Origin of the sequence: Streptococcus bovimastitidis (genome assembly GCF_001885095.1) — a bacterium.
In the GTDB taxonomy this organism is placed as follows: Bacteria; Bacillota; Bacilli; order Lactobacillales; family Streptococcaceae; genus Streptococcus; species Streptococcus bovimastitidis.
This window is the reverse complement of record NZ_LZDD01000002.1, coordinates 346,030-403,700: the sequence shown is the minus strand read 5'-3', so window position 1 is coordinate 403,700 and position 57,671 is coordinate 346,030. Positions and strand designations below refer to the sequence as shown.

The 57,671-nt window shown below is 39.2% G+C and carries 52 protein-coding genes, 1 other RNA gene and 1 pseudogene (2 of these 54 only partly in view); 43 read left to right on the top strand and 11 right to left on the bottom strand.

Annotation, left to right across the window (positions count from 1 at the left end):
- On the top strand, positions 1–312 hold the 3' portion of the coding sequence (locus A9Q68_RS10955; RefSeq protein ID WP_240494214.1) for a hypothetical protein. Its footprint begins 93 nt before the window's first position; only the last 312 of its 405 coding nucleotides appear in the window; the start codon falls outside the window, past its left edge; its stop codon occupies positions 310–312.
- Between the two features lie 29 nt (positions 313–341).
- Here the strand turns inward: A9Q68_RS10955 and A9Q68_RS07725 are convergent, their stop codons facing one another.
- From A9Q68_RS07725 to A9Q68_RS07700, 6 genes are all read right to left on the bottom strand, one after another.
- Positions 342–953, bottom strand: coding sequence for an alpha/beta hydrolase (locus tag A9Q68_RS07725; protein WP_071794139.1), 612 nt, complete (start codon positions 951–953; stop codon positions 342–344).
- Positions 954–1,565, bottom strand: coding sequence for a flavin reductase family protein (locus A9Q68_RS07720; RefSeq protein ID WP_071794138.1), 612 nt, complete (start codon positions 1,563–1,565; stop codon positions 954–956).
- A gap of 3 nt (positions 1,566–1,568) precedes the next feature.
- Positions 1,569–2,471 (bottom strand): VOC family protein, encoded by a 903-nt coding sequence (locus A9Q68_RS07715; RefSeq protein WP_071794137.1) that lies wholly within the window; start codon positions 2,469–2,471, stop codon positions 1,569–1,571.
- Positions 2,472–2,480: 9 nt separating this feature from the next.
- Complete coding sequence (locus A9Q68_RS07710) at positions 2,481–3,443, bottom strand: VOC family protein (RefSeq protein ID WP_071794136.1); 963 nt, start codon at positions 3,441–3,443, stop codon at positions 2,481–2,483.
- Positions 3,444–3,582: 139 nt separating this feature from the next.
- The gene (locus tag A9Q68_RS07705; RefSeq protein WP_071794135.1) at positions 3,583–5,655 is read right to left on the bottom strand and encodes a cation:proton antiporter; all 2,073 of its coding nucleotides are present in this window, start codon (positions 5,653–5,655) and stop codon (positions 3,583–3,585) included.
- Between the two features lies 1 nt (position 5,656).
- The gene (locus A9Q68_RS07700) at positions 5,657–5,926 is read right to left on the bottom strand and encodes a hypothetical protein (RefSeq protein WP_071794132.1); all 270 of its coding nucleotides are present in this window, start codon (positions 5,924–5,926) and stop codon (positions 5,657–5,659) included.
- Positions 5,927–6,218: 292 nt separating this feature from the next.
- On the opposite strand from A9Q68_RS07700, the gene A9Q68_RS07695 reads away from it, so the two are divergent.
- The 6 genes from A9Q68_RS07695 to A9Q68_RS10585 all read left to right on the top strand — a co-directional run bounded on the left by A9Q68_RS07695 (position 6,219) and on the right by A9Q68_RS10585 (position 16,020).
- Entirely contained in the window at positions 6,219–6,422 is a 204-nt protein-coding gene (locus A9Q68_RS07695) for a cold-shock protein (protein ID WP_071794246.1), read from the top strand.
- A 167-nt stretch (positions 6,423–6,589) separates the two neighbouring features.
- Entirely contained in the window at positions 6,590–7,051 is a 462-nt protein-coding gene (locus A9Q68_RS07690) for a CtsR family transcriptional regulator (protein ID WP_071794130.1), read from the top strand.
- Positions 7,051–9,492, top strand: coding sequence for an ATP-dependent Clp protease ATP-binding subunit (locus A9Q68_RS07685; protein WP_071794128.1), 2,442 nt, complete (start codon positions 7,051–7,053; stop codon positions 9,490–9,492). The genes A9Q68_RS07690 and A9Q68_RS07685 overlap by 1 nt, the downstream gene beginning before the upstream one ends.
- Before the next feature lie 153 nt (positions 9,493–9,645).
- Positions 9,646–9,936 (top strand): co-chaperone GroES, encoded by a 291-nt coding sequence (gene groES / locus A9Q68_RS07680; protein ID WP_071794245.1) that lies wholly within the window; start codon positions 9,646–9,648, stop codon positions 9,934–9,936.
- 30 nt (positions 9,937–9,966) lie between these two features.
- Entirely contained in the window at positions 9,967–11,595 is a 1,629-nt protein-coding gene (groL, locus tag A9Q68_RS07675) for a chaperonin GroEL (protein ID WP_071794126.1), read from the top strand.
- A gap of 189 nt (positions 11,596–11,784) precedes the next feature.
- Positions 11,785–16,020 carry a G5 domain-containing protein gene (locus tag A9Q68_RS10585; RefSeq protein ID WP_083426044.1) on the top strand — a complete coding sequence of 1,412 codons (4,236 nt, stop codon included), beginning with the start codon at positions 11,785–11,787 and terminating at the stop codon, positions 16,018–16,020.
- A gap of 95 nt (positions 16,021–16,115) precedes the next feature.
- Here A9Q68_RS10585 and A9Q68_RS07650 read toward each other — a convergent pair whose 3' ends face one another.
- Complete coding sequence (locus tag A9Q68_RS07650) at positions 16,116–17,603, bottom strand: C69 family dipeptidase (protein WP_071794124.1); 1,488 nt, start codon at positions 17,601–17,603, stop codon at positions 16,116–16,118.
- A 214-nt stretch (positions 17,604–17,817) separates the two neighbouring features.
- Between A9Q68_RS07650 and A9Q68_RS07645 the strand changes: the two genes are divergently transcribed.
- Positions 17,818–19,452 carry a zinc ribbon domain-containing protein gene (locus tag A9Q68_RS07645; protein WP_071794122.1) on the top strand — a complete coding sequence of 545 codons (1,635 nt, stop codon included), beginning with the start codon at positions 17,818–17,820 and terminating at the stop codon, positions 19,450–19,452.
- A gap of 11 nt (positions 19,453–19,463) precedes the next feature.
- Here A9Q68_RS07645 and A9Q68_RS07640 read toward each other — a convergent pair whose 3' ends face one another.
- Positions 19,464–20,354 carry an RluA family pseudouridine synthase gene (locus A9Q68_RS07640; RefSeq protein ID WP_071794120.1) on the bottom strand — a complete coding sequence of 297 codons (891 nt, stop codon included), beginning with the start codon at positions 20,352–20,354 and terminating at the stop codon, positions 19,464–19,466.
- Complete coding sequence (locus A9Q68_RS07635) at positions 20,338–20,529, bottom strand: hypothetical protein (RefSeq protein WP_071794119.1); 192 nt, start codon at positions 20,527–20,529, stop codon at positions 20,338–20,340. Before A9Q68_RS07635 ends, A9Q68_RS07640 begins: the two co-directional genes overlap by 17 nt.
- A 216-nt stretch (positions 20,530–20,745) precedes the next feature.
- On the opposite strand from A9Q68_RS07635, the gene A9Q68_RS07630 reads away from it, so the two are divergent.
- From A9Q68_RS07630 to perR, 20 genes are all read left to right on the top strand, one after another.
- Positions 20,746–21,132 carry a RidA family protein gene (locus A9Q68_RS07630; protein ID WP_071794117.1) on the top strand — a complete coding sequence of 129 codons (387 nt, stop codon included), beginning with the start codon at positions 20,746–20,748 and terminating at the stop codon, positions 21,130–21,132.
- A 32-nt stretch (positions 21,133–21,164) separates the two neighbouring features.
- Positions 21,165–23,477, top strand: a complete 2,313-nt coding sequence (gene pbp2a / locus A9Q68_RS07625) for a penicillin-binding protein PBP2A (protein ID WP_071794115.1) — start codon at positions 21,165–21,167, stop codon at positions 23,475–23,477.
- Between the two features lie 48 nt (positions 23,478–23,525).
- Entirely contained in the window at positions 23,526–23,678 is a 153-nt protein-coding gene (gene rpmG, locus A9Q68_RS07620) for a 50S ribosomal protein L33 (protein WP_071794113.1), read from the top strand.
- Between the two features lie 9 nt (positions 23,679–23,687).
- Entirely contained in the window at positions 23,688–23,870 is a 183-nt protein-coding gene (gene secE, locus A9Q68_RS07615; protein ID WP_071794111.1) for a preprotein translocase subunit SecE, read from the top strand.
- 138 nt (positions 23,871–24,008) lie between these two features.
- Positions 24,009–24,548, top strand: a complete 540-nt coding sequence (nusG, locus tag A9Q68_RS07610) for a transcription termination/antitermination protein NusG (protein WP_071794109.1) — start codon at positions 24,009–24,011, stop codon at positions 24,546–24,548.
- Between the two features lie 244 nt (positions 24,549–24,792).
- Positions 24,793–27,294: a leucine--tRNA ligase gene (gene leuS, locus A9Q68_RS07605; protein ID WP_071794107.1), complete on the top strand. Its 2,502-nt coding sequence runs from the start codon at positions 24,793–24,795 to the stop codon at positions 27,292–27,294.
- A 205-nt stretch (positions 27,295–27,499) separates the two neighbouring features.
- Positions 27,500–28,939: a PTS sugar transporter subunit IIC gene (locus A9Q68_RS07600; RefSeq protein ID WP_071794105.1), complete on the top strand. Its 1,440-nt coding sequence runs from the start codon at positions 27,500–27,502 to the stop codon at positions 28,937–28,939.
- Positions 28,940–29,152: 213 nt separating this feature from the next.
- The gene (locus tag A9Q68_RS07595) at positions 29,153–29,431 is read left to right on the top strand and encodes a PTS sugar transporter subunit IIB (RefSeq protein ID WP_071794103.1); all 279 of its coding nucleotides are present in this window, start codon (positions 29,153–29,155) and stop codon (positions 29,429–29,431) included.
- A gap of 47 nt (positions 29,432–29,478) precedes the next feature.
- A complete protein-coding gene (locus A9Q68_RS07590; protein ID WP_071794101.1) occupies positions 29,479–29,964 on the top strand; it encodes a PTS sugar transporter subunit IIA in 486 nt (161 codons plus the stop codon).
- Between the two features lie 50 nt (positions 29,965–30,014).
- On the top strand, positions 30,015–30,680 hold the full coding sequence (locus A9Q68_RS07585) for a 3-keto-L-gulonate-6-phosphate decarboxylase UlaD (RefSeq protein ID WP_071794100.1): 666 nt from the start codon (positions 30,015–30,017) through the stop codon (positions 30,678–30,680).
- A gap of 3 nt (positions 30,681–30,683) precedes the next feature.
- Positions 30,684–31,547, top strand: coding sequence for an L-ribulose-5-phosphate 3-epimerase (locus A9Q68_RS07580; protein WP_071794098.1), 864 nt, complete (start codon positions 30,684–30,686; stop codon positions 31,545–31,547).
- Positions 31,547–32,263, top strand: a complete 717-nt coding sequence (locus A9Q68_RS07575) for an L-ribulose-5-phosphate 4-epimerase (protein WP_071794244.1) — start codon at positions 31,547–31,549, stop codon at positions 32,261–32,263. Before A9Q68_RS07580 ends, A9Q68_RS07575 begins: the two co-directional genes overlap by 1 nt.
- A 128-nt stretch (positions 32,264–32,391) precedes the next feature.
- Positions 32,392–34,053, top strand: a complete 1,662-nt coding sequence (locus A9Q68_RS07570) for a BglG family transcription antiterminator (protein WP_071794243.1) — start codon at positions 32,392–32,394, stop codon at positions 34,051–34,053.
- A gap of 174 nt (positions 34,054–34,227) precedes the next feature.
- Positions 34,228–35,319: an L-ascorbate 6-phosphate lactonase gene (ulaG, locus tag A9Q68_RS07565; RefSeq protein ID WP_071794096.1), complete on the top strand. Its 1,092-nt coding sequence runs from the start codon at positions 34,228–34,230 to the stop codon at positions 35,317–35,319.
- Positions 35,320–35,544: 225 nt separating this feature from the next.
- Positions 35,545–36,435 (top strand): diacylglycerol/lipid kinase family protein, encoded by an 891-nt coding sequence (locus A9Q68_RS07560; protein ID WP_071794094.1) that lies wholly within the window; start codon positions 35,545–35,547, stop codon positions 36,433–36,435.
- 294 nt (positions 36,436–36,729) lie between these two features.
- Positions 36,730–38,016 carry a quaternary amine ABC transporter ATP-binding protein gene (locus A9Q68_RS07555; RefSeq protein WP_071794092.1) on the top strand — a complete coding sequence of 429 codons (1,287 nt, stop codon included), beginning with the start codon at positions 36,730–36,732 and terminating at the stop codon, positions 38,014–38,016.
- A gap of 14 nt (positions 38,017–38,030) precedes the next feature.
- Positions 38,031–39,764: an ABC transporter permease/substrate binding protein gene (locus A9Q68_RS07550; RefSeq protein ID WP_071794090.1), complete on the top strand. Its 1,734-nt coding sequence runs from the start codon at positions 38,031–38,033 to the stop codon at positions 39,762–39,764.
- Positions 39,765–39,862: 98 nt separating this feature from the next.
- On the top strand, positions 39,863–42,508 hold the full coding sequence (polA, locus tag A9Q68_RS07545) for a DNA polymerase I (RefSeq protein WP_071794088.1): 2,646 nt from the start codon (positions 39,863–39,865) through the stop codon (positions 42,506–42,508).
- A 202-nt stretch (positions 42,509–42,710) separates the two neighbouring features.
- A complete protein-coding gene (locus A9Q68_RS07540; protein ID WP_071794086.1) occupies positions 42,711–43,142 on the top strand; it encodes a CoA-binding protein in 432 nt (143 codons plus the stop codon).
- 41 nt (positions 43,143–43,183) lie between these two features.
- Positions 43,184–43,654: a peroxide-responsive transcriptional repressor PerR gene (perR, locus tag A9Q68_RS07535; protein WP_071794084.1), complete on the top strand. Its 471-nt coding sequence runs from the start codon at positions 43,184–43,186 to the stop codon at positions 43,652–43,654.
- 56 nt (positions 43,655–43,710) lie between these two features.
- Here perR and A9Q68_RS07530 read toward each other — a convergent pair whose 3' ends face one another.
- Complete coding sequence (locus A9Q68_RS07530; RefSeq protein WP_071794082.1) at positions 43,711–44,484, bottom strand: DUF975 family protein; 774 nt, start codon at positions 44,482–44,484, stop codon at positions 43,711–43,713.
- Positions 44,485–44,669: 185 nt separating this feature from the next.
- Between A9Q68_RS07530 and tgt the strand changes: the two genes are divergently transcribed.
- From tgt to A9Q68_RS07455, 15 genes are all read left to right on the top strand, one after another.
- Positions 44,670–45,812 (top strand): tRNA guanosine(34) transglycosylase Tgt, encoded by a 1,143-nt coding sequence (gene tgt, locus A9Q68_RS07525; protein WP_071794081.1) that lies wholly within the window; start codon positions 44,670–44,672, stop codon positions 45,810–45,812.
- Positions 45,813–45,921: 109 nt separating this feature from the next.
- Positions 45,922–46,227, top strand: coding sequence for a CHY zinc finger protein (locus A9Q68_RS07520; protein ID WP_071794079.1), 306 nt, complete (start codon positions 45,922–45,924; stop codon positions 46,225–46,227).
- 2 nt (positions 46,228–46,229) lie between these two features.
- Complete coding sequence (locus tag A9Q68_RS07515) at positions 46,230–46,766, top strand: biotin transporter BioY (RefSeq protein WP_071794077.1); 537 nt, start codon at positions 46,230–46,232, stop codon at positions 46,764–46,766.
- Positions 46,767–46,891: 125 nt separating this feature from the next.
- Positions 46,892–47,671, top strand: coding sequence for an MBL fold metallo-hydrolase (locus A9Q68_RS07510; protein WP_071794074.1), 780 nt, complete (start codon positions 46,892–46,894; stop codon positions 47,669–47,671).
- On the top strand, positions 47,671–48,195 hold the full coding sequence (gene tadA / locus A9Q68_RS07505; RefSeq protein ID WP_071794072.1) for a tRNA adenosine(34) deaminase TadA: 525 nt from the start codon (positions 47,671–47,673) through the stop codon (positions 48,193–48,195). The genes A9Q68_RS07510 and tadA overlap by 1 nt, the downstream gene beginning before the upstream one ends.
- 11 nt (positions 48,196–48,206) lie before the next feature.
- Positions 48,207–48,303, top strand: an RNA gene (gene ffs, locus A9Q68_RS07500) — signal recognition particle sRNA small type.
- Positions 48,304–48,438: 135 nt separating this feature from the next.
- Positions 48,439–49,788, top strand: a complete 1,350-nt coding sequence (locus A9Q68_RS07495; protein ID WP_071794070.1) for a glucose-6-phosphate isomerase — start codon at positions 48,439–48,441, stop codon at positions 49,786–49,788.
- A gap of 139 nt (positions 49,789–49,927) precedes the next feature.
- On the top strand, positions 49,928–50,728 hold the full coding sequence (locus A9Q68_RS07490) for an SDR family oxidoreductase (protein WP_071794068.1): 801 nt from the start codon (positions 49,928–49,930) through the stop codon (positions 50,726–50,728).
- 21 nt (positions 50,729–50,749) lie between these two features.
- Positions 50,750–52,615, top strand: coding sequence for a BglG family transcription antiterminator (locus A9Q68_RS07485; RefSeq protein ID WP_071794066.1), 1,866 nt, complete (start codon positions 50,750–50,752; stop codon positions 52,613–52,615).
- Positions 52,615–53,094: a transcriptional regulator GutM gene (locus tag A9Q68_RS07480; RefSeq protein ID WP_071794064.1), complete on the top strand. Its 480-nt coding sequence runs from the start codon at positions 52,615–52,617 to the stop codon at positions 53,092–53,094. Before A9Q68_RS07485 ends, A9Q68_RS07480 begins: the two co-directional genes overlap by 1 nt.
- A gap of 14 nt (positions 53,095–53,108) precedes the next feature.
- Complete coding sequence (gene srlA / locus A9Q68_RS07475; protein WP_071794062.1) at positions 53,109–53,651, top strand: PTS glucitol/sorbitol transporter subunit IIC; 543 nt, start codon at positions 53,109–53,111, stop codon at positions 53,649–53,651.
- Positions 53,652–53,680: 29 nt separating this feature from the next.
- Positions 53,681–54,670 carry a PTS glucitol/sorbitol transporter subunit IIB gene (gene srlE, locus A9Q68_RS07470; RefSeq protein ID WP_071794060.1) on the top strand — a complete coding sequence of 330 codons (990 nt, stop codon included), beginning with the start codon at positions 53,681–53,683 and terminating at the stop codon, positions 54,668–54,670.
- Positions 54,671–54,700: 30 nt separating this feature from the next.
- Positions 54,701–55,066 (top strand): PTS glucitol/sorbitol transporter subunit IIA, encoded by a 366-nt coding sequence (locus A9Q68_RS07465; protein WP_071794058.1) that lies wholly within the window; start codon positions 54,701–54,703, stop codon positions 55,064–55,066.
- 145 nt (positions 55,067–55,211) lie between these two features.
- A complete protein-coding gene (gene dapD / locus A9Q68_RS07460; RefSeq protein WP_071794056.1) occupies positions 55,212–55,910 on the top strand; it encodes a 2,3,4,5-tetrahydropyridine-2,6-dicarboxylate N-acetyltransferase in 699 nt (232 codons plus the stop codon).
- Positions 55,911–55,969: 59 nt separating this feature from the next.
- Positions 55,970–57,097, top strand: coding sequence for an N-acetyldiaminopimelate deacetylase (locus A9Q68_RS07455; RefSeq protein WP_071794054.1), 1,128 nt, complete (start codon positions 55,970–55,972; stop codon positions 57,095–57,097).
- Between the two features lie 151 nt (positions 57,098–57,248).
- Here the strand turns inward: A9Q68_RS07455 and A9Q68_RS07450 are convergent.
- Positions 57,249–57,671 (bottom strand): annotated as a pseudogene (locus A9Q68_RS07450) (MATE family efflux transporter) (it continues 937 nt past the right edge of the window).

Sequence of the window (57,671 nt, the reverse complement as noted above, 5' to 3'; positions counted from 1 at the left end):
AATTACTTGGATGGAACAGCTAATGGCACAGTTTTAAGCGCTCAAGGTCAGTCGGTTCAAGCCTCTGCACAAGAATCTTATGGGGAAAGCAGTAGCAGTCAAGGCGTTTCACAGTTCGCAAGTCCTGATCAAAGCTCACCTCAACAAGCTGGTTCTGAAAATCGGATAGTCTTTGTAACGGGACACGGAAATTCAGAAGTTTATTGGTATAACAAAGCTAACATGCCATCCAACACAAAATTAGAAAATGTGGTTGAAATGACAGAGGCCGAAGCTCAATTTGCTGGAAAAAGGCACTCAATGACGGAATAAAAGAAGAATCAAAAAAACTAGTTGAATAACTAGTTTTTTTCAATGTTTAATAACCAATCATGTGCTGCTTGTAAACTCTCTAAGGTGACTTCGTGGCTTCTCACCCAGAAGGGCGTAACTTGAGCTTTTCGGGATTCAAATTCGTGAATGACCTTTTGGCTTTGAGAAAGTGGCACGATAGGGTCCTTTTCTCCCATGGAAATGAAGACTTTCGTTTCCCTTTTTTCTTCTTGTAAGCTACTAGTATCAATGGGATACATAGGTGCAAAGAGAATGGCTTGTTTAAAAGGACTCTCGTCTTGTAAGAGGAGATTGATAGCCATGTTAGAGCCATTTGAAAAACCGACCAAAATAACTTGTTCTGCTGGGAAGTCATAGTCTGTCATGAATTGGCTCAGCTCCCTACTTAATTGCTTCCCTCTCATCTCTAAATCAGCTTGGTCAAACTGACCTTCAGCAAGTCGTTTAAAAAAGCGTAATGCTCCATTTTCAGAATCTTCCCCGCGAAGGGCCAAAATATTTGCATCAGGATTGAGATAGGGAACTAATGGAAAAAGACTTTCCTCATCACCGCCCGTTCCATGGAGGAGAATCAATAACGGTTGCTTGTCTTTACCTTTGTAATAGGACCATTTTGTCATTTATTGCGGCCTTTCTAAACTGAAAACATCACCAATTTTGGCATAGTCGCTACCTGCCAGACGACTAATGGGCTCCAATGCTTGAGCAGAGATACAACCATCTTGGTAGACTTTTTTATCTATATGGAAATGGACGATCTGTAAAAGCAGTAAATCAGCTATGATTTGATTTTGCTCATCTAAGATTGGGACATGCTGGTAGAGCTTTGCTTCAAAACGGGTCAGTGCTTCCGCAACCCCAGGCGTTTTGATACTGCTAGAATCCACTAGGCTCATCCCTGTTAAAGCTAATTCGCTCTGACCGCGTCCCAAGGATTTAGCGGCCTGGTTCACAGCATCTAGGTTACTGCTTGTGACGCTGTGGATAACAGCTTCTTTTTGCTTGAGAATATTACTTGCTGTGTCTTTCATCTGTCCATTTTGCCTTTGGACGCTGATAGAAATGATAGCTGGCTTGTGCGAGACAATATTATAAAAGCTGAAAGGAGCAAGATTGATTTGTCCATTTTCAAATTGTGTGGTCAAAAAAGCAATGGGACGGGGAATAACACTACCAATCATCAGTTTGTACTGTGCTTTGGGGCTTAGGTCCTTACTATTAAATGAGATCATTGTTTACCTCTCTGGAATTCTTAAAGGGGTTAGACTTGTTTCAATCTGATGGCGTCTATTTTCGTATTTATCAGGTAATTGTAGTTTTTGTCCTAATTGGTCAAAAGGTTCATCAATGGTTATGCCAGGACCATCTGTCGCTAATTCAAAGATAACTTTGCCGGGTTCACGGAAATAAATTGACTTGAAGTATTTGCGATTGCGGATCACAGTAACATTTTGTCCGATACTAGCAAGATAGTCTCGGTTTTGTTTGAGTACTTCTTGATTTTCAACTGCCCAAGCAATGTGATGGACAGTCCCAATGCCCATTTGTCCTCGGTCGTAATTTACCTTAGGTAGGTAGATATGGTCTGCCTCCAAACGAGTTGTCTTGAGATGGTAGAAATCCTCGTTTTCTTCTATGGGAAGCAGGCCAAATTCATTAATAAGGAACTGGTAACTGGCCTGATAGTCGGCTGAGAGCATGTAAGTTCCATGAAATCCAGCGATTTCTGGGGTACTTGCTACATCTGGCCCTTCAACTAGGGCTAATTCTAACTGGTGTGGGTCTTCAAAAAAGAGGGCACTGGCTTCAAAGAGGCTTCTTTCTTGGTAAGGAATACCAAAGCTTTTTAAGCGATGGCTCCAAAAATCAAGGGAAGCTTTGGGGATTTGAAAGAGGATACGTCCTCCCTGACCACTGCCTTTTGTTCCAGCTTGGCCATTTTCCAAAGGAAAAAAGGTCATGAGACTGGGAGCTGAAAGGTTTTGGCTGGTAAAATAGAGATGGTAGCCACTGGGGTCATCGAAATTGACGGTTTGTTTAACCAGTCGGAGATTGAGGACTTGGCTGTAAAAATCCAGGTTTTCTTGGGCATTGCCAACGATGGCACTGATGTGGTGGATGCGATTGATATTTTCCATAATAACTCCTTAGTGTGGACGACTGGTATCAAAGGGGCGGACCATATTTTCAATGATGTGGCGTTTTGGTTCCAAGAATGGAGGTAGGGATAAGGCTTCGCCGAGGGTTTCATAAGGTTCGTCGGTAGCAAATCCTGGTCCATCGGTTGAAATTTCAATGAGAATGTGGCCAATGCGAGCATAGAGGGCTTGGAAATAGAAACGGTCAACCAGACCAGAGCTTAGAATACCAAGGCTTTCATATTTATCAGCCCACTCTTGGATGGCTTTGGAGTCTTTAACACGGAAGGAAACATGATGAACTTGGCCATAGCCTTGGATGGCTTGTCGGCTTTCTGTGTCTTGGCGAAGGATAACTTGGCCACCATGCCCTCCGAGTCCGACCTCCAAAATGCTATAATTGTCACTTGTTTCAAGGACATGCATGTCATAAATTTGCATCAGGTAATTTTTGAAATCCTCATAGTAACTGACAGTGATTTCTATTGGTCCCAAGCCATAAATAGCTTTGTCAGTTGGGACTGGTCCATTTTGCCATGGAATACCGGCTTCAACACCGTGATTGTGTTGGTCTGAGACTAATTGGTAGCGTTGACCGTCTTCTTCTTCAAATGGCAGAGCTTTGTGACCAAACAAGTCGATGATGCCATCATTTTTGACGCCATATTGGTCAAAGCGTTCTAAATAATAATCTAGAGCGGCATCATTTGGGACACGGAAGCCGATCCGGGTAATAGCGTTGGTGCCGCGAATCCCTTTTGGATTATCGGGGAAATCAAAGAAGCTCATGTCAGTGCCTGCATTCCCTCGATCATCGGCAAAAAAAGTATGGTAAGTGTGGATATCATCTTGGTTGACTGTTTTCTTTACTAGTCGCATGCCCAGTACTTCAGTGAAAAAACGGTAGTTACGCTCTGCGCTATTGGTCATGGCTGTAACGTGATGGATTCCTAATAATGCTGATTCTCTCATAATGAGACCTCTTTTCCTAGTAGTAAAGACTCCCTTTTCGGGGATAGATTTGGTAGTTTTGTTTAACTATTTGTAGTTTATAACTAATTAGTGATAAATAGCAACTGTTTTGTTTAGTCAAAAAAGAAGTGACCTTTGGTCACTTCTGGCGGGTGCGGTATTTAATGAAATCGTAGGCAAAATTCGGGGAGCTTTCACGGAGGGAAAAGCTCTCTAACTCATTGACTTGGTCACGTAAGACTTGAGTTTCACGTGAACTTAAGTCGCCCATTTGTTCAAATTCATGAATGGTTCGTCTTTCTAAATAATACCCTTTTAACTGTAAATCATTGGAATCTGGTAGGTAGTGCATTAAGACCCGTTCGACAAAGAGTCCGGAATTGATCAGTTCGGCATACTGGATGCGTTGGCTCTGCAAGAAGTTAACTAGAGAAGAGTTGTAGTAACCCTCTAGGTCTTCTAAAGCTTCTAGGACCAATTCGGTATTGTTCAAAAAGAGGTCGGTTAGACGTTCCCGGTTATTTGGACTAAGCTGAATTCTCGGTTTTTTAATTCGTTCAACGATGGAATGGAATCCTTGGAAGGAGCTGATTTCATGTAAGAGACCTCGGAAAACGCGCAAGAGTATAGTCAAAGCGTAGGTGAAGCTAGAGACAAAGCTACGATTGACATCCCGTTCCATAGATTTAATGTAGGATTGATAGATTCGGTATTCTAGGAGTGAAATTTCCTTTTTCTTAAAGGCAAACTCGAGACCGTTACTTTCAATGGATAGGATCATTAATTGAAGTTCAGCTAAATCAGCCATGACTTCATTAGATTCCTGTTCTAAGATGAGACTTTCAATCCGTTTATTATAGGTGTCAACCACGTGATAGATAGCGGCTTGATTGTTGTTTTGGTCATCACGACTTTCATCTTCTAACTCTTTAATAACAGTCGTTAGGATAGCAATTTTAGTCAGATTATCTTTAGGAGTGTCTGTGACCGGTGCTAACCGTGGTAAAACGACCAGCCCTGTTAAAAAACTTAAAAGGGTAACAGCTCCGACAATAAAAAGGATTAGACTATAATCTTGGGTTATTTCTCGTGGGAGTAGGAGAATTGTGGCAATAGAGACACTTCCTTTGACTCCTGAAAAAGTCAGCAAATTAATTTCTAGCCAATATTTTTTAAAGGATCGCTTGTTGTGGATATTTCGATAGAGGTAAAAAAGACTGATGAAGACGAAGCGGAGGAAGAATAGCAGAGCTGTTAAGGCGACTACTAGTAATAACAAGTAGAAGTTACTATAATCGGGACTGGTTAGGACGGGCCCGGTAAAATGAGCAGCTTCCATTCCGAAGACAATAAAGACAAAACCATTGAGCATGAAATTTATGGTTTCCCAGATAATTGAAGTCACGCGATCAACTTGAGCATCAAATAAGGTGACTTTTTTTAATCTGTTGGCCTGCATCACGCCGGCTATGACGACGGCAATAATAGCTGAAACATCCAAGAGGCTAGCCACGAAATAAGATACGATGGGCAGGGTTAATTCTAGTAGCAAAGCTCCAGTGACATCTGCGGCGTCAAATTTTTCTAGGACGGATAAAAATATGCGGTTGAGTAAGGCGAAGACCAAGCCTACGGCTATTCCCCCGAAAATAGCAATGGTTAAATGAAGTCCAGCACTAGATAGGGAAAAGGCTCCTGTCATGATAGCTGTCAGGGCGAACTGGAAAGTAACAAGGGCACTGGCGTCATTGAGGAGTCCTTCTGAAGTCAAGATGTTTCTAACCCGGTTGGTAAATTTAAATCGTTTCGCTAAAGATAAGAAAGCAACGGCATCAGTCGGTGCTAGGGCAGCTCCCATGGCGAAACAAATGGCGAAGGGCATTTGTATAGGTAGAATTTCACTGATACCTAGTCCCATAATCAGGGTTGTAAAGAGAACGGTGGGAAGGATTAGATAAAGAATAAAGGCCCGAAAACGCAAAAAGCTTTTGACGTCACTCTCTTGTCCTTCACGGAAATTCAAGGGTGCGATGACAAAGGCTAGAAAGAGTTCAGGATTGATGACCAGTTGATTGCCCTTCGAAAAGACACCAAAAAGAAGCCCCAATACCAGTTGGATAGCTGGTAGTGGTATCTGAGGAAAAATGCGGTTAATAACATTAGACAAGATTAGGGCCACGAGGAAGCCGAAAACGAGTAAGGAAATTGGCATTCTAGTGCTCTCCTTTTAGGGGCTTATCTCCTTCGTCAATGGTATATACTCCTTTTAATTGAGCAATTTTTTGATTGATTGAAGTGAGGTCCTTATTTTCTAACATGTATTGGCAGCGTTCTTTTTCAAGAGCTAATAATTTCTTTTTAATTTTTTTGGCTTTTTTAAGATTTGAGCAGGTTAAATCACCTTGGCATGTTTGATCCTCATGTGCCTCGATGTATTTCCCTTTCATTTCTTGGATACGACTCGTTATGGAATTGACAGACATCTCATGTCCTTTCGAAAAATAAAAATTAATGTTCTGGATAGACTTGTTTCATGTCATTTTAACTCAGTTTGCATTTTAACTCAAGAAAAAGCGTTAGGCATTTTAAAAAGCGCTATCTATTTTAACCTTTTTTAAAATTTTTAAAGCGCTTTTAATGTTTTTTCTTGACATTGAAATTGGCCTTTGATAGACTTGAGATGTAATTAGCTAATGAGTAAATATTTGTGTTTTATCATCTTCATTTCTCTCTAGTTTTACACAATAGCATTAATTAGAAAGGACGTGGATGTATATGGCACAAGGTACAGTTAAATGGTTTAACGCTGAAAAAGGTTTCGGTTTTATCTCAACTGAAGAAGGTCAAGATGTCTTCGCACATTTTTCAGCAATCCAATCTGATGGTTTCAAAACTTTAGATGAAGGACAAAAAGTGGAATTTGATGTTGAAGATGGTCAACGTGGCCCTCAAGCAGTGAATATCACTAAATTATCTTAGTCAGCAACGAAGACAGATGAAAGTCTGCCTTTTTTTTTGCGTTCTTTTTGCGTTCTTAAAGAGGCGATGAGAAATAAAGATAAAGATTTGCTTTTAGCTACGGCAATTTGATATAATAAAAGTCAGTTTTAGTCAAAATGTTGCAAATAAAAAGAAGGAGAGACTTGATGCCGAGTAAAAACACATCTGATAGCATTGAAGAATATATTAAAGAGTTATTAGCTCAATCAGGAATTGCTGAAATTAAGCGTTCGCTTCTAGCAGACTCCTTCCAAGTTGTACCCAGTCAGATTAATTATGTTATTAAAACACGCTTTACTGAAAGCCGTGGTTATGAAGTAGAAAGTAAACGTGGTGGCGGTGGCTACATTCGGATTGCCAAAGTCCATTTTTCTGATAAACACCATTTAATAGGTAATCTAGCCGCCAATATCGGTCAAGAGGTTAGTGAAATTGTCTTTACCGACTCCATTCAGCTCTTGTTTGATGAACATCTGATTACTGAACGTGAGGGTAATTTTATCTTAGCCATGGCCTCAGATGAGGTTTTAGGATCAGATGCAGCTAGGATTCGTGCGCGTATGCTTTATCGCTTATTACAGCGTATTGACAGGAAGGGAAACAATTAATGATTGAATATTCACCCAAAATGCAGGAAATTTTCAAACAGGCACAATATCAGGCGGCCCGTTTCGAGAGTCAATTCTTAGAGACTTGGCACCTGCTTTTAGCAATGGTAGTGGTTGAAAGTTCGCTGGCGGGACTTGTTTTCAATGAATTTGATGGCAAGATAGCTGTCGAAGAGTATGAAGCCGCTGCTATTTTAGCCATAGGAAAAGCACCTCAAGACGACATTAAAGAATTAGCTTTTAAAGGCCAATCAAGAACCTTAACACAGATTCTTCACTTTGCTAACGCGATTCGTCAGGTTACTGGAGCTGATGAAGTGGGTTCGGAACATGTGCTTTTTGCTATTTTATTGAATCCAGATATTATGGCGACTCGTTTGCTTGAGATGGCTGGCTTTAAAATGCGTGATGATGGACAAGGTGATTTGAAACTGTCAGATTTGCGCAAAGCTATTGAGCGCCAAGCTGCTTATAGTAAAGAAACCATTAAGGCTATTTACGAGTTACGCAAACCTAAAAAAGCCAAAAGTGCAGGTTCTTTCTCAGAAATGATGAAGCCAAGCAGTACGGTTGGAGAATTGTCAGATTTCACCCGTGATTTAACGCAAATGGCTAGTCAAGGACTTTTAGAACCTGTTATTGGTCGTGAAAAAGAAGTTACCCGCATGATCCAGGTTCTTAGTCGTAAAACTAAGAATAATCCTGTCTTGGTCGGTGATGCTGGGGTTGGGAAGACAGCCCTAGCTTATGGCTTAGCGCAACGAATTGTCAATGGTTCGATTCCTTATGAATTGCAAGATATGCGCGTGCTTGAATTAGATATGATGAGCGTCGTTGCCGGAACGCGTTTTCGTGGTGATTTTGAAGAACGGATGAACCAAATCATTGATGATATTGAAGCTGATGGGCATATTATTCTTTTTGTGGATGAACTGCATACCATCATGGGGTCAGGCAGTGGGATTGACAGTACTTTAGATGCTGCTAATATCTTGAAGCCAGCCTTATCTCGTGGTACCCTCCATATGGTTGGGGCAACAACCCAAGAAGAATATCAAAAACATATTGAAAAAGATGCAGCCTTATCCCGTCGTTTTGCTAAAGTTTTGATTGAAGAACCAAATCTTGAAGATGCTTATCAGATTTTGCTGGGCTTGAAGTCTTCCTATGAAGTTTATCATAATGTTAGCATTTCGGATCAGGCTGTTCACACAGCTGTTAAAGTTGCTCATCGTTACTTAACCAGTAAGAACTTACCAGATTCTGCCATTGACTTACTAGATGAGGCCAGTGCAACGGTACAAGGTTTGGTTAAGAAAGAAGCACCTTCATTCTTAACACCAATTGACCAGGCGATTTTAGATGGTGATTTCAAAGCGGTAAGCAAGCTACTTAAGAAGGCCCAAGCTGCCAAACCAGAACCAACGCCGGTAACTGAAGATGACATCATGGCAACCTTAAGTAAATTGTCAGGCATCCCTGTAGAGAAAATTAGTCAAGCAGATAGTCAGAAATACCTTAAATTAGAAGAAGAATTACACAAACGGGTTATTGGTCAAGAAGAGGCTGTTTCAGCCATTTCTCGTGCCATCCGTCGTAATCAGTCAGGGATTCGAACAGGTAAAAGACCAATTGGTTCCTTTATGTTCCTAGGGCCAACTGGTGTCGGTAAAACAGAGCTGGCTAAAGCTTTAGCGGAAGTTCTTTTTGATGATGAATCTGCCCTAATCCGATTTGATATGTCCGAATATATGGAAAAATTCGCAGCAAGTCGTCTCAACGGTGCCCCTCCAGGATATGTCGGTTATGATGAAGGTGGCGAACTGACAGAAAAAGTTCGGAACAAACCTTATTCAGTCCTGCTCTTTGATGAGGTTGAAAAAGCTCATCCGGATATCTTCAATGTCTTGCTACAAGTTCTTGATGATGGCATGTTAACCGATTCCCGTGGTCGAAAGGTTGATTTCACCAATACCATTATAATCATGACAAGTAATTTGGGAGCAACAGCCATTCGCGATGACAAAACCGTTGGTTTTGGGGCGCGTGATATTAATCAAGACCATGAAGCTATGGAAAAACGGATTCTAGAGGAGCTTAAAAAAGCTTACCGTCCTGAATTCATCAACCGTATTGATGAAAAAGTTGTCTTCCACAGTCTGACACAAGAAGACATGCGTCAAGTGGTTATGATTATGGTGAAACCATTGATTGCAACATTGCAGGAAAAAGGCATTACCTTAAAATTCCAGCCATCTGCACTTAAACACCTTTCAGTGAAAGGATATGATGTGGAAATGGGAGCTCGTCCGTTACGCAGAACTATTCAAACAGAGATTGAAGATAAGCTGTCAGAAATGATTCTGTCTGGCCAGCTAGAGTCTGGTAAGACCTTGAAAATCGGAATGTCACAAGGCAAATTAAAATTCGAATTAAACTAAAAACGAATACCTTATTTTTTAAAAATAAGGTATTTTTTTCTTGACTAATTTTGACCAAGTGATAGAATAGTAATTGAAATTAGCACTCTTCATAAACGAGTGCTAATATTAACTTGATTATTCTATTATGATGATACAAAGGAGGAAATAATGATGTTAAAACCATTAGGTGACCGTGTTGTCGTTAAATTTGAAGAAGAAAAAGAACAAACTGTTGGTGGGTTTGTTCTTGCGGGTACTCATAAGGAGTCAACTCGAAAAGCTAAAGTTATTGCTGTTAGTGAAACAGGTATGCGTACCATTACTGGTGAAGTTGTTCCCCCTTCTGTTCAAGTTGGACAAGAAGTTTTGGTTGAAAACGGACATGATTTAGAAGTGACACAAAATGATGAAAAAGTGTCAATTATTCGTGAATCTGATATTATCGCAATTATCTCTGAATAAGACATCTGGATATAGAAAGAAGGTATTAAAATGGCAAAAGATATTAAGTTTTCGGCAGATGCGCGTGCAGCAATGGTACGTGGAGTTGATATTTTAGCGGATACCGTTAAAGTAACCTTAGGTCCTAAAGGTCGTAATGTGGTCCTTGAGAAAGCCTTTGGTTCACCATTGATCACTAATGATGGTGTGACAATTGCTAAAGAAATTGAACTAGAAGACCATTTTGAAAATATGGGAGCTAAACTAGTTTCTGAAGTAGCTTCTAAAACCAACGATATTGCGGGTGATGGGACAACAACAGCTACAGTATTAACCCAAGCTATCGTTCGTGAAGGATTAAAAAATGTAACAGCTGGTGCCAATCCAATTGGCATTCGTCGTGGGATTGAAAAAGCTACTGCAGCAGCGGTAGAAGAATTAAAAGTTATTGCACAACCTGTGTCAGGTAAAGAAGCCATTGCTCAAGTAGCTGCTGTTTCATCACGTTCTGAAAAAGTTGGGGAGTATATTTCTGAAGCAATGGAACGTGTTGGTAACGATGGTGTTATTACTATCGAAGAATCACGTGGTATGGAAACAGAATTAGAAGTTGTTGAGGGAATGCAATTTGATCGTGGTTACCTATCACAATATATGGTTACCGACAGTGAAAAAATGGTTGCTGATTTAGAAAACCCATTTATCTTAATCACTGACAAAAAAATTTCTAACATCCAAGAGATTCTTCCATTATTAGAGGAAGTCCTTAAAACAAATCGTCCACTCTTAATCATTGCAGATGATGTTGACGGCGAAGCCCTTCCAACGCTTGTTTTAAATAAAATCCGTGGCACTTTCAATGTCGTGGCTGTTAAAGCGCCAGGATTCGGCGACCGCCGTAAAGCAATGCTAGAAGATATTGCAATTCTTACTGGTGGAACAGTGATTACTGAAGATTTAGGCCTCGAGCTTAAAGACGCAACAATCGCTGCGCTTGGACAGGCAGCTAAAGTTTCTGTAGACAAAGATTCAACAGTTATTGTTGAGGGATCTGGCTCTGCTGAAGCCATTGCTAATCGTGTAGGATTGATTAAATCTCAGTTAGAAACAACCACTTCAGAATTCGACCGTGAAAAATTACAAGAACGCTTAGCGAAACTAGCAGGTGGCGTCGCAGTCATCAAAGTAGGTGCCGCAACAGAAACTGAATTAAAAGAAATGAAACTACGGATAGAGGATGCCCTCAACGCAACCCGTGCAGCTGTAGAAGAAGGAATTGTTACAGGTGGTGGTACTGCCTTAGTGACTGTTATTGAAAAAGTTGCTGCACTTGAGTTAGCAGGCGATGAGGCAACAGGGCGTAACATTGTCTTGCGTGCCCTTGAAGAACCAGTTCGTCAAATTGCTTATAACGCAGGTTTTGAAGGTTCAGTCGTAATTGATAAGCTTAAAAATAGTCCTGTTGGAACAGGGTTCAACGCCGCAACTGGTGAATGGGTAGACATGATTGAAACTGGTATCATTGACCCAGTTAAAGTGACTCGTTCTGCTCTTCAAAACGCAGCATCCGTCGCAAGTTTAATCTTAACAACCGAAGCAGTTGTAGCTAACAAACCAGAGCCAGCAACACCAGCAATGCCAGGAGGAATGGATCCTAGCATGATGGGCGGAATGATGTAAAATTTCAAAAAACAAGTGCAAAAAAGTGTAAATGATAGCATTCATTTACACTTTTTAATTTGTTAAAAAATTTCATCAAAAGCTTTTGTAAAAGCAGGGCTAGTATGCTACAATCAGATTGTAGAGCGATTAACATTTGGTTACATTGTCAAACGTATGACTTTAGGCTACAAGGAGAAAAGAGAAATAATGTTTTCAAACAAAAAAGAGATTTTTAGTATCCGTAAAACGGTACTAGGAGTTGGTAGTGTCTTATTAGGAGTGATGTTGACAACTCAGGTGGCAAGCGCTGAAGAAACAAGCGCTGTGACTCCGCAGGCGACAAGTTCAACAGTAGTGACAGCAACTTCGCCAACAACTGGGACGGTAAAGGGCCTAGCAGCTGTAACGGCACCAGAAGTAACAACAACTTCAAGTACCCTTTCACCGGCTATTAGTTTAGCAGTATCAACAACTCCTTCTGTAACTGAAACAGTTATTAAAAGCCCAATCCGTTATGTCGCTGATGCTACTCAAGCAGTTGGTTATCGTCAAGTACAAACACAAGGTATTGATGGAAAATTAATTACGACCAATACAGGAACATTGGATGCTAATGGCAATCCAGTCATCACTGTTCAACGGATTGAACCAACTGAAACAGTCATTGTGCTTGGAACTAAACCAACAACAACTGTAACAAATGTTATTCCTGCAACGACAGAATATAGCATTGATGTGACAAAGCCGGTTGGTACGGATGTGATTATCCCAGCAGTTGACGGTCAAACAACGACTACGACAACTAACAAAATTCAAACTGAAACGACAGCTCCGGTAAGTCCAGCTGTTAATTCAGAAGGCTACAAGTGGATTGATACATCTTTTTATCATATTGATACAACGCAAGTATTACCGAGTGATCGGATTGCTATCGATAAGCTTTTTGTTCCAGTGCCAAAATTGACATCAGATTTCAACACGACTGAATCAACTGTTCGTGAGTATGCTCAATATGCAGAAAACTACATGTATGATTATATTACTGTGACTAACCCTGATGGAACAACTACACAAAAACAAGTCATTCGTCCGGTTACGAGTGAGATGTTAGATCCAAATAATGCCCAATTAAGAACAGTGACAGGTTTAACAGATAATAATGTCTTTTACTCACGTTTATTAGATGCTAGTAAGGAAGATATATGGAATACATCTGCTCAAGATTATGGCATGGAAATGGTTCCAGAAGATTTAACCACTTCAGCTGATGATTTCTTAAGGTATAATAGTAGCAATATTATCAATGATGCCTTTTATGCCGACATTAAAGCAGATTATTTAAGAGCCCAATTAGCATATAATCAGTTAGTTGCAATGGGTACTTTGACAAGTGCACAACAAGCAGATTATGATTTGATGACTCGTCAATTTGATTCCTTAACCCGTCGTTATAATAGCTATCGCGACAGTATTAAGATTGACATTGATTATAGTCATACAACTATGCCTGATGCCCAGAAAGCAGATTTTGAATCTCGCTTACAAGTTCTACCATCTGAAGTTCAACGGATTATTGCCAGTCTTGTTATTTATGATGGTGAAATTCCTGGAATGGGAACTGGTACACTTGGACTGTCAAACTCTGCAGATCAATCAATTGCTTTAAAATACGAAGCAAGCAACACGGATTTAATTGCTACTGTTTTACATGAAATGACTCATATTATTGATTTCAAGAGTGGTTTATATACTGAAAAAACAGACCGAAATACAGATAATACTCTTGATACAGTAATGGCGTTTTCCGATACAGCAGAGTTCTTAGATGTGTATCATACTTACTTTGACCGTACAGATGTTTGGTCATATTATCGTGACAACAGTGAAGAAGCTTTTGCTGAAGGGTTAAGCGAATACATGATGCACAAACTTTTCGGTACACCATATGCAACATATCTGACTAATCCTTACTCAAGTCCAATTGATGCTTACGACCCAGGGAATGGTACAGGCTACAGTCCTTTCGCGGCGGCCGAATATTACTTTGCTGATCTTTACAATAAACTCTTTGGTTATCCAAGAACGGCAACTGTCGTTGCCTACCAAACAACAACGACAACAACAGCGCCTGTTAATGGTAAAGTGATTTATGGCGCATTGCCTACTGAAACAACAACGACAACGACTTATAAGACAGTCTATGTTGGTGATACTAATATGGCTTATGATCCAACAGGTCAAACAAATGTTGTTAAACCTGGTGTTGAAGGCACTCAAACGGTTCGTACTACCTATGCCCTTGATACCAATAATCAATTGGTTGGAACAGACACGATTATTTCTTCTAGCCCTGCTCAAGACCAAGTCATTACTAAGGGAATTCAACCAACTGTTGTTGATAAGCAAGTTGCTATGACTGTTATTTACCAAGAAGTTAAAGATGGTTCTCTAGGCGATTGGCAAATTAAAGTTCTTGATGTTGGACAAGATGGTCTGGTAAGAACAACAACTACCTACACAATTGATGCAACAACTGGTGTGATTACACCGTCAACGACAGAGACAACTGTAACAGCAATGCGTCCAATGATAGTTCAATATCAAGCTGGAACAGCACAGGTTACACCTGTTGCTTATCAAAAACGCTATGTTCTGGATCCTAATTTACCAAGTGGTAGCCAAGTAGTGGTAACACCTGGTCAAGATGGGACTTCAACTGTAACGGTTCACTCTTACGATTTTGTTCAAGATGGTGCCAATAGTCGTTTTGCAAACATTGTTTATAGTAGTCCTGTTGTCGTTGCGGCTCAAGATCGTGTCATTGCTGTTGGAGCGGGTACCCAAGTTCAAGATAAACAAGTTGCTAAAACAGTTATTTATCAAGAAGTCACAGATAACTCATTAGCTGATTGGCAAGTAGAAATTGCTGATGCTGGACAAGATGGTTTAAACCGTACAACTACAACTTTTACTGTTGATCCAGTGACTGGCGCTGTAACGCCTTCGATTGTGGAAACTACAGTAACAGCAATGCGTCCGATGATTGTTCGCTATAAAGTTGGTAGTACACAAACAACGACCGTGCCATTCGCAACTGAATATGTTGCAGATAATTCGATTCCTTTTGGTACTGAAAAAGTTGTTACTGAAGGTCAAAATGGTCTAATCACGAAATCTGTAGCTGCATATAACTTTGTTCAAGATGGCGCAAACAGTCGTTTTGAAAATATTCAATATAATGAAGTGACAAATCCACAAGTTATTAATAAAGTTATTTCTAAAGGAACACAAACAGTTGTCAGTGATCAAGCTCAAACGAAGACAGTTGTTTATCAAGAAGTTACAGATAATTCACTAGCTGAATGGGAAGTTAAGGTTGTCAGTCAAGGTCAAGATGGTTTGACTAGAACCACAACTACCTATACTGTTAACCCAGTGACTGGGGAAGTGACACCTTCTGTAGCTGAAACAGTTGTAACTGCAATGACTCCAATGGTTGTTCAGTATCGCATGGGCTCAGATAAAGTAACTAACATTGCTTATAAGACTCGCTATGTTGCAGATACTAGCTTAGCTAGAGGACAACAACAGGTAACCAGTCCAGGTCAGAATGGTACCTCAACTATTTCAGTGCAATCCTTTGACTTTATCCAAGATGGCGCTAATAGCCGCTTTGAGAACATTGTCTACGCTAGTCCAGTTGTAGCTGCTGCACAGGATCAAGTGATTGCAGTTGGTGCACAAAGTGATATTAGTGACTCTGTTGAAGCTAAGACTATTGTTTATAAAGAAATTATGGATAATTCATTAGCTGATTGGGAAGTTAAAGTACTGGATGCTGGACAAGATGGTATTGTTAGAACAACTACAAGTTATACTATTGATCCAGTAGCAGGTGCTTTATCAAGCACAACAAGTGAAACAACTCTCTCTAAAGTTCGCCCAATGCTTGTTGGTTATAAGGTTGGTGCTTCTAAGACAGGTGAACTTGCCTTTAACACACAATATGTTGAAGATTCAACATTAGCTGAAGGGCAAGAAAAAGTTCTTGTATCTGGAAGTCTCGGAACTACTTTGGCGACAGTTAAATCATTTAACTTTATTGAAGATGGTGCTAATAGCCGTTTTGAAAATATTGTTTACAATGATCCAACAATTGTTATCGCTGCTGTTGATCAGGTGATTGCGCGTGGAACAAAAGAAGTTCCAGTTGTTACTCTAGAACCAGAAGTAACTAGACCTGTAGAAGGGAAACCGGCTCCAACTGTTAAAGCTGTAGGGATTAAAGCTCCGGTTCAGACAAGTGCGAAAGTTGAAGCTGTTCAAGCTCCAAAAGAAAGCCTACCTACAACTGGTGATAACCAAAATCTACTCGTAACGCTTATGTCAAGTGCCTTAGTCATTGGCTTAGGTTTAGGACTTAAGAAAAAAGAAGAAAAATAATTAGTAAAACGCTCCTGATTTATTCAGGAGCGTTTTTGCTTTATAAAAAAGGTTTAAGAGATTTTTTCTTAAACCTTGCTTTTTATGGATTAGACTTAATTTTTATCTTTTTTTGGACTTTGTTTTTCCAATTTAGCTTCAATTTCTTTCAAGCGTTTGAAGGTTTTTTCAGCTCTGTCCATAGATGCTTTATCAGCTTTCTCTTGAGCAGCTTTTGGATCACTTGCCACTAACTCAGCAACTTCTTTGTTAGTTGTTTCTTGTTCAGTCATCCAAGTTTTTTCAAGACCTTTCACTTCATCAATCACTTTTGTGCCGAATTTTTTAGGATTTGCAGCAACCATATCGTTGATGTGTGAAACAGTCCAGTACCAAGAATCTTTGTTGTACTTAGTGCTGTCTTCTTGGTAGGCTTTGTAAGTTTGGCTAATATTTCCTAAGTATGGTAAGTAAGGTGCATTTCTTGGGCTACCAATAGATAACCACATAACACCGCCACCCATTTCAGCAGGAATATCATCTTTTAATTGGAAGACATGTGCTTCCATAACGTTTGGATTAGAGATTGGATAAGCATAACCTTTAACAGCATCTTTTGATTTAGGTTTACCCTTACCATCTAATTCCATTTGGTCTAATGGTTTTAATTCTAAACCTTCAAAACGGTTACGTTGCAATTTGATAGCATCCTCTAGAGAGAATTTTTTATCAGTGCTTTGCAATAATTCGTAGTTGTCGTCTTTATAGGTTACTTTTGAATCAGGATCTAAAGATTTAATACCAGAGTAGACGCGTGAACGGTTGGCATCAGCCATTTTTGGATTGTATGATTGAGCAATGTGGAATTGACCATCAACTTCCTTAAATGTGCCAGCATCTTTCGCTAATTTTTCGACACCGTCAGAAGCGATGGTGTTTTCTTTATCGTCGAAATTGACATGCCCTAAGTAGAAAGTATTAGGGAAAACAGCAAATTTATCGTCTGGGAATTTAATAGCGACATATTGGTGCCCTGACAGAATTTCCATGTACCAGATACCATCTTTGTCGGCAAGAGTTAAGATATTTCCTTCCGCAGAGCCTTTTTCTTTGACGATTTTAGCAATCAGTTCAATACCTTCTTTAGCGGTTTTAACACTTGGTAAAACAACTGAAGTGATAGAAGATTCTGCAAGACCATCTTCAACATATGGGTCTTTTTCTAAAATCTTATCATTGGCTGAAGCAGATACAGTTGCTGACATGGAAACCCCATGTTCGTTGATACCAGCTTCATCGTAAACACCATATTTAGGTGTTACATCAGGAACAGCAGTGTATTTGAAAGAGTGACTTGGTAATGGGTATTCAAAACCATTTGCTTGATCTTTCCATTTTTCACCAGCTTTGTTGTCTTTAGCAGGACGAACTAAGAAAGTCTTATTGTGGTTTGGTTCTAAGTCTTCTGTTCGACCAAATAGAGTCGATCCGTCGGTAGTCAGGTTTTTACCAATGATAAAACCTGTACATGCTTCCGCAGATGAGTAGCAAGCCAATGCTGTCATAACAGTCACTGTTGCTAGAGTAAATTTCTTCTTGTTCATAACTAACCTCCATAAAATGCAGGCGCTTCCACAATTATTATATGCTAGTCGCAAGAGAAATTCAATCATTTTTTAAAGTAATCTGAAAATGTAAATAATCTAAATTTTAAAAGAATTTTACAACTTTAATCATCTTCTTTTTTTATCTCAGACCAAGTCAAGTAATGAGAAATTTGGTATAATGAAGAACAAGTTATAGAGAAAGGGTAAGTTTATGAAGAACTTTTTCAAAAAAAGGTGGGTCAAAGTATCGCTAACCATTTTTGCTCTCTTAATCCTTAGTATTCTAGCTTTAGGTGGCTTTTATTATTCCAAAACTAGTGTCATTGATCGCTATGTTAAAGCTAGAAGTCAAAAATCAGGACCAGTATTTGAAAATATTAAAGAATACTTGGTTTGGTCAGACACAAAAGAAACTATCACCAATGATGAGGCAACTTTTGCTGAATTTTCACGTTTAGATAAGTCACAAGTAAAGGAAGTCAAAGAAGCGCTTAAATCTGCAGACCAATCAGATGACCAATATCTAGTATCGACAGGCCGTCATTTTGGTATTTTTCCTGACTATCATGTTGCCATGAGACCCATGTCTTTAACCATTAAGACTAATTTGAAAGACGAGGATATTCTCCTTAATCAAAAATTTGTGACAAGATCAGATTCGGATAAGTTCTCAACAGAATTGAAACGCTTGCCAATCGCTGATTATAAAGCAAGTATCAATGGGAAATACAAAGGGAGAGATGTTGAAATCAGTAAGTCTTATGATGGTAAAAATAAAGTCCTTGATTTATCCGTAACCTTTATGAATTTTACCGTTTCAAGTAATTTAACTGATGGTGAATTGTATTTCGATGACAGTCGTATTGGAAGCTTGAAAGAGGGTACTTACAAGGTTGAAGACTACCCAGTAACTCATGCTGCGCAAGCCTATGTTAAAAAGAACTTCCCAGATGGTGACATCTCTTCGAAAAAAGTGGCTCTAGACCAAATCCAAGATGGTTCGGATGTGAAGCTAGATGTGGATAATTTACTTTCTGCTGAAAAAGCAGGTCAATATCTCTTATCGGCCTTTGATCAATTGATGATTTACACAAGTAACCGTCAGGATTCTGCTAGCATAAACGATGTTTTTGAAAATGGGGCTAATAATGCTTTTTATAAAGGCTTGAAAGAAAGTGTTAAAGCCAAGTTGGAGACAGATAGTCGAAAGGCCTCCAGTTTTGCTATTCCAAATGTTGTCCTCAATAATTTGACCCAAGTTGGTAAAGAATCCTATTTGATCGATTTTTCGGCAACTTATGACTACGGCTATGACAAATCCACAGATCCAGCTAAGAGCTCTTCTGGCCATATTACTCAAGATATTAATGGTAAAATGACCTTGAAGAAATCGGGTGATAAGTACATTGTCAGTGAAGCGGGTGTTAAGAATATAACGGTTGTCAATGAGAAAAATGAAGTTAAAGCGCCATCTCTACTTCCAGAAGGATTAGTTGGTACCTGGTCAGGAACAAAAGATGATATCACTTATACCTTGACCTTTGCTGAAGATGGTACAGTGACTCGCAAGAAAGATTACAAGGATCCTAAGAAAAAGGATGAAATGACGACAGCTAAAATTAGCAAGTCTGAAGAAAAATCTGAGGGTGACTATCGCCTAAACTTCTCATCTGGAAATGGTGAGATTATGGTTATAGGTGGCGGTATTGGTGGTATGAATATTAAATATGATTATGGTGTTCGGGTAGAGGGGAATAGCATTACCCCAATTATCTGGCAAACAGGAAGTAATCAAGAATTTGATTATAGCAAACCATTACCAGGATTAACATTAAAAAGAGAATAAAAAGAGGACTCCTAAGGGAGTCCTTTTTCAAATGATTTAGATTTTGCATTGAGACTAATGTCCTCTAAGGTTAAAGGGTGTCTAAAATAGAGACGATGGGCGTGAAGCATGAGACGCTCACCCTGACTGCCTTCGTTATACAAAGGATCGCCAACAATCGGGTGTCCTAGATGGCTTAAATGAACCCGAATCTGATGGGTTCGTCCTGTTTTTAGGCGACAATTAACCAGACTTTCTCCACTGTCAAATGTTTTAAGTACTTTGAACCGAGTGACTGCTCTTTGACCTTTTTTAAAATCGACGATGCGTTTCCTTCGGTCGTGGCGGTGGCGACCAATAGGGAGGTTTATGACTTGGTCCTTGTTTGTCATCGTCCCATTAGCGAAAGCCCAGTAGTCTCTGCCAATCAAACGGTTTTCAAGTAGCCGGTTCATAATGGGAAGAATAAAAGGATTCTTGGCAAAGATTATGGCTCCGCTTGTTTCCATATCTAAACGATGAATGACATGGCAGGTTTGACCGACATAGGCAGAAACATGGTTGAGTAAGGCTAATTCATTTGGTTCATTACCATGAGTTTTCATACCTTCGGCTTTATTCACAACGATTAGATGATCATCTTGATATAGGCAGTCGACTAGAGTGGCATCGCCGAAAGGAATAGCCTTACTAGGATAATCTTCTTGATCAAAAGTTAGGCTAATGAGATTACCTTTTTCGACCGAGGACTGCCAGTTAATAAGTTGATGATTTATTTGAAGGTGTTTTTTGGTGCGCAAAAAATGCCTTATTTTTCGTGGAATTAAGAGTTTTTCTTCCAGGAGTTCCTTGACGGTTACTTGGGAAAAGGGACTCTCAAAAGTTACTGTAAAACTGCCATTGCTATTATTTTGGATTTTCATTGAGCCAGTCGTGGTATTTTTCAAGTAGATTTACTGCCATTTGTGTAGCAAGAGCAGCCGAGAAAGCCTCTGTTCCTTCCAATTCCTCGTTAGCAACTTCTAATTTTGTTTCATCATAGATGGCTTTTAAACTTTCAGATGACAATGTTTCTTTAAAGGCATCAAATCTATTCATATGCTTTACCCATTCTTTCTATTGAAATTTTCTATAGACTCATTATATCATTTTTGCAGACGATTTTGACCTCTAGCTTTTACACTTTTTAAGGTTTAGTAATAAGTTTAATCGTTTTTTAAGATAAAAGTTACCGTTTTAACTATTTTTAATATTCGATTCCGCTAGAAATTGATATAATATGGTGAAATCATTTTTATTATAAAAGGGAAAAATATGAAAAGTATTAGACGTTATGATGTCAACGAGGAAAGCGCCCATACCGGTTTAGTTGAAGCGGGAGATTACTATTTTCTCAATTATTGCACAGGTAATATTGGTCACCCCATAGAAGAACAAATTAACGGAGCATTCGATGAAATGGAACGTCGTTTAGGTTTGGTTGGACTTACCTTAGAAGCTGTCGTTAAGATGGATTGTCTTTTCCGCGATGTTTGGAATGTTCCGGTTATGGAGAAAGTGGTCAAAGAACGCTTCAAGGGTAAATACCCAGCGCGAAAATCAATCCAGACAGAATTCGCTCACTATGGAGGACCAGAAGGATTGCTTTTCCAAGTTGACGGGATTGCTTACTCGAAACCTATCCAAACTACTTCAAACTAGAAGTTGACTTCTCATAGTGGTATAATAACTCTATGACATTTTTAGAATTACTTGAAAAGAAGTTTTTCCCTGGTAAGTATGAGGAAAAACAGAAACAAAAAGAATTGGATAAGGATCAAGAAGAGGCGGATAGTGCGGCTAACTTAGAAGAAGGTTTAAGCCCATCTGAACAATCACATAGCTCAGCTTATCAACGTCGTCATGGTGTCGATGATACCAGTAAACCAGTGCCTAATTGGAAGCGGAAATTGGAAGCAATTTTGCCTTCACCGCAACATCCTATTAGGCGTTTTTGGCGTCGTTATCATATTGGTAAGATTCTTTTGATTGTTATTGGGACTTTTGTTTTACTAACAGGTTCTTACCTCTTCTATTTGTCCAAAACCGCTAAGGTTTCCGATTTACAAAATGCCTTAAAAGCGACAACTATCATTTATGATAATAAAGCTGAATATGCGGGAAGTCTTTCTGGACAAAAGGGGACCTATGTTGAGCTAGATGCTATCTCAGATAACTTAGAAAATGCTGTTATTGCAACAGAGGATAGAACTTTTTATGAAAATAAAGGGATTAATTTTAATCGCTTCCTTTTAGCTGTTGTTACAGCGGGGCATTTTGGGGGTGGCTCGACCATTACCCAACAGTTAGCTAAAAACGCTTATTTATCACAAGATCAAACCATTAAGCGGAAAGCGCGTGAATTTTTCCTTGCTTTGGAGCTAACCAAAAAATATAGCAAAAAAGAAATTTTGGCGATGTACCTCAATAATTCTTACTTTGGGAATGGGGTTTGGGGCGTTGAAGATGCCAGTCAAAAGTACTTCGGGACAAGCGCAGCTAATTTAACGCTTGATGAGGCGGCGACATTAGCAGGTATGCTTAAAGGACCAGAAATTTATAACCCTATCTATTCAGTTAAAAATGCCACCAATCGTCGTAATACAGTCTTGTATGCCATGGTTGATGCGGGGAAAATTTCCCAAAAAGAAGCAGATCAAGCAAAATCCATTGGGATTGGGAACCGTCTTGCTGATACCTATGTGGGCAAATCAGATGACTACAAGTATCCCTCTTACTTTGATGCAGTGATCGACGAGGCCATCACGACTTATGGTATTTCGGAAAAAGATTTGGTCAATAACGGTTATAAAATTTATACGGAGTTAGATCAAAACTATCAAACGGGTATGCAGACGACTTTCAACACGGCTAGTCTTTTTCCAGTGTCAGATTATGATGGTACCAGCGCTCAAGGTGCTAGTGTAGCTTTGGATCCTAAAACAGGTGGTGTCCGTGGCCTGGTTGGTCGGGTTAATGCTGATGGTAAACAAGAATTCCGGAGTTTTAACTATGCCACACAAGCTAAACGAAGTCCTGCTTCCTCCATTAAGCCATTGATTGTCTACACTCCAGCTGTTGCTACCGGTTGGTCAATTGATAAAAAATTGCCCAATACCATGCGTGATTTTGGTGGTTATAAACCTCATAACTATGGCAATTACGAGTCTGAAGCTGTGCCGATGTACCAGGCTCTAGCTAATTCCTACAATATTCCAGCTGTTGCTACCGTAAAAGAATTGGGAATTGACAAGGCTGTGGCCTATGGTAACAAATTTGGTTTAGACATGGATTCCTCAAATAAAGAATTAGGAATCGCACTCGGCGGTAGTGTGACGACCAATCCTTTGGAAATGGCTCAAGCCTATTCTGCTTTTGCTAACAAAGGTATTATGCATACGGCTCATTTCATTACCAAGATTGAATCAGCCAGTGGTAAAGTCCTTAAGGTACATTCTGATCAGTCTAAGCGCGTGATTAGTCAGACAGTTGCTGATAAGATGACTAGCATGATGCTAGGTACCTTTTCAAATGGTTCGGCAGTTAACGCCAATGTTTACGGTTATACTTTAGCTGGTAAGACAGGCACAACCGAAACGGATTTCAACCCAGATTTATCTGGAGATCAATGGGTTATTGGCTACACACCAGATGTTGTTATTAGTCAATGGATTGGTTTCAATAAAACAGATGAAAATCATTACTTGAATGACTCAAGTGCGGGGACAGCGTCAACCATTTTCAGTACGCAAGCATCGTATATTCTTCCTTATACAAAGGGTAGTCAATTTAAAGTCGATAATGCCTATGCAGCTAATGGGATTTCTGCAGTTTACGGTGTGAATGAAAGTAATTCGGAAGTAGCTCAAAATTCACAAGATATTATAGATGGGCTTAAGAAATCAGCAGAAGAAGCTTCCAAGTCAATCTCTGATGCAGTTAATAATTATGGCCTTAAAGAGAAGGCAAAAAGCCTATGGGATGGGATTGTTGACTATATTCAATAGCTTGCGCATTTAGCTATTTCGTGTTAGAATATCTCTACGGAGGGCGTTATGGCACAGAAAAAAGCAAGCCTAGCCTGTGTCGATTGTGGAAGCCGCAACTACTCTATTGGAGTTAGTAGCACGCCTAAACCGACACGACTAGAAGTTAATAAATTTTGTAAGCATTGTAAAAAATATACTTTACACAAAGAAACACGTTAGGAGAGTCTGATGGGATTTATCAGTGGTATTTTTAGATTACTAAAAGATACAACTTGGCCAAATCGAAAACAACGTTGGAAAGATTTTATCGCAGTACTTGAATACACTGCATTTTTCACTATCATCATTTTCATTTTTGACCAATTATTATCAAAAGGTGTTTTAAACATCATCAATTATTTCAATAATTAAAAGAAAGGCTGGAGAAACTCCGGCCTTTTGGCGTCAACTAATCAAATCATTGACAGGACTGGTGACTTGGACTATAATGAGAGTAACGAAATCATTCCAAAAGCCGCCTAAGGCTTTTTTCTGATGAAAGGAAAATATATGTTAGATTCATTCGATAAAGGTTGGTTTGTTCTTCAAACCTATTCTGGTTATGAAAACAAAGTCAAAGAAAATCTATTGCAACGTGCTCAAACATACAATATGTTAGATAACATTTTACGCGTTGAAATCCCAACCCAAACCGTAAACGTTGAGAAAAACGGTCAAACAAAAGAGATTGAAGAAAATCGCTTCCCGGGTTATGTCCTAGTAGAAATGGTAATGACTGATGAAGCCTGGTTTGTTGTCCGTAATACGCCAAACGTAACTGGTTTCGTTGGATCTCACGGAAACCGTTCAAAACCAACCCCATTACTTGAAGAGGAAATTCGTGCAATCCTTCTTTCAATGGGTCAAACTATTGATGTCTTTGACACAAATATCAAAGAAGGTGATGTTGTCCAAATTATCGATGGTGCCTTTATGGGACAAGAAGGCCGTGTTGTAGAAATTGAAAACAACAAGGTTAAATTGATGTTGAATATGTTTGGTTCAGAGACTATTGCGGAAGTTGAACTTTTCCAAATTGCTGAACTTTAGTATTTATAAGGAATAATTAATTGTTTCCTCTAGCTATAAGTGGGCTTAAATTCAATTATGAGAGAATAGGTGTTATTTTTGGCTGAGTTCTTTGTAATAAAGGACTTAGCTTTTTTGTTTGCATCCAAAATATGATTAATCATAATTAGTCAAACAGATTGAAATCACTATTTTGACCATTTATTAACCACTTAATTCGTGCTATAATAGAAAGAACTAGACTTTTTGACATGGGAGATTCCATATGACTTTTTATAATCACAAAGAAATAGAGCCCAAATGGCAAGCCTACTGGGCTAAAAACCATACTTTCAAAACAGGTATGGACACATCAAAACCTAAATTTTATGCTTTAGATATGTTTCCATATCCTTCAGGAGCTGGTCTCCACGTTGGTCACCCAGAAGGTTATACAGCAACTGATATCTTGAGCCGTTTCAAACGTTCTCAAGGCTACAATGTCCTTCATCCAATGGGTTGGGATGCCTTTGGGTTACCAGCTGAACAATATGCTATGGATACTGGTAATGACCCAGCTGAATTTACAGCTGAAAACATTGCCAACTTCAAGCGTCAGATTAATGCACTTGGTTTTTCTTATGACTGGGATCGTGAAGTGAACACGACTGATCCAAACTATTACAAGTGGACACAATGGATTTTCACAAAACTCTATGAAAAAGGCTTGGCTTATGAAGCTGAAGTTCCTGTCAACTGGGTTGAAGAACTTGGAACAGCCATTGCCAATGAAGAAGTTTTACCTGATGGCACTTCTGAACGTGGCGGCTATCCAGTTGTCCGTAAACCAATGCGTCAATGGATGCTTAAAATCACAGCCTATGCTGAACGCCTTCTTGAAGACCTTGAAGAAGTGGATTGGCCTGAGTCCATCAAGGACATGCAAAGAAACTGGATCGGCAAATCAGTCGGTGCTAACGTGACATTTACGGTTAAAGATTCAGAGGAAAATTTTACTGTCTTTACTACTCGTCCTGATACCTTGTTTGGGGCTACTTATGCCGTCTTGGCACCAGAGCATGCGCTTGTTGATGCCATCACTTCAGCTCAACAAGCTGAAGCCGTGGCAGAATACAAACGTCAAGCAAGTCTGAAATCAGATTTAGCCCGTACCGATTTGGCTAAAGAAAAAACAGGTGTTTGGACTGGTAGTTACGCCATTAACCCTGTCAACGGACGAGAAATGCCAATTTGGATTGCTGACTACGTGCTTGCTAGCTATGGTACGGGTGCTATCATGGCTGTACCAGCCCATGATGAACGTGACTGGGAATTTGCGAAGCAATTCAATCTAGATATCATTCCTGTTCTAGAAGGCGGCAATGTCCAAGAAGCAGCTTATACTGAAGATGGTTTGCACATGAATTCTGATTTCCTAAACGGACTTAATAAGGAAGAAGCTATTGCCAAAATGGTTGCTTGGTTGGAAGAAAATCAAGTGGGTAATGAAAAAGTCACTTACCGCCTCCGCGACTGGCTCTTCTCACGTCAACGTTATTGGGGTGAACCAATTCCAATTATTCATTGGGAAGACGGTACCTCAACGGCTGTGCCAGAAGATCAGCTGCCATTAATTCTTCCTGTAACTAAAGATATTCGACCTTCAGGGACTGGTGAGTCGCCTTTGGCTAATCTTACTGATTGGTTAGAAGTGACGCGCGAGGACGGCGTTAAAGGTCGTCGCGAGACCAATACCATGCCACAATGGGCTGGTTCTAGCTGGTACTATTTACGCTACATCGACCCTAAAAACGACCAAGCTTTGGCAGATCCAGAATTGTTGAAACAATGGTTGCCGGTTGATATTTACGTGGGTGGTGCGGAACACGCTGTACTTCATTTACTTTATGCTCGTTTCTGGCATAAAGTGCTCTATGATTTGGGTGTTGTGCCAACTAAAGAGCCATTCCAAAAACTCTTTAACCAAGGAATGATTTTGGGAACTAGTTACCGTGATCACCGTGGTGCCCTTGTGGCGACCGATAAGGTTGAAAAACGTGATGGCTCATATTTCCATATGGAAACTGGCGAAGCATTAGAACAAGCTCCAGCTAAGATGTCTAAATCCCTAAAAAACGTTATCAATCCGGATGATGTGGTTGAGCAGTATGGTGCTGATACCCTTCGTGTTTACGAAATGTTCATGGGACCTTTGGATGCTTCCATCGCTTGGTCTGAAGAAGGCCTTGAAGGTAGCCGTAAGTTCCTAGACCGCGTTTACCGTCTCATTACCACTAAGGCTTTGGTGGCTGAGAATAGCGGAGCCTTGGACAAGGTTTACCACGAAACAGTTAAAGCTGTTACTGAACAAATTGAATCCATGAAATTCAATACAGCCATCGCTCAATTGATGATTTTCATTAATGCAGCCAATAAAGAGGAAAGTCTATTTGTTGACTATGCCAAAGGCTTTATCCAATTAATTGCTCCATTCGCACCACACTTAGGTGAAGAACTTTGGTCACAAGTAACAGGCAGTGAAGAATCACTAGCACATGTGGCATGGCCAGTTTGGGATGACAGTAAACTGGTTGAAAACGAAGTGGAAATTGTTGTCCAAATCAAAGGTAAAGTTAAAGCCAAACTCATGGTTGCGAAAGATCTACCAAAAGATCAGTTAGAAGCTGCAGCTCTAGCTAACGACAAAGTACAAGCTGAAATTGCTGGTAAAAAAGTGATTAAAGTGATTGCTGTTCCCAATAAATTAGTGAATATTGTTGTTAAATAAAAGATTTAGCTTTCATCTTTAACGAGATAAGTTAAAAATAGTAATGATGTAATGCACTCCTTTGGAGTGCATTTTTTTGCTCTCTCTTTTTTCTAGTCCATTTTTGAACACAAGTCTGTGTGATACTTGGTCTTTTTTAAAACGCTTTCAATTCCTATAATAGGGTTATAAAAATTCTTATTAATTTTGGAAAGAGGTAGTCGTCATGGAATTCTTCCTAGCTCCCCTAAACTGGTTCTCGCAAAATATCTTGCAAAATCCAGCTTTCTTCGTTGGTTTATTAGTACTGGTTGGGTATTTACTGCTCAATAAACCTTTTCATGAGGTTTTTGCCGGTTTTATTAAAGCCACTGTTGGTTATTTGATTTTAAACGTCGGTGCTGGTGGTTTGGTTAATACTTTCCGACCAATTCTGGTAGCCTTGGCTAAGAAGTTTGAATTAAAAGCGGCTGTTATTGACCCTTACTTTGGTCTTGCTGCTGCAAATGCAAAATTAGAAGGCATGGGCTTTATCTCAGTTGCTACTACAGCCTTGCTGATTGGTTTTGGGGTCAACATTCTTTTAGTTGCTCTTCGTAAAGTGACTAAGATTCGGACTCTGTTCATTACTGGACACATCATGGTTCAACAAGCAGCAACTATTTCAGTCTTTGTTCTGCTATTGATTCCTCAGTTCCAAAATGCCTTAGGTGCTTGGGCTGTAGGTATCATTTGTGGACTTTATTGGGCTGTTAGTTCAAACATGACGGTAGAAGCAACACAACGACTAACCGGCGGTGGTGGCTTCGCTATCGGACACCAACAACAATTTGCCATTTGGTTTGTGGACAAAGTTGCACCTTTCTTTGGTAAAAAAGAAGAAAATCTAGACAACTTAAAACTTCCAACTTTCTTAAGTATCTTCCATGATACAGTTGTAGCTTCAGCGACCTTAATGTTGGTCTTCTTTGGTGGTATCTTAGCTGTCCTTGGCCCAGAAATCATGTCTAATGTTGAATTGATTGGACCAGGAGCTTATGTTCCTGCTAAACAAGCTTTTTTCATGTATATTCTTCAAACATCCCTTACCTTCTCAGTTTATCTCTTCATCTTAATGCAAGGGGTTCGGATGTTCGTCTCTGAATTAACCAATGCCTTCCAAGGGATTTCAAACAAACTGTTACCAGGTTCATTCCCTGCGGTTGACGTTGCGGCATCCTATGGTTTTGGTTCTTCCAATGCTGTCCTTTCAGGATTTGCCTTTGGATTGATTGGTCAATTGTTGACTATTACATTATTAGTAATCTTTAAAAATCCAATTTTGATTATCACTGGTTTTGTTCCTGTCTTCTTCGATAATGCTGCTATCGCGGTCTTCGCTGATAAACGTGGTGGTTGGAAAGCAGCTGTAGCCCTTTCATTCATCTCAGGTGTTATTCAAGTCGCTCTAGGTGCCGTTGCGGTTGGTCTCCTTGACCTTGCTGGTGGTTACCATGGAAATATCGACTTTGAATTCCCATGGTTAGCCTTTGGCTACATCTTCAAGTATCTTGGTGTAATTGGTTACGCTGCCGTATGTCTCTTCTTCCTAGCTATTCCACAATTGCAATTTGCCAAAGCTAAGGATAAAGAAGCTTATTATCGCGGAGAAGCGCAGCCTAAATAAACTTTTAAATAAACTAGTGAGCTATAGTCCCTTTTGGGACAATGGCTTCGCCCCTTAGGGATTGATTATGGCTACAAAGCTTTGTAGCTCCAAGCACTCGATCGGTCAGCGCAGCTGCAAATGGAGTTCGTTTCTGGGCTGACATGTGCTTTGTGTTAGAAATGATGTGACTGCTCAGCGATGAGCAAAAATAGAAAGTAAAGGAAATATCTCATGGTTAAAATTTTAACAGCATGCGGAAATGGCATGGGTTCATCTATGGTTATTAAAATGAAGGTTGAAAATGCTTTGCGCCAACTCGGTGTGTCGGATATTCAATCGGCTTCTTGCTCAGTTGGGGAAGCTAAGAGTTTGGCAGCAGGTTACGATATTGTCGTTGCTTCTAATCATCTGATCCACGAATTGGATGGTAGAACTAAGGGTCATTTGGTTGGTTTAGATAACCTTATGGATGATCAAGAAATTAAAGCTAAGCTCAGTCAAGTTTTGTAAGATCTTGATAGGCAACTTTTTGACTGACGCTGAAGAAAGGATTTGACATGAACTTAAAAAAAGCTTTTATCGACAATAATTCAATTCGTCTAGGCCTGTCAGCAGAAAGTTGGCAAGAGGCTGTGAAATTGTCTGTGGCTCCCCTCATTGAAAGTGGAGCTGTAACAGAGGAATACTATCAGGCTATTATTGACTCTACTGAGGAACATGGGCCTTACTATATCTTGATGCCAGGAATGGCTATGCCCCATGCTCGGCCTGAAGCTGGCGTAGTCCGTGATGCCTTCTCACTGGTTACACTACAATCTCCAGTAACCTTTTCAGATGGTAAAGAAGTGCAAGTTCTAGTGGCTTTAGCAGCAACAAGCTCAGCTATTCATGCCACAGTTGCGATTCCGCAAATTATTGCCCTCTTTGACATGAAGGATTCCATAAAACGACTCTTAGCTTGTCAATCAGAAGCAGAAGTTTTGGCTATGGTGGAAGAGTCAAAAGACAGTCCTTATTTGGAAGGTTTTGATTTAGAGTCATAAAATAAGTGATTGATGAAGTAAAAAACGAATAGATAGAAAGAGGAAGAAAAGTGTCAAAACATATCCCAAATTTACAGGTTGCCTTGGATCATTCTGATTTGCAAGGTGCGATTAAAGCTGCTGTTTCCGTTGGAAACGATGTTGACGTCATTGAAGCAGGTACTGTTTGTTTGCTTCAAGTCGGTAGTGAATTAGTAGAAGTTCTTCGCAGTTTATTCCCTGACAAAATCATTGTTGCCGATACTAAGTGTGCCGATGCTGGGGGAACTGTTGCTAAAAACAATGCTCTTTGTGGTGCGGACTGGATGACATGTATCTGTTGTGCAACTATTCCAACTATGGAAGCAGCTTTAAAAGCTATCAAAGAAGTGCGTGGTAATCGCGGAGAAATCCAAATTGAACTTTATGGTGATTGGACTTTCGAACAAGCACAACTATGGCTAGATGCTGGCATTTCTCAAGCTATTTATCATCAGTCTCGAGATGCTCTTTTAGCTGGCGAAACTTGGGGTCAAAAAGATTTGACCAAAGTAGCCAAATTAATTGAGATGGGCTTCCGTGTCTCTGTTACAGGCGGTCTTGATGTGGATACTTTGAAACTTTTCAAAGGTCTTGATGTCTTTACCTTTATTGCAGGCCGAGGGATTACTGAAGCTGAAAATCCAGCCCTTGCAGCGCGTGCCTTTAAAGACGAAATTAAACGTATTTGGGGGTAAGCCATGAAGCGACCTATTGGAATCTATGAAAAGGCGACGCCTAAAGACATGACTTGGGAGCAACGTTTACGCTTTGCCAAGGATCTAGGGTTTGATTTTCTTGAAATGTCTATTGATGAAAGTGATGCGCGCTTAGAACGCTTGGAATGGACCAAAGAGCAACGGCTAGATCTTGTGAGAGCTATTTATGAAACAAACGTTCGTATTCCTAGTATTTGTTTCTCAGGACATCGTCGTTATCCACTCGGTTCAGCTGATGCGGAAATTGAAGCTAAATCCTTAGAATTGATGCAAAAATGTATTCAATTGGCAGTCGATTTAGGTGTTCGGGTTATTCAATTAGCAGGCTATGATGTTTATTACGAAGAAAAATCAGCTGCAACTAGAGCTCGTTTTATTAAAAATCTCCGTCAAGCTTGCGACTGGGCAGAACAAGCTCAGGTCATGTTAGCCATTGAGATAATGGATGACCCTTTTATCAATTCCATTGAAAAGTACCTTGCTGTTGAGAAAGAAATTGACTCCCCATACCTTTTTGTCTATCCAGATACTGGCAATGTCTCTGCTTGGCATAATGATTTGTGGAGTGAATTCTATAATGGCCATCGCTCAATAGCGGCCTTACATTTAAAAGATACTTGTGCAGTAACGGAAAGTTCTAAGGGGCAATTTAGAGATGTGCCTTTTGGCAAAGGTTGTGTTGACTGGAATCAAGTCTTTTCAGTTCTTAAAAGAAGCAATTATCAAGGGCCTTTCTTAATTGAGATGTGGTCTGAAAATTGTCAAACAGTAGAGGAAACCAAAGCGGCTATTCAAGAAGCGCAAGGCTTCCTCTATCCACTAATTGAAGAAGCGGGGTTATGGTGATGGCAAAAAATTTACAAGAAATGCGCCAACGCGTTTGTTTGGCCAATCAATCCTTGCCACAACATGGCTTGGTTAAATTTACTTGGGGCAATGTCTCAGAAGTTTGTCGTGACTTAGGGATGATTGTCATCAAGCCTTCAGGTGTTGACTATGATCAGTTGACACCAGAAAATATGGTGGTTACCGATTTGGATGGAAATGTCCTTGAGGGCGACTTAAACCCCTCATCTGATCTACCTACTCATGTCCAATTATATAAGGCTTGGCCAGAAGTGGGCGGTATTGTTCATACACATTCAACAGAAGCCGTGGGCTGGGCACAAGCAGGCCGTGATATTCCTTTTTATGGAACCACACATGCCGACTATTTCTATGGTCCTATTCCTTGTGCTCGGTCATTAACAGCTGAAGAAGTAGAACAAGCCTATGAAAAAGAGACAGGTGCAGTTATTATTGAAGAATTTGCTAGACGCAAACTAGATCCTATGTCTGTTCCCGGTATTGTGGTTCGCAATCATGGACCTTTTTCTTGGGGTAAAACACCAGAACAAGCTGTTTACCATTCTGTGGTTCTGGAAGAAGTGGCTAAAATGGACCGTTTTACCGAGGAAATCAATCCTAAAGTTGAATCTGCACCAAATTATATTATGGAAAAACATTATAGTCGTAAACATGGCCCTAACGCCTATTATGGTCAAAAGGGGCAAGTACATTGAAAGCCCTAATTTTAAAAGGTGGATTTAGAAATTGTTTGGGGAGACCTAGTCTCTTCAAACCTTTTTTGCTATAATGGTGTTTTGATTTGCTTTTAAGCGCTTGCATAAAGAATGACTGGGGGATGATCATGTTATTACTAGATAAAAAAAGTTATGATTTGCTGTCTTACTTGATCAGCTTGGAAAAGCCCCAAACGGTGATGGCAATTTCGAAGGAGTTGAATCAATCTCGGCGGAAGGTATATTACCATCTCGAAAAGATTAATGAGGCCTTGCCAGAATCAGTTAATCAAATTGTTTCGCTACCTCGAATTGGAATTTTATTAGATAAGGACCAAAAGAAGGCCTGTCAATTTTTATTAAAGGATGTTACTGACTATAATTATGTCATGAAAAGCGATGAGCGGATGATTTTATCAGCCATTTTTATCGCGATTTCAACTGAGAGGGTAACCATTGAAAAGTTAATGCAAATCAATGATGTTTCCCGCAATACCATTCTTAATGACTTAAACGAATTAAGAGAAAGTTTGGTCACTTTTGAGTATTCTATCCAACTTCACTCAACCAAATCCAGAGGTTATTATTTTGAATGTTACCCTTTAAGTTATATTCAATTCCTCTATAAAATGTTATCTGACATTTACCGTGGAGGCAATCAAACCTTTATTGAATTTTTTAATCATAAATTAGCTGAAAATCTAGCTGAAACGACTTATTTTTCAAAGGATTTCTTGCAATTTCTTAATGATTACCTACCGGTTTCACAGATGCAACTGGGGAAACGCATCAATAGTCAAGATAGTCAATTTATGATTCAAATCCTTCCATTTATTCTTTTAAGTTATCGTAATATGCCTTGTGACCAGCAGGTCATTGAGACCTTAAAAAAGGACTTTAACTTAATTTGGAAGCGTAAGGAATACTATATTGCTAAAGACCTTGCGGATAAGCTTTATAGGCGTTTTAAACTGCATTTAGATGAGATTGAAGTTGGTTTAGTAGCCATGTTGATGCTATCTTTTCGTAAAGATAAGGATAGTCATGTTGAGAGTCCTGATTATGATGACATGAGAACGACTCTAAGGCATTTTATTACGGCGCTAGAAGATCGCTTTAATCTAGAATTCACTCATAAAGATGAATTGATTAAGCAGTTAACCCAGCACTGTAAGGCTTTAATTTACCGTAAGGCCTACGGGATCTCTTCTATAAATCCTTTGACTGAGCATATTCAGGATAAGTATCAAAACTTATACCAAAAAACGCAATGCTGTGCCTCAATCTTAGAAGAAGCATGGGGGCTTCAATTATCCCCGGACGATCTTGCTTATTTAACCATTCATCTTGGTGGGGAACTCAGGAACAGTCAGGTTAAGAGGCAAGAAACACGTTTTATAATTGTTTCTGATGACGGCATTGCGATTCAAAAAATCGTCCTACAACAGTGTAGTCAATACTTGAAGAGCCACCAAATTTTAGCTGTCTTCACGACAGAACAGTTTGAAAGTGTTAAGGATTTGTTGGATGTGGATGTCATCATTACGACCAACCAGGAGTTAGATGCTGTTTTTACGACCATTACGGTTGATCCTATATTGAGGGATGATCATATCCTGTCATTGATCCGCTTGTCCAAGCGGCAAAATGTGGGCAGGGAATCTTATTTCTCCAGCCAGTTAACTAAGTGTATCGGTCAATATGTAGATGAGGAAAGGGATAAGTATAATCTTAAGATGGAGATTGAAGCTTTACTCCATAAAGAATTGTTAGATGATCTTAAACATTAGAAGTTAGACCTCAACGGTTCTCATGGCGAGAATAACTGTTGGGGATTTTTAGTGTCTTTGATAGCCAATGTGTCCACTTTTGAACACAAGCATGTGTGACACTTGGTCTTTTTTACTGTCCTCTACCGTACTATACTTAAGATAAAGAAATCAATCTATCGGAGGAAATTGTTAATGACAAAAATTAATGACATTACACGTGAGTCATGGATATTGAGTACTTTTCCAGAATGGGGAACTTGGCTCAATGAAGAAATTGAAGAAGAAATCGTTCCGGAAAACAATGTTTCCATGTGGTGGTTAGGCAACTGTGGTATTTGGATAAAAACTCCTGCAGGTGCAAATATTGTTATGGACCTTTGGTCTAGCCGTGGGAAGTCTACAAAAAAAGTAAAAGATATGGTTCGGGGACACCAAATGGCTAATATGGCAGGTGTTCGTAAGTTACAACCTAATTTGCGCGTGCAACCGATGGTTATTGATCCTTTTGCTATCAATGAGTTAGATTATTATTTTGTTTCTCACTTCCATAGTGATCATATTGACATCAATACGGCAGCAGCCATTATTAATAATTCTAAATTGGAACATGTCAAACTGGTTGGACCTTATGAATGTGGTGAAATTTGGAAAAAATGGGGTGTTCCTGAGGAACGTATTATCATTGTTAAACCAGGTGATAGTATCGAATTGAAAGATATGAAAGTAACTGCAGTGGAATCCTTCGACCGCACTTGCTTAGTCACTTTACCCGTTGAAGGTGCTGATGCACAAGATGGCGAATTAGCTGGTTTGGCGGTTACGGATGACGAAATGGCTCGCAAGGCTGTTAACTATGTTTTTGAAACACCTGGTGGTACCATTTACCATGGTGCAGATTCGCACTTCTCAAATTATTTTGCCAAACATGGTCGTGACTTCTCAATTGACGTTGCTCTTAATAATTACGGTGAAAACCCAGTTGGTATCCAAGATAAAATGACTTCAGTGGACCTTTTAAGAATGGCAGAAAATCTCCGTGCCAAAGTTATTATTCCTGTCCACTATGATATTTGGTCTAACTTTATGGCGTCAACAAGTGAAATTATTGAACTTTGGAAGATGCGTAAAGAAAGACTAGATTACCAATTTCATCCTTTCATTTGGGAAGTAGGCGGAAAATACACTTATCCGCTTGATAAAGACAAGATTGAATACCACCATCCTCGTGGATTTGATGATTATTTCTTGGAAGATTCTAATATTCAATTCAAAGCTTTATTATAAAATCAGTCATTAACTCCTAAAAATGGAATACTCAAGGTGAAGGCAAAGTTTCTTTTGCCTTCTCTTTTATTGTTACAGCTGGAAATTGTCTTATGGAACCTGATTATTGAAGCAAAAAGTATGGGTAAATTACCTGTAAACTCTTTCATAGTTATAGTTGAATTCCCCCTCTTTTAGAGCTTTGTGTTAAAATGTAAGAAAATAAGTCAAGGAAGTGAGAACTCTATGAAAAAGGTTATGTTAGTGATTAATCCCGCATCTGGCGGAGAGCAAGCTGAAAGCTTTGGGAAGGCAGCTGTTGAAAAGTTGGCGACTTCCTTTGAACATGTTGAGAGACGCTACACAGAAGCTATTGGTGATGCTAAGAAATTTGCCAGAGAAGCAGCGGACGATCATTACGATAGTCTCTTTGTTATGGGTGGTGACGGGACGGTTAATGAGGGAATTAGTGGCATTGCAGAACAAGGCTATCGACCTAAGTTTGGTTTTTTCCCACTTGGTACTGTCAACGATTTGGCGAGAGCTTTAGGGATTCCTTTGGATCCTAAAGAGGCTATTGATCAATTACAACTAGATCAAACTCAGGCTTTGGATATTGGTAAGGTTAATCAGTCCTATTTCACTAATATTGTTGCTATTGGTAATATTCCCGCTTCGATTAATAATGTTGACGATAAAGAAAAGACTCTCTTAGGTCCCATGGCCTATGTCTTGTCTGGGATGAAAGAAATTCTTGGTAATCAAACCTATGAGTTTGATATAATTACATCAGAAGATCGAGAAGTCGTAAAAGGCTCTCTAGTACTAGTAGGTTTAACTAATTCTATAGGGGGTATGGATCGTTTTACTCCTGAAGCGAAGGTTGACGACGGCTTCCTACACTTGGTCTATACAAAAGATCAGTCTGTCACTGATACCCTTAAAGCATTGCCTGGGCTATTCTCCAAAGAAAGTCCTAATGATGACTTGTTGGCTTACCGAAAAATCAAAGAGGCTACCATAACGGTCAAGAATGCAAGTTTGCAGACAAATGTTGATGGAGATCCTGGGGATAACCTTCCAGTACATGTTTCAGTCTTGCCAAGTCATATTCAAGTCTATAGATGTAAAGACTAAATTTTCAAGGATGCGAAAGATAATTTCACATCCTTTTTTAATGTGGTCACTATGGCTTAATGCACTTATATTAATGGTTAAGTAGCGCTTTCATAAAAATCAAAATGGCGTCAAATGAGCTTTTTCGAAAGATTTTTTCGTTCTAAAAAGTTGACACAAGTGACCACACGTGATATTATTATAGTGTTCTGTTATCAAATAAAGCATTTTTTATATTTTTATAACTGATTGAGGAACTTCCGTTCCTTTTTTTATACCAAACAGGGTGAAATGCTAGTGTAAGCGAGGAGTAAGATGAAAACTATTTTAAAAGTCAATCATTTAACAAAAGTCTTTGGAAAGAAACAAAAAGTTGCTTTGGAAATGATTAAACAAGGAAAAGATAAATCAGAAATTTTCAAAAAAACAGGGTCAACCGTAGGTGTTTATGATGCCAGTTTTGATGTTAAGGAAGGCGAGATCTTCGTTATCATGGGGCTCTCCGGAAGTGGGAAATCAACTTTGGTCCGGATGATTAATCGCTTGATTGAACCGACAGCCGGAACGATTGAACTTGATGGAAAAGATATTTCTAAGATGAATGCGGATAATCTCCGCGAAGTTCGTCGCCATGATATTAATATGGTCTTCCAGAGCTTTGCTCTTTTTCCCCATAAGACCATTTTGGAGAATACTGAGTTTGGATTAGAATTAAGGGGTATTCCCAAAGCTGAGCGTCAAGAGCGTGCAGAAAAGGCTCTTGATAACGCAGGTCTCTTAAATTTTAAAGATCAATACCCTAACCAATTATCCGGTGGGATGCAACAGCGTGTTGGTCTAGCCAGAGCCCTAGCCAATGGCCCTAAGATCCTCTTGATGGACGAGGCTTTCTCAGCCCTCGACCCTCTCATCCGTCGTGATATGCAGGATGAATTAATTGACCTTCAAGAATCAACTGGTCAAACCATTATTTTCATCAGTCACGACTTAAACGAAGCCCTTCGGATTGGTGACCGTATCGCTTTGATGAAAGATGGGCAAATCATGCAAATTGGCACTGGTGAAGAAATTCTAACCAAACCTGCCAATGATTTCGTTCGTGAATTCGTTGAAGATGTCGACCGGTCAAAAGTCTTAACGGCTCAAAATATCATGATTAAGCCATTCACAACCACTGTTGGAATTGACGGACCGCAAGTTGCCCTTAACAGAATGCACACGGAAGAAGTATCCATGCTGATGGCAACAAACCGTCGTCGTCAATTGGTTGGAACACTGACCGCTGATGCGGCCATTGATGCACGGAAACGTGGAGTTCCTTTGGACGAAGTTATCGACCGTGAGGTACGAACAGTCAGCAAGGATACAACCATTACAGACATCATGCCACTCATTTACGATTCATCAGCTCCAATTGCGGTAACTGATGAAGACAACCGTTTACTAGGTGTTATTATCCGTGGCCGTGTCATTGAGGCCTTGGCAAACCTGCCTGAAGAGGAAGAAGAGACCGTCATTACTGATATTAAAGAGCCAGAAGCTGAAGAAATGGCAGCTCTTTCTTTAGAGCCGCAAGCGGCAATGGCTGAGCAGAATGAGTAGAAGGAGATAGTAATTTGAATAAGATATTAGAAACAAAATTACCAGTAGCCAAGCTGGTAGAATCATTTACTGAATGGCTAACCAAAACCTTCTCTGGATTATTTGATATCCTGCAAAGCATTGGTAGCTTCTTAATGGATTGGATGACCAGTGTTCTCCTCTTTATCCCACCATTGTTATTTATTCTTTTAGTCACAGTGGCAGTCTTTTTCATCTCTAAGAAAAAGTGGCCACTCCCAATCTTTACTTTCTTAGGGCTGCTCTTTATCTATAATCAGGGCCTCTGGGAACATTTGATTAATACCTTTACCTTGGTATTAGTGGCTAGTTTGATTTCCATTATTATCGGGGTTCCTCTTGGTATTTGGATGGCTAAAAGTACAATGGTTCGTAATATCATAAATCCCGTTTTGGACTTCATGCAAACCATGCCGGCCTTCGTCTACCTGATTCCGGCTGTTGCCTTCTTTGGTATCGGGATGGTTCCCGGGGTCTTCGCATCTGTTATCTTTGCCCTACCCCCAACGGTTCGTTTTACCAATTTAGGAATTCGAAACATTTCGACAGAATTAGTCGAAGCGTCGGACGCTTTCGGTTCAACGCCACAACAAAAGCTCTTAAAAGTAGAGTTACCATTAGCTAAAAATACTATTATGGCTGGTATTAACCAGACCATGATGCTTGCCCTTTCAATGGTGGTTACCGGTTCGATGATTGGGGCGCCTGGTCTTGGACGCGAAGTCTTGTCAGCCTTACAACATGCTGATATCGGTACTGGTTTTGTTTCTGGTTTAGCCTTGGTTATTTTAGCCATTATTTTAGACCGAACAACGCAAAGTATCAACAGTAAGCAGGAAGACAAAGCGGCAGCCGGTAAGACCAATAAAGTGGTTGGTTTAGCTGTCTTAGCGCTCTTTATTCTTGCAGCGCTTGGCCATTCTTTCACAACAATGGCTGGGGGTTCTGGTGAAAAGGGTGAAAAAGTCAAAATTGCCTATATGCAATGGGATTCTGAAATTGCTTCAACCAACGTCATCGCGGAAGTTCTAAAACAGGAAGGCTACCGTGTTGAGATGACCCCACTTGATAATGCCGTTATGTGGCAGACAGTTGCCAACGGGAATGCTGACTTTACAGTAAGTCCATGGTTACCTGTAACGCAAGCGGAACACATGAAGAAATACAAGGATCAGGTTGATGATTTAGGTCCTAACTTGAAAGGGACTAAATTAGGTCTTGTTGTTCCTAAATACATGAAAGATGTTAATAGTATTGAGGATTTATCAGATCAAGCTAAGAAAAAGATTACTGGTATTGAGCCGGGTGCAGGGATTACCACTGCTACACAAAAAACCATTAAAGCTTATCCAAACTTGTCTGATTGGGAACTAGTCCTTTCATCAACAGGGGCTATGACGACCTCTTTAGACCAAGCTTATAAGAATAAAGAAGAAATTATTGTGACCGGTTGGTCGCCACACTGGATGTTCTCAAAATATGATTTGAAATATTTGAAAGACCCTAAGAAAACCCTTGGAGGTGAAGAAAATATTCAAACACTTGCTCGTTTGGGCTTGAAAAAAGACATGCCAGAACTTTATAAGATTGTTGACAATTTCTACTGGACAACAGAAGATATGGAATCTGTTATGTTAGACATGAATAATGGAATGAAACCAGAAGATGCTGCTAAGAAATGGATTAAAGCCAACAAAGATAAGGTTAAGAAATGGACCGATACTAAATAAGCTCCTAAAATGTTTAGAGCCATGACAATTGTCTTTGGCTCTTTTTTGTCGATGGCTTAAAAACGTCGAAACCAGAAGGCTTGTGTTATAATAAGGCTATGGAAAACAAGAATAAATTATTATTAATTGACGGCTCATCAGTAGCCTTTCGTGCCTTTTTCGCTCTGTACAATCAAATTGATCGTTTCCGGAATCAGTCAGGCCTACACACCAATGCGATTTATGGCTTCCACTTGATGTTGGACCATATGATGAAGCGGGTCCAACCGACTCATATTCTGGTGGCATTTGATGCGGGCAAAACTACTTTCCGGACCGATATGTACGCCGACTACAAGGCTGGACGTGCTAAGACTCCGGATGAATTCCGCGAGCAATTTCCTTATATCCGTGAAATGCTGACAGCTCTCGGGGTGCCTTTCTATGACTTAGCGAATTATGAAGCTGATGATATTATTGGGACTCTTGATAAAATGGCTGAGCGGACAGAAGTGCCTTTCGATGTGACCATTGTTAGTGGTGATAAGGACTTGATTCAATTGACTGACGAGAATACCGTGGTCGAGATTTCTAAAAAGGGAGTGGCGGAATTTGAAGAATTCACTCCGGCCTACCTGATGGAAAAAATGGGTCTGACGCCTGATCAATTTATTGACCTCAAAGCCTTAATGGGAGATAAATCAGATAATATTCCAGGGGTTACCAAAATTGGTGAAAAAACAGGTCTCAAGTTACTGCATGAATTTGGAACACTAGAAGGTATTTATGACAATATTGATAGCTTCAAGGCTTCAAAAATGAAAGAAAACTTGATTAATGATAAGGAAAAAGCCTTTCTGTCTAAGACTTTGGCAACCATCAATACTCAGGCGCCAATCACCATTGGCTTAGAAGACTTGGTTTACCATGGACCACAAATTGAAAGTCTTGCGAAATTCTATGAAGAAATGGAATTCAATCAATTCCGTGAAGCATTGACAGGGCAAATGCCAAGTGAACCGGTTGCTGAAATCAGCTACCAGGAAGTGACTGATCAGGTAACAGAAGACATGTTCTCTGACCAAGACCTTTTCTATTTTGAAATTTTAAATGATAATTATCACCGCCAAGCCATTTCGAGCTTTGCTTGGGGGAATAAAGACGCCATTTATGTGAGTCAAAACCCTGATTTGCTGCGCCAGCCCTTATTTAAAAAAGTCTTGGAAAAACCAATGGCAACCTACGACTTTAAACGTGTCAAGGTCCTTCTAAGTCATATGGACATTGACCTAGAGCAGGTGGCTTATGACGCCCGTTTGGCCAACTATCTCTTGTCCAATGTTGATGATAACCAACTATCAACCATCGCTCGTCAACATACCTCTATTCCTTTAGAAGCTGATGATCTGGTTTATGGTAAAGGGGTTAAACGTGGCTTCCCAGAAAAAGAGCTTCTTTTTGCGCACTTAGCCCGTAAAGTAGCTGTCTTGGTGGAAAGTCAACCAGTCATGTTAGAAAAACTGGCTATTAATGAACAAGAAGACCTCTACCAAAACATTGAGTTACCTCTAGCCAATGTGCTTGCTAAGATGGAAATCCGAGGGATTAAGGTTAATAAAGAAACCTTAGTTGAGATGGCTGAGCAAAATAAGAAAATTATTGAAACCTTGACGAAAGAAATTTATGAGCTTGCGGGTGAAGAATTCAATATTAACTCACCAAAACAATTGGGTGTCATTCTCTTTGAGAAAATGCAACTACCTCTTGAAATGACTAAGAAAACCAAAACAGGCTATTCAACTGCTGTTGATGTTTTGGAACGCTTGGCCCCAATTGCACCTGTTGTTGCTAAAATTTTGGACTATCGTCAAATCACAAAATTACAATCGACTTATTTAATTGGTCTACAAGACTACATTATGGAAGACGGTAAGATCCATACCCGTTATGTTCAAGATTTAACCCAAACGGGTCGTCTGTCTAGTATTGACCCTAACTTGCAAAATATCCCAATCCGGATGGAGCAGGGACGCTTGATTCGTAAGGCTTTCACAGCATCAGCACCAGATTCTCTACTCTTAAGTTCAGACTATTCACAGATTGAATTAAGGGTCTTGGCTCATATATCAGGTGATGACCACTTAATTACTGCCTTCAATGAAAATGCGGACATCCATACGTCAACTGCTATGCGTGTCTTTGGTATCGACAAGGAAGAAGATGTAACTGCTAATGACCGTCGTAATGCTAAGGCCGTTAACTTTGGAATCGTCTATGGTATTTCAGATTTTGGCTTGTCTAACAACTTGGGTATTAGTCGTAAACAGGCGCGTGATTATATTGATACCTACTTTGAACGTTACCCTGGTATCAAAAACTACATGGATTCTGTAGTACGCGAAGCCAAAGATAAGGGCTATGTGGAAACCCTCTTTAAACGCCGTCGTGAATTACCGGATATCAACTCTCGCAATTTCAACGTCAGATCCTTTGCGGAGCGGACAGCCATTAACTCGCCAATTCAAGGAAGCGCAGCCGATATTCTCAAAATCGCCATGATTAATTTAGATAAGGCATTGGAGAATGGTGCCTTTAAAGCTCAAATGTTACTACAAGTACACGATGAAATTGTCTTAGAAGTTCCTAAGGATGAGCTAGACGCTGTCAAACAATTGGTCAAAGAGACCATGGAAAGCGCGGTAGAATTAGCGGTTCCACTACGGGCTGACGAAAATTCTGGACAGTCATGGTACGAAGCCAAGTAACCTTTTAGAATATATTTCTCATTTTTCTAACTTGTGTTATAATGGGATGAAAAAGAAGGTTTTTGCACGACAATGAATGGCTATGAATGGTTACTATGACAAATCTTGAAACTAGACGTTCTAATGCTTTTGATTGCCCTAGTTTTTATCCTAATCTGTTTTGTTTGGATTTATCTAAGCTCGTAGAAAAAGAGGAGCACAAATGACCTATCATTTTCAAAACCCTTCTGATGAAACTATAAAAACTTATCTGCAAGAAACTAATACAATTGCCGTAGTTGGTTTGTCAGATCGGACAGAGACAGCAGCCTATGGGGTAGCTAAATTTATGCAGGCTATGGGATATCAGATTATTCCAGTCAATCCCAAATTAGTTGGACAAGAAATCTTAGGTGAAAGAGTCTATGCTAGCTTAAAAGATATTCCAGTAGCGGTTGATATTGTTGACGTCTTCAGACGCAGTGAGTTTCTTCCGCAAGTTGCTAAAGAATTTTTAGAAACAGACGCCAAAGTTTTTTGGGCACAACTGGGCTTGGAAAACCAGGAAGCAGAAGCTATTTTAAGAGCAGCCGGAAAAAAAGCTATTGTCATGAATCGTTGCCTAAAAATTGATTACCGTAACTTCATGTTATAATGAGAATATAAATACCCGCTAGAAAAATAAGGAGATTGTTTATGGATGTTCATTCACATAACCAACAAGCTTTAGATGCCTTTGAAAATGTTTTAGAGCATCTACGTGAAAAACATATTAGAATTACGGAAACCCGTAAAGCTATTATTTCATATATGGTCTTGTCGCAAGAACATCCAAGTGCTGACAAAATTTATCGGGACTTGAAAGATGATTTTCCCAATATGAGTTTAGCGACAGTCTACAATAATTTAAAAGTACTTGTAGACGAAGGTTTTGTTTCAGAAATTAAAATTTCCAATGATTCAACGACCTATTATGACTTTATGGGTCACCAACACGTCAATGTTGTCTGTGAAGACTGTGGTAAAATTGCTGACTTTATGGATGTTGATGTTATGGATGTGGCAAAAGAGGCTTATGTACAAACGGGCTATCGGATTACTCGTATTCCGATTATTGCCTATGGAATCTGTCCAGAATGCCAAAAGAAAAGTAAACGACTCTATTAGTCTAACAAAAATAGCCATCTCAGAAGAGGTGGCTATTTTATGTGTTTTCATATATCTTAGTTTGAACGGGTCTCTGCTTTCAGCATTTTTAAGTGTTCATAGAAATAAAGCTCGCTGGTTATCAAATAGGGATAAACATATACAAATAGGATTCCAAAAGATAAGATGGAAAGGAGTAGCCAGCCAAAAAAGGTAAGGTGAAGGAGGAAATTTTTCCACTTATAACCTTTGGTTAAAGCAACACTACGGTCGATAACGTCAGCAGGTCCAATGTATTGTCCGCTCTCAACTAATTCAAAGAGAATAGGGTTGACTTTGGAATAGGCGTATTGACGGTTGATAGAGATTGTGCTACCAATAAGACCGATAAGGATTCCGGAGATGAGTACCCATAAAGCTGTACTCCAGCCATTACTTTGCCTCATATAGATACCTAAAACTACTAGAGCTAGCCCTAGTAAGAAGAGGAGGGACCAAACGATTAGTAACAGCCATTTAATAAAACCGACAATGATAATTTTCCAAAATAGATTTGATGAAAACGAAAGAGGTAAGTCATTGAAAGACACTTCTCTTTGTTTATTTTGGATGACTTTTAGCATGGTAAAAGTGGCTGATAGCCCAAAGAAACTAGCTAAAATATTGAGTAAAGTTGGGAATAAATCGGCAAAAACAGATGTTTGGACTCCTGAATCAATTATGGCATTTTGGTGGATTTGAACAGCGATAAGTGCAATGATAAAGATAATGGGAATAAAAAAAAGTTGTTGTTTGCCAGGCAAGTTTTTTAGTAGGCTTTTTGCCTGTTTTTTAAAGTCTGATGATTTCATTGGGGCTCCTTTTGTCTAGTCTTTATTATAGCATAAGGCTTCAATCTTTTCATACTTATACGCTAGTGATTTGCCATGACAAATCCTCAAAAATCTGTTAGAATAAGAAAGCAAAAAGAGCAAGGTAACTTGCTCATATTAGCCAAATAAAGCGCAAGACTGTTATTCTTGAAAGCGAGGAAAAAATGACTGATCATCCTATTAAATACCGTCTCATCAAAAAAGAAAAGTACACAGGTGCTCGTCTGGGAGAGATTATTACACCCCATGGGACCTTTCCAACACCTATGTTTATGCCAGTCGGAACACAAGCGACGGTAAAAACCCAATCTCCAGAAGAACTCAAATCTATAGGTTCTGGGATTATTCTATCTAACACTTATCATCTTTGGTTACGTCCAGGTGATGAATTGATAGCTAGAGCAGGTGGCCTTCACAAGTTTATGAACTGGGATCAACCGATATTAACCGATTCAGGTGGTTTCCAAGTTTATTCTCTAGCAGACTCAAGGAACATCACCGAAGAAGGGGTGACATTTAAAAATCATCTGAACGGTTCAAAAATGTTCCTATCACCTGAGAAGGCTATCTCTATTCAAAATAATCTTGGTTCAGATATCATGATGAGTTTTGATGAATGTCCACAATTCTATCAACCCTATGACTATGTCAAAAATTCTATTGAACGGACAAGTCGTTGGGCTGAGCGTGGACTTAATGCTCACCGACGTCCACATGACCAAGGACTCTTTGGTATCGTTCAGGGTGCTGGTTTTGAAGACTTACGTCGCCAATCAGCAGCAGATCTCGTAGGTATGGACTTTGCAGGTTATTCCGTTGGTGGTCTGGCCGTAGGCGAAACTCACGAAGAAATGAATGCTGTCCTGGATTTTACCACACCTTTATTACCAGAAAACAAACCCCGTTACTTGATGGGAGTTGGGGCACCAGATAGTTTAATTGACGGTGTTATCCGTGGAATTGATATGTTTGACTGTGTTCTTCCAACTCGAATTGCTCGTAATGGAACTTGTATGACTAGCGAAGGCCGTTTAGTGGTTAAAAATGCTAAGTTTGCGGAAGACTTTACGTCACTTGACCACGACTGTGATTGCTACACTTGTCAAAACTACACCAGAGCCTACATTCGTCATTTATTGAAAGCTGATGAAACCTTTGGTATCCGTTTAACAAGTTATCATAACCTTTACTTCTTGGTAAACCTTATGAAAAAAGTACGTCAGGCTATTATGGATGACAACCTCTTGGAATTCCGTGAAGATTTTCTTGAACGTTATGGTTACAAGACTTCAAGCCGTAATTTCTAAAAACAGAGTTGATCTCTGTTTTTTAATTGTCTTTTTGTTACCCAGTAACAAAAATGAGGTTGACAAGTTTTTGGAATTAGCTTAAACTAAGCTACAGAAAAGAGTTCATATGGAATATTTTGGAATTGACTTAGATCAGGAATCACGTTGCCGACATTATCATAGTGACTTGGATATTGCTACTTTAAAATGCCAAGCCTGTCAAAAATATTATGCCTGTTATCAGTGCCACGACTCACTAGAAGACCATCCCTTTGAGCCCAGCGGTAAAGAAGAAGTTTATCCAGTAGTCTGTGGCGCCTGTAAGAATCAGCTTAACCTGGCTTCTTATCAGAAAGGATTTTGTCCCTATTGTCAAAAAGCCTTTAATCCTAAATGTGCTCTTCACAAAGATATCTATTTTAAAAAGGAGTAACCATGTTTAAAACCAAAGATCTAGCCTATATGGCCATGATGACAACACTTATCATTATTTTAGGCTTTATCCCAGCCATTCCCTTGGGTTTTATTCCGGTCCCAATTGTTCTCCAAAATATGGGGATTATGTTGGCAGCTCTAATTCTTGGTGGAAGACGAGGGAGTCTTTCTGTTCTGCTCTTTATGCTGATTGGCTTTATTGTTCCAGTATTCTCAGGCAAAGCGACAACCTTACCGGTTTTTATGGGCCCAACAGCAGGTTATGTTTTTGCCTGGTTATTAGTACCTTTCGTTTTTGCAGGCTTGTATAAAGCCCTTCAGTCGCAAAACAAAGTCATCCTCTTTGCTTTGATTTGGTTGGCTGGTGTTCTCTTAGTAGACTTAATTGGTGCTACCTGGATGTCCATCCACACAGGTATGCCACTTGGAGCTGCTTTAGTCTCTAATTTGGTCTTTATCCCAGGTGATACCATTAAAGCAGGTCTTGCAACTATAATTGCTTATAAGTTGCGTGAATCTTACATTAATGCTAAATAGTGAGTAAAAAGACACCGTCTTTTTGGAACAAGTCTTCCTTGGAAGGCTTGTTCTTATTTTCCTAAAAAGCCAGTATGTCTGATTTTTGATATAATATTAGAAAGGAAGAAAGTAGGTAAAGGCATATGAAAATAACAACTTTAGGTTCTTGGGGTGGTTACCCTTTTCAAAATCAGGGAACAACCTCCTATCTCTTAACAGGTCATGATGGTTTTCAATTGTTAATGGATTGTGGCAGTCGTGCCCTAAATGAATTGGAAAAAATCATCAATCCCTTGGACTTAGATGCGGTTTTAATTAGTCATTATCACCCTGACCATGTTGCTGATTTAGGTGTTTTACGCCATTACCGCCAACTCTATCCAAAGTATTTATGTGAGGCTAAAGTTTTACCTATTTATGCTCATGATGAGGATAAGGAAGAATTTGCTAAATTAAGTTTACCAGATGTCTCAGTTGGTGTTGCCTACGATGTCCATGGGTCTCAATCAATTGGTCCCTTTGATATTGCTTTTATCAAAACAGTTCATCCGGTTATTTGTTACGCTTTTCGAATTGTTGAGAGAAAGACTGGTCAAGTCCTTGTCTTTACTGCCGATACGGGATATTTCGAGGATATGACCACTTTTGCGCAAGATGCGGATCTCTTTTTAGCAGACGTCTATCTTTATGAGGGTAATGAAAATCATTTTGCCCATTTAACCTCTAAAGAAGCAGGGCTAATGGCTCAGGCTGCTGGAGTTAAGAAACTTGTTCTAACCCACATGCCCCCTGTCCCTCCGCAAGGGATTGACCCAAAACGTCATTTGGAAATTTTAAAAGAAGAAACCCAAAAGTATGCAGGTCAAATTCCTGTTGAATTAGCCTTTCCTCAGCTATCTTGGGACTTAGGAAGTTTGGAGTAATGAAATTTAGTCAGGAAGAAAAAGAATACTTTATGAGGCAGGCCTTGTTGGAGGCAGAAAAATCTTTAGCTAAGGCGGAGATTCCAATTGGCTGTGTTATTGTCAAGGATAAGGAAATTATTGGTCGTGGCCATAATGCGCGTGAGGAGCTTAATCAAGCCATTATGCATGCGGAAATCATGGCTATCAATGAGGCTAACGCCTCTGTCGGGAACTGGCGTCTTCTGGATAGCACTTTATTTGTGACCATTGAACCTTGTGTCATGTGTAGTGGCGCTATTGGTTTAGCTAGAATACCTCAGGTCATCTTTGGAGCTGCTAATCAAAAATTTGGTGGAGCGGGAAGTCTCTATCAGATTCTGACAGATGAACGTCTTAATCATCGGGTTGACCTGGAAACTGGGATTTTAGAAGCTGAATGTGCTCAAATTATGCAAGATTTTTTCCGTCAGGGACGCTTGCAAAAGAAGGAAGCAAAAAAACTGGCTAAAGAGGAAGCTAGTCAGAACCTTGCAAATTTATGATTTTATGGTAGAATAATAACTGGAGCAACACTTGTGCGTGAAGTGGGTCAGGGGAGGAATCCAGCAGCCCTAAGCGATTTCAGGTGTGTGCTCTATTTTTTTGTCGAAAAATGGTAAATTTTCAATGATTTTCTTGAAAAGAAAATAACTTTCAGATATTGTGAAAATATCTTCAAAATGATTGAAAAAAAAGAGACAAAGAGTTAATATAGTAGTGAACGCAAAAATTATAAGGGGTACATTATGTCACATATTAAATTTGATTATTCAAAAGTACTAGGACAATTCGTTGCACCGCATGAATTGGACTACATGCAAATGCATGTTTCCGCAGCTGACGCAGCTTTACGTCAAGGTACTGGCCCAGGTGCTGAAATGACTGGTTGGTTGAACCTTCCTGAAGATTACGATAAAGAAGAATTTGCTCGTATTCAAAAAGCAGCAGCTAAAATCCAATCTGATAGCCAAGTTCTTGTCGTTATCGGTATCGGTGGTTCATATTTAGGTGCCCGAGCAGCAATTGACTTCTTGAATCATTCATTCGTTAATTTACAAACAGCTGATGAACGTAAAGCACCACAAATTCTTTATGCTGGAAATTCAATTTCATCAAACTATCTTGCTGACTTAGTAGATTACGTAGCTGACAAAGATTTCTCAGTAAACGTGATTTCAAAATCAGGTACAACAACTGAACCTGCAATTGCTTTCCGTGTTTTCAAAGAATTACTTGTTAAAAAATATGGTAAAGACGAAGCAAATAAACGCATTTATGCAACAACTGATAAAGCTAAAGGAGCTGTTAAAGTTGAAGCTGATGCGAATGGTTGGGAAACTTTCGTTGTTCCAGACAGCGTTGGTGGTCGTTTCACCGTATTAACACCAGTTGGATTACTTCCAATTGCTGCTTCTGGTGCAGATATCACTAAATTGATGGAAGGTGCAAACGCAGCTCGTCAAACTTACACTTCAGATAAAATTTCTGAAAATGAAGCTTACCAATATGCTGTTATCCGTAACATCCTTTACCGTAAAGGCTATGTTACTGAGGTCTTTGCCAACTACGAACCATCTCTTCAATACTTCAGTGAGTGGTGGAAACAATTAGCTGGTGAGTCAGAAGGTAAAGATCAAAAAGGTATTTATCCAACTTCAGCTAACTTCTCAACAGACTTACACTCATTAGGACAATTTATTCAAGAAGGCTACCGTAACCTCTTCGAAACAGTTATCCGTGTTGATAAACCACGTCAAAACATCACAATTCCTACTGAAGAAGCCGATCTTGATGGCTTAGGTTACTTACAAGGAAAAGATGTTGACTTCGTAAACAAAAAAGCCACTGACGGTGTTCTTCTTGCCCACACAGATGGTGGCGTTCCAAACACGCACTTGACTATTCCTAGCCAAGATGAGTTCACTCTTGGATACACAATCTACTTTTTCGAAATTGCTATTGCTTTATCAGGTTACTTAAATGGTGTTAACCCATTTGACCAACCAGGTGTAGAAGCATACAAGAAAAACATGTTTGCCCTTTTAGGTAAACCGGGATTTGAAGAACTAGGTGCTGAATTAAACGCACGCCTATAATGTTGACTAGATAAGCCCCAATCGGGGCTTTTTTTTTATTAGTATAGTAAATTTTTAAAATCTAGAAAAATGACTGTCTTAATTATTAGTTGTAAACGTTTTATAATAGAGTCGCAAAATAATTTGAAGGAGAGTTATTATGACAGACTGGTTAAACATATCAGGAAAAACCGTAGTCGTTACGGGTGCCTCATCTGGGATAGGTAAAGCTATCGTAGAAGAACTATTAGAGCTGGATGTTAAAGTTGCTAATTTTGACATTCAAGATAATGGCTTAAAACATGACAATTTACTTTTTGTTCAGGTAGATGTAACGTCTCGTGAACAAGTTGAGGCTGCGGTAAGTCAAGTTGTTGAACAATTTGGAACTATTGATGCATTAGTTAATAATGCAGGTATTAATGTTCCTCGTTTGCTAATTGATCCTAAGGATCCTCATGGAAAGTATGAACTTGATGATGAAACTTTTGAAAAAATTACCATGATTAATCAAAAAGGTCTGTATTTAGTTAGTCAATCAGTAGGAAGAATTCTAGTTGAAAAACAATCTGGTGTCATTATTAACATGGCGTCTGAAGCAGGATTGGAAGGTTCAGAAGGACAAAGTGCTTATGCGGCAACAAAGGCTGCTGTATATAGCTACACGCGTTCTTGGGCTAAAGAACTTGGTAAACATGGGGTTCGTGTCGTTGGTATTGCACCTGGTATTATGGAAGCGACAGGTTTGCGCACATTGGCATATGAGGAAGCGTTAGGCTATACTAGAAATAAAACTGTTGAACAAATTAGAGAAGGCTATTCATCCACAAGTACAACACCATTAGGTAGAAGTGGAAAACTCAGTGAAGTTGCTGATCTGGTAGCCTATTATATTTCAGATCGTTCAAGCTATATTACTGGAATTACAACAAATGTGGCAGGTGGTAAGACTAGAGGATAGTAATAGATAAGGAAGTGAATAGTGACGTTAGTAAATCGATGGTATCAAATAATAGAGCCTTTAGTTGCACAACACGAAGTGGACATTGATACTTTGAAAACTGCTCTTAATATTAGCAATCAAACGTTGATGAAGAGTATCGACCAATTAAACGATTTGTTAGATGACGACATTAGAATCATTCAAAAACAAAATAAACTTCAAATGCAAGTCTTTGATTATACAAGATTAGAGACAGTACTTTCTGGTAGTTTAAGAAAACAGAGTGACTTTAATTCGTCCAGTAAGCGCGTTGCCTATTTAATCAAAAAACTAATAAATTGCAAAAACTCATTAACGATCGATGAACTTGCTGAGGAAGTTGGCGTTAGTAGGGGGACTTTAAATAAAGACTTAAAAGTTGTTAAAAGAATAGCTCAAGATTATTCTGTTTCTGTTGTTGGCAAACCAAATCATGGCATTGAAATAAATGGAGATGAACATAATTTAAGGTTGCTTTATATTCATCAAGTATTTAATTACTTCGATGGGAACACCTTGAAATATGAGACAATCGTATTTTTGGACAAGCTTTATAAAGACTTGAAACTTCCTCATAAAATACAGGAATTACTATCAAAAACCTTAGCTATTACAATTGCTAGAGTAAGTAAAGGTAATTATGTGGATTATCCAATTATTTATTACAGCCACGAAGTTCAAATGACTTCTTTTATTGAGGAGCTTGTCTATCACATAGAACTAACCTATCAGATCTCGCTAAGTTTTTTTGAACGTCAGTTTATTGCCTTTCCCTTGAATATCCAGTACATTGATGGACTGGAATATGAAAGTATAAAAGATGAAAAACTTTATGATATTTATCTTCAGATGATTTCTCGAGTTAAAGAAACATTACTTGTAAATTTTGAGAAAGATCAATTATATCAAGAGCTTGAAACACATTTTAAGTTTTTAATAAATAGACTTATATTTCATATTCAAGCTAACGATATTTTTCATGGAGAGATAAAAAACAAATACCCTCTAGCATTTGAAATGGCAAATGTGGCAACAGAAGTCTTATCAGAAATTTTTGGTTATTCTGTTCAGCCTTCAGAAAAGAGTTATTTAGCATTATATTTTGAAATGATGATGCGGGATAAAGAAGCACAAACAGAAATAGGTTCGAAAAAGATTGCGGTTGTTTGTACAACTGGAAGAGGAACAGCAAATATGATTTGCCGGCGCTTAATGAGCGTTCTTGGTAGAGATATTGAAATTGAACAATTTTCAGAAGAGCAATTTTGTCCTGAACAAAATGACCATTATTTTGCTATTTTCACAACAATCCCACTAAAATTTGGACAACTAAAATCTCCTGTTGTTCAAATAACAAATTTATTTGATGATCAATGGTTACAAAATGAATGGCAAAAATTACAATTCTACCATCAAAAGAATTTAGTATCAACAGCATTACATTTTGTTAGATTGTCTCCAAAGGAAAATTATCAAGATTATCTTCTAGAAATGACTAACTATCTTTCAGAAAAGAAACTTGTTGATGAGGGTTTTGAGCAACGCATCATTAGTCGCGAAAAGCAACAATCAACAATATTCGGTAATCGCATTGCTTTTCCTCATACCATTAATCAAATAGATACAAAAACAATTTTACTTTTAGGTATTTTAGAAAAAGTCCATCAAGAGGATGATAATCAGGTTGAATTTATCTTCATGGTTGCTATCCCGAATCGAGTAGAGAGTCAAATAGAAGCTGATCTCATTGAGTTATATGATGACATTTTTCGTGTTGCAAGTAATGATGAGTTAAAAGAAGCTATCCGTAAGGTAATCGACGAAGAAGATTTTATAGAACTAACGAAAGAAAAAGGAATATTTTAATGGATAGAGTTATTATTTTTGCAATAATTATTATTATTGCATATCTTGTTCAAATTCTTTTAGGTTTGCGCCAACTGAAACACTTCAATCAGGTCTATTCAGTTATGAGAAAAAAAGGAAGAGTGGCTATTGGTAGAAGGTCAGGGAAAATCAAATCAGGTACTATTGTTATGTTAGCGATCGATGAGAAAGGTTTAGTTTTGGACGCTCAAAAAATGCAAGGTGTAACAGTAGCTGCAAAATTCCAGCAAATGCCGCAATTTATTAATCAAGACATACACTATCTAGACTCTTATAATTCCTTAGTTCGCAAAGAAAATAGACTTCTTCAAATCGCAATTGAAGATGCAAGAGATTTATTTGTTAGAACTGAAGCAGGTTCATACCAAGAAGTAACAAAATATGCGTCTGCTTTTGATATTGATTTTCACGTTAAAAACTTAGTTTCAAGATTCAAAATTCAAAAAAATAAATTTTAAAGGAGTAAAATAATATGGAATACATCACTAAATTTGCTGAAGGCTTTATGAAACTCTTCCAATTAGGGGGCGAGACCTTTGTCAGTTGGATGACAGGAATTGTACCAGTAGTCTTAATGTTATTAGTAGCAATGAATGCCCTTATTGCACTGCTTGGTGAAGATAAAGTTAATAAATTAGCTCAAATCTCAGCGAAAAACCCAGTTAGCCGATATATGATTCTTCCATTTATCTCAGCATTTATGCTAGGGAATCCGATGGCCATTAGTATGGGTCGATTTATGCCGGAGTACTATAAACCAAGTTATGTTGCCTCTCAAATGCAATTTTGTCATACATCAAATGGAGTCTTTCCACATATCAATCCAGGTGAACTTTTTGTTTGGATGGGAATTGCATCAGGAATAAAAACACTTGGACTTAGCCAAATGGACCTTGCCATCCGTTATATGTTAGTTGGTTTAATTATGAATTTTGTCAGTGGCTGGGTAACTGATTTTACTACAGCTTACGTTTCAAAACAACAAGGTGTTACATTAAGTAAGACATTAGATTAATTGATAAAAGACAGAAAGTGAGAATGAAGATGACATATCAAAGTATCAAAGTTGTAAAAGGTAGTGGTGGTTTTGGTGGACCTCTCGTTATTACACCAACAGAAGAAAAACATAAATTTATTTATATCACCGGAGGTGGAGAAAAACCTGAAATCGTTGATAAAATCTCAGCTTTGACTGGCATGGAAGCCGTTAATGGCTTCAAAACTTCAATTCCAGATGAAGAAATTGCTTTAGCAATTGTTGACTGTGGAGGAACATTACGCTGTGGAATTTATCCTAAAAAAGGTATCCCAACAATCAATGTAGTTCCTACTGGTAAGAGTGGGCCTCTTGCGCAATATATTACGGAAGATATTTATGTATCAGCAGTTGGCCTTAATCAAATTGAAGCTACCGATGATTCAGTAGTGGTAAGTCAAAATAACCTGAACCAAGCTAAAACAACAAGTTATGATACAAGCAAGAAAATTACTGAGCAACGTGCACAATCTAGTTTTATTGCCCGTATTGGTATGGGTGCTGGTAAAGTGGTTGCGACCTTTAATCAGGCAGCTCGTGAAGCTATTCAAACTTTGCTTAACACTATTTTGCCCTTTATGGCTTTTGTATCCTTATTAATCGGATTTATTCAAGGTTCTGGTATTGGGAATTGGTTAGCTAAATTGATGGTACCATTAGCTGGAAATATTTGGGGATTAGTTATTATTGGTTTCATCTGTTCGTTACCATTCTTATCTCCATTATTAGGACCAGGAGCAGTTATCTCACAGATCATTGGAACTTTGATTGGGGTTGAAATTGGTAAAGGTACCATTCCTCCACAAATGGCATTACCAGCACTTTTTGCCATCAATACGCAAAATGGATGTGACTTTATACCAGTAGCTCTGGGTTTATCAGAAGCTAAATCTGAAACAGTTGAAGTTGGAGTACCTTCAGTTCTTTATTCACGCTTTTTGAATGGGGTACCTAGAGTTATTGTTGCTTGGATTGCAAGTATTGGATTATATCAATAAAGAAAAAATTTAGAAATAGGGGTTATATAAATGGTAAAAATATTTGAAACTAAAATTGTCGCTGTTGGACCAGAAGCAGAAGAAATGATCAATGGTGCAAATATGCTTATTCTTTTCGGACATGGAGCTCCTGCTGATTTAGCAGAATATTGTTTTACAATTGATAATAAAAATCTTAATGATGATATTATGAGTGGCGGACGTTTAAAAATTGATGATTTAGAATTCACAATAACTGCTGTAGGTAATCTTGTCAACAAAAACTTGAGTAACCTAGGTCACATCACTATAACTTTTGATGGTTCAAGTCAAGCTTCTTTACCAGGGACCTTACATGTTGATGGCAATAGAGGACCAGTTATTAGTGAAGGTAGTATTGTTTCTTTTTGGAATTAAATGTAACGTTACCATTTAGTATTTACCCTCCTAATTTATTTAAAGCCCCCAAACGGGTTTTTTTTGTCCTTAAAAAATAATTCTAAAACTTAGCCAATTTTCTGAAAATTTGTTATAATAGATAAAAGTCCAAGGGAGAATCACTATGACAGTAGAAAAAATGTCAGCACAAGAAATTATTGCATTTATTGGAAATGCAGAGAAAAAAACACCTGTAAAGGTAACCTATCAAGGTCAGTTGGCTGAATGGGTACCGAATTCTGTACTTAAGCTGGGCAATGTTCTCTTTGGTGACTGGAAAGATATTGCGCCTTTGCTAGTTGGCTTAGAAGAAAATGCTGATTATGTGGTGGAGCAAGATGCTCGTAATTCGGCTGTTCCACTTTTGGACAAACGTGAATTGAACGCTCGAATTGAACCGGGTGCTATTATTCGTGACCAAGTCAGCATTGGTGATAATGCCGTTATTATGATGGGTGCTATCCTCAATATTGGTGCTGAAGTTGGCTCTGGGACAATGATCGATATGGGAGCTATCCTTGGGGGTCGTGCTACGGTTGGTAAAAATAGTCACATCGGGGCTGGAGCTGTCCTAGCTGGTGTTATTGAACCAGCAAGTGCGGAACCTGTTAGAATTGGCGATAACGTCTTAATTGGTGCCAACGCTGTTGTTATTGAAGGTGTTCATGTTGGTAATGGTTCAGTTGTTGCTGCAGGGGCAATTGTAACGCAAAATGTTCCTGAAAATGTTGTGGTTGGTGGTGTGCCAGCGCGTATTATTAAAGAAATTGATGCCCAAACACAACAAAAAACGGCCTTGGAAGAAGCCTTGCGTTTAATCTAATTTTTGAAATCGGTGATTAATCCCGTGCTTAGCACGGGATTTTCTATTAAGGAGATGTTATGTTAGACCTTGTACAGATTAGAAGAGACCTTCATCAAATACCGGAAATCGGCTTGCAGGAATTTAAGACTCAGGCTTATCTTTTAAAACGCATTCAGGAGCTCTGCCAAGGGGATGAATGCATCAGTGTGAAAACTTGGCGGACTGGGATTTTAGTCTTCTTGAAAGGCTCTGCCCCGGAGAAAACCATTGCTTGGCGGACAGATATTGATGGTCTGCCGATTTTGGAAGAAACTGGCTTGCCATTTTCCAGTAGCCATAAAGGCTTTATGCATGCTTGTGGTCATGATATGCATATGACTCTTGCACTTGCTCTCTTGGAAGAGGCACTAAAGCTTGAGCGAAAGAACAATTTGCTTTTTATTTTTCAACCCGCTGAGGAAAACGAGGCGGGAGGTATGCTTATGTATCAAGATGGTGCTTTGGATGAGTATCAGATTGATGAAGTCTATGCTTGTCATGTGCGTCCTGATTTGCCTGTTGGTACGATTGCTACCAATCGGAGCACTCTTTTTGCTGGAACCTGTGAGGTTTTTTTGACATTTAAGGGTAAAGGCGGGCATGCTGCCTTTCCTAATCAGGCTAACGATGCTCTTGTGGCTGCAGCTTATTTCATTACGCAGGTGCAAACCATCGTTTCTCGTAATGTTGACCCAATTGAGGGTGCTGTTGTCACTTTTGGTTCTTTACATGCGGGAACAACGAATAATGTGATTGCGGCTGAGTCTAAATTGCATGGGACTATTAGAACCTTATCACAAGAGATGAACCTGCTAACCCAAAAGCGCTTGAAGAGTATCGCTGAAGGAATCGCAGCTAGTTTTGATTTGGAAGTTGATTTGCGACTTAAACAAGGAGGTTATTTACCTGTTGAAAATAATCCTACTTTAGCTGGTGAGTTGATGACCTTTTTTACGGATAGAGAAGGGGTAGAATTGATTGATTGTCAGCCAGCTATGACTGGTGAAGATTTTGGCTTTCTCCTTCATCAGATTCCTGGTGTTATCTTTTGGTTAGGTGTAGAGACAGCTTTTCCCCTCCATCACCCACAAATGACTCCTGATGAAAGAGTTCTAGCATTTGCACCGAAAGAAATTGCTGCATTTTTGGCAAGTCGACTCCATTAAAAAGACCAGCGGGTCTTTTTTTTTTACTGTAAAAAAGTAGCTCCAAAGGAGCTACCAAAGAGATTTATGAAAAGGATAAATAAGAAAACCTATTTACCCTAACGGTTTAGGAGACCGTTATTTAGGATAGTTTTATTATAGAGGTTCTAGCTTAAAGATTTCTTAATTGAGCTTCCATTTTTTCTTGTTGGTTCAATTTTTTGAGTAAGATCAGGCTTGAAGGGATTAAGATGATGACAGCTCCAATCCAAGCTGCTGGGCTAGCCCAAGCAATTCCAACGAAGCCGAAATAAATGAGTCCGACGATGGCGACTCCTGCTCTGAGGACTAACTCCATAATACCTGCTAAGGTTGGGACAAAGCCGTAGCCTAATCCTTGAATAAAGGAACGCAGGATGAAGAGGTTGGCCAAAATCCAGTAACAGCCACCATTAATCATGTAATAAATAAGGGCTAATCGGAAGACTTCAGGATTTGCATCAGCGATAAATAATCCTGAGAAGAAACGGTGACAGCTGACTAACAAGATGGCGAAAAGAATGGACCATGCAATACAGATTAAGAGGGAACCTTT

Bases quoted from the DNA above. Each gene is read 5' to 3' on its own strand.
- dapD (WP_071794056.1), top strand. From the start codon at position 55,212: ATGACAGTAGAAAAAATGTCAGCACAAGAAATTATTGCATTTATTGGA.
- srlE (WP_071794060.1), top strand. From the start codon at position 53,681: ATGACATATCAAAGTATCAAAGTTGTAAAAGGTAGTGGTGGTTTTGGT.
- A9Q68_RS07700 (WP_071794132.1), bottom strand. From the start codon at position 5,926: ATGTCTGTCAATTCCATAACGAGTCGTATCCAAGAAATGAAAGGGAAA.
- A9Q68_RS07575 (WP_071794244.1), top strand. From the start codon at position 31,547: ATGGCAAAAAATTTACAAGAAATGCGCCAACGCGTTTGTTTGGCCAAT.
- tgt (WP_071794081.1), top strand. From the start codon at position 44,670: ATGACTGATCATCCTATTAAATACCGTCTCATCAAAAAAGAAAAGTAC.
- A9Q68_RS07555 (WP_071794092.1), top strand. From the start codon at position 36,730: ATGAAAACTATTTTAAAAGTCAATCATTTAACAAAAGTCTTTGGAAAG.
- A9Q68_RS07580 (WP_071794098.1), top strand. From the start codon at position 30,684: ATGAAGCGACCTATTGGAATCTATGAAAAGGCGACGCCTAAAGACATG.
- A9Q68_RS07520 (WP_071794079.1), top strand. From the start codon at position 45,922: ATGGAATATTTTGGAATTGACTTAGATCAGGAATCACGTTGCCGACAT.
- A9Q68_RS07560 (WP_071794094.1), top strand. From the start codon at position 35,545: ATGAAAAAGGTTATGTTAGTGATTAATCCCGCATCTGGCGGAGAGCAA.
- A9Q68_RS07600 (WP_071794105.1), top strand. From the start codon at position 27,500: ATGGAATTCTTCCTAGCTCCCCTAAACTGGTTCTCGCAAAATATCTTG.
- A9Q68_RS07630 (WP_071794117.1), top strand. From the start codon at position 20,746: ATGAAAAGTATTAGACGTTATGATGTCAACGAGGAAAGCGCCCATACC.
- A9Q68_RS07690 (WP_071794130.1), top strand. From the start codon at position 6,590: ATGCCGAGTAAAAACACATCTGATAGCATTGAAGAATATATTAAAGAG.
- A9Q68_RS07530 (WP_071794082.1), bottom strand. From the start codon at position 44,484: ATGAAATCATCAGACTTTAAAAAACAGGCAAAAAGCCTACTAAAAAAC.
- ulaG (WP_071794096.1), top strand. From the start codon at position 34,228: ATGACAAAAATTAATGACATTACACGTGAGTCATGGATATTGAGTACT.
- tadA (WP_071794072.1), top strand. From the start codon at position 47,671: ATGAAATTTAGTCAGGAAGAAAAAGAATACTTTATGAGGCAGGCCTTG.
- A9Q68_RS07465 (WP_071794058.1), top strand. From the start codon at position 54,701: ATGGTAAAAATATTTGAAACTAAAATTGTCGCTGTTGGACCAGAAGCA.
- A9Q68_RS07685 (WP_071794128.1), top strand. From the start codon at position 7,051: ATGATTGAATATTCACCCAAAATGCAGGAAATTTTCAAACAGGCACAA.
- A9Q68_RS07695 (WP_071794246.1), top strand. From the start codon at position 6,219: ATGGCACAAGGTACAGTTAAATGGTTTAACGCTGAAAAAGGTTTCGGT.
- nusG (WP_071794109.1), top strand. From the start codon at position 24,009: ATGTTAGATTCATTCGATAAAGGTTGGTTTGTTCTTCAAACCTATTCT.
- A9Q68_RS10585 (WP_083426044.1), top strand. From the start codon at position 11,785: ATGTTTTCAAACAAAAAAGAGATTTTTAGTATCCGTAAAACGGTACTA.
- A9Q68_RS07715 (WP_071794137.1), bottom strand. From the start codon at position 2,471: ATGGAAAATATCAATCGCATCCACCACATCAGTGCCATCGTTGGCAAT.
- A9Q68_RS07540 (WP_071794086.1), top strand. From the start codon at position 42,711: ATGACCTATCATTTTCAAAACCCTTCTGATGAAACTATAAAAACTTAT.
- perR (WP_071794084.1), top strand. From the start codon at position 43,184: ATGGATGTTCATTCACATAACCAACAAGCTTTAGATGCCTTTGAAAAT.
- A9Q68_RS07490 (WP_071794068.1), top strand. From the start codon at position 49,928: ATGACAGACTGGTTAAACATATCAGGAAAAACCGTAGTCGTTACGGGT.
- leuS (WP_071794107.1), top strand. From the start codon at position 24,793: ATGACTTTTTATAATCACAAAGAAATAGAGCCCAAATGGCAAGCCTAC.
- A9Q68_RS07595 (WP_071794103.1), top strand. From the start codon at position 29,153: ATGGTTAAAATTTTAACAGCATGCGGAAATGGCATGGGTTCATCTATG.
- A9Q68_RS07570 (WP_071794243.1), top strand. From the start codon at position 32,392: ATGTTATTACTAGATAAAAAAAGTTATGATTTGCTGTCTTACTTGATC.
- groES (WP_071794245.1), top strand. From the start codon at position 9,646: ATGTTAAAACCATTAGGTGACCGTGTTGTCGTTAAATTTGAAGAAGAA.
- A9Q68_RS07705 (WP_071794135.1), bottom strand. From the start codon at position 5,655: ATGCCAATTTCCTTACTCGTTTTCGGCTTCCTCGTGGCCCTAATCTTG.
- secE (WP_071794111.1), top strand. From the start codon at position 23,688: ATGGGATTTATCAGTGGTATTTTTAGATTACTAAAAGATACAACTTGG.
- A9Q68_RS07455 (WP_071794054.1), top strand. From the start codon at position 55,970: ATGTTAGACCTTGTACAGATTAGAAGAGACCTTCATCAAATACCGGAA.
- A9Q68_RS07650 (WP_071794124.1), bottom strand. From the start codon at position 17,603: ATGAACAAGAAGAAATTTACTCTAGCAACAGTGACTGTTATGACAGCA.
- srlA (WP_071794062.1), top strand. From the start codon at position 53,109: ATGGAATACATCACTAAATTTGCTGAAGGCTTTATGAAACTCTTCCAA.
- A9Q68_RS07635 (WP_071794119.1), bottom strand. From the start codon at position 20,529: ATGAATAGATTTGATGCCTTTAAAGAAACATTGTCATCTGAAAGTTTA.
- A9Q68_RS07515 (WP_071794077.1), top strand. From the start codon at position 46,230: ATGTTTAAAACCAAAGATCTAGCCTATATGGCCATGATGACAACACTT.
- A9Q68_RS07480 (WP_071794064.1), top strand. From the start codon at position 52,615: ATGGATAGAGTTATTATTTTTGCAATAATTATTATTATTGCATATCTT.
- polA (WP_071794088.1), top strand. From the start codon at position 39,863: ATGGAAAACAAGAATAAATTATTATTAATTGACGGCTCATCAGTAGCC.
- A9Q68_RS07720 (WP_071794138.1), bottom strand. From the start codon at position 1,565: ATGATCTCATTTAATAGTAAGGACCTAAGCCCCAAAGCACAGTACAAA.
- A9Q68_RS07640 (WP_071794120.1), bottom strand. From the start codon at position 20,354: ATGAAAATCCAAAATAATAGCAATGGCAGTTTTACAGTAACTTTTGAG.
- A9Q68_RS07645 (WP_071794122.1), top strand. From the start codon at position 17,818: ATGAAGAACTTTTTCAAAAAAAGGTGGGTCAAAGTATCGCTAACCATT.
- A9Q68_RS07590 (WP_071794101.1), top strand. From the start codon at position 29,479: ATGAACTTAAAAAAAGCTTTTATCGACAATAATTCAATTCGTCTAGGC.
- A9Q68_RS07510 (WP_071794074.1), top strand. From the start codon at position 46,892: ATGAAAATAACAACTTTAGGTTCTTGGGGTGGTTACCCTTTTCAAAAT.
- A9Q68_RS07725 (WP_071794139.1), bottom strand. From the start codon at position 953: ATGACAAAATGGTCCTATTACAAAGGTAAAGACAAGCAACCGTTATTG.
- A9Q68_RS07710 (WP_071794136.1), bottom strand. From the start codon at position 3,443: ATGAGAGAATCAGCATTATTAGGAATCCATCACGTTACAGCCATGACC.
- A9Q68_RS07495 (WP_071794070.1), top strand. From the start codon at position 48,439: ATGTCACATATTAAATTTGATTATTCAAAAGTACTAGGACAATTCGTT.
- pbp2a (WP_071794115.1), top strand. From the start codon at position 21,165: ATGACATTTTTAGAATTACTTGAAAAGAAGTTTTTCCCTGGTAAGTAT.
- groL (WP_071794126.1), top strand. From the start codon at position 9,967: ATGGCAAAAGATATTAAGTTTTCGGCAGATGCGCGTGCAGCAATGGTA.
- rpmG (WP_071794113.1), top strand. From the start codon at position 23,526: ATGGCACAGAAAAAAGCAAGCCTAGCCTGTGTCGATTGTGGAAGCCGC.